Below are 57,414 nucleotides of genomic sequence, written 5' to 3'. Positions count from 1 at the left end.
TCACGTCCGCGCCCCCGTCCGGCGGGTGGGACGCGCCACCCCACGCACCCGCGCCGGCGGTGACGGACCGCCGGGAGGCGGAGGACTTCGTCCGGCAGTTCCATCACGAGCAGCCCGGGGCCGGGGACGTGGAGCGCAGGGTGCGCGACGTCCTGGCCGAGATCGACCGGACCGGGACGTACGAACACACCACGGACGAGCTGTCCTTCGGCGCCCGGGTCGCCTGGCGCAACGCGGCCCGCTGCATCGGCCGGCTCTACTGGCGCAGCCTCGTGGTGCGGGACCTGCGGCACGTCACCTCGGCCGACGGCATCGCCGCGGACTGCTTCGAGCACCTGCGCCTCGCCGGGAACGGCGGCCGGATCCGGCCGGTGATCTCGGTGTTCGCCCCCGACCGGCCGGGCCGCCCCGCGCCGCGGATCGTCAACGACCAGCTGGTCCGCTACGCGGGGCACCGCACTCCCGAGGGCCGCTGGATCGGCGACCCGCGCGCCGCGGCGCCGACGGCCCGCGCCCGTGACCTCGGGTGGAAGCGGGACGAAGAGCCCTTCCAGGTGCTGCCGTTGATGGTCGAGGAGCGTCCGGGCGCGCGGCCCGAGTGGTACGAGCTGCCGGACGGCTGCGTCATGGAGGTGCCGCTCCGGCACCCGGACCACGGGTGGTTCGCGGAGCTCGGGCTGCGCTGGTACGCGGTGCCGGCGATCAGCGACATGGCGCTGGAGATCGGCGGGGTGCGCTATCCGGCGGCGCCGTTCAACGGCTGGTACATGGGGACGGAGATAGGCGCCCGCAACCTCGCCGACGCCGAGCGCTACGACCTCCTCCCGCTGGTCGCCGACCGGCTGGGTCTCGACCGCTCCTCGGAGCGCACGCTGTGGCGGGACCGGGCGCTCGTCGAGCTCAACGTGGCGGTGCTGCACTCCTTCCAGCGGGCCGGGGTGACGATGGCGGACCACCACACCGAGTCCGAGCGGTTCCTGCGGCACATCGCGCAGGAGGGCCGGCACGGCAGGCCGGTGCCCGCCGACTGGAGCTGGATCGTGCCGCCCGTGTCCGGCTCCACGACTCCGGTCTTCCACCGGTACTACGACCCGGTGGACACCTCCGTGCGGCCCGCCTTCCTGGCCCGGGAGAGCCAGGGGCCTCAGGTGGACCCCGAACGGCCGACGTAGCGGATGACCTCGCAGTCGTCGAGGATCACCAGGCCCTCGCCGACCATGTCGTCCAGCCGCGGCAGGAACGCGCGGATCTTCTCCTCGGTGTCGACGACGACCACGGCCACGGGGAGGTCCTCGCTCAGTGAGAGCAGCCGCTGGGTGTGGATCAGCGAGGAGGCTCCGAAGCCCTCGATGCCGCGGAACACGCTCGCCCCCGCGAGACCGGCCTCGCGTGCCCGGCCGACGATCTGGCTGTACAGCGGCTTGTGGTGCCACAGATCGGTCTCGCCCACGAAGACCGTCACCCGCAGAGCCCTGCCCGTCAGCCTGGTCATGGTCGCCTCCGTGCCGTACGCGGCGCCCCGCGCCCGGCAGCGGGGCGGACCCGCACTTCGAGTCTAGGGTCCTGCCGCACGGGAAGGGGGCCGGCCGGGACGCCGGCCCCCTTCACTGGGCGTGCGGGTCAGCAGCCGCTCGTGAGCCAGCGGCAGGCGGTGATCAGCGCGGCGGCGTGCTCCTCGCCGCGGGCGTCCTCCGTGCGGACCTCCTCCGGCAGGACCTGCAGGGCATCGATGTCGTACTCCGTCATGACGGTCTCCTTCTCATACGGTGGATATTGCGGTGGATCGCCGGCGGCCTGGGGCCGCCGGACACTCAGGGGCGGGCCGGCCCGTCCTCCGGCAGCCAGGCCCGCGGGCCTCCGCACCTCAGGCGCAGCAGCAGGGAGAGGCTGCCGGCGAGGCCGGTGGCGTACTCGGCGAGGACGGTCCTGCGGTTCTCGTCGGGTACGAGGAGGCGGCCGTCGCGCAGTACGGCCTGGGCGGCCAGGTGCTCGACCAGGAGCTCGGCGGCGGCGCGGTGGCTCGCGTCGCCCGTCAGCACGGCGGCGTCGAGGAGGAACTCGGCGTTCCCCGCGAGCCCGTGGCAGGTGGCCGGCGAGTCGGTTCGGCTGCCCGCCCGCACGGCGCGGGCCGCGCCGTCCACCAGGTCGCGCAGGAGCTTGTCGGACGCGCCGGTCGCCGACCAGAGCCGGACCAGGAAGGTGCCGACACCGGAGGAGCCGCTGCACCAGTGCCGGGCGAGCTCCGGGGAGTCGGAGAGGTGGCGGGCCCGGTCCACGGGCCACAGCGCACCCGCCGGTCCGCTGCGGGCCGCGGCGGCGAGGCCGGCGCCCGCCTCGGTGGCCGCGTCGAGGAACCGTTCGTCGCCGGTGGCCTCCGCCGCGAGCAGAAGGTAGGTGCCGACGCCGGCCACGCCGTGCGCGAAGCCGTAGTGCCAGGCTCCGGCGAGCGCCGATCCGAAGTCCTCCGGCACCGGCCAGAAGACGCCCTCGGGGGTGCGCCGGGCCGCGTCGAGCAGTCCGTCCGCGGCCTCGGCGGCGCGGTCCAGGAACCGCGGGTCCCCGGTGGTGCGCCAGAAGTGAAGCTGTGTCAGTCCGGAGCCTGCCACGCCGTGGCAGACGTCGGGGTGGGGGCCGCGGACGGGCAGACCGAGGGCCAGGGCGCGTGCCCGCTCGGCGAGGGCGGTGTCGTCCAGGGCCCGGGCGGCGTCGAGCAGGGCCCAGGCCGTGCCGGCGCGACCGAAGTGCAGCCCCGGGACGGGGCTCGGCAGCGTCTCCTGACGCTCCGCGGTCCAGTGAGCGGCGCTACGGAGAGCCTCGGCGAGTGCGTCACGGGTCAGGGACGCCGGGAGGCCGAGTGCCGCGTCCCCGTGCGCGAGGGCCCTGGCGAGCACGGCGACGCCGCCGGCCGAGCCGTGCTGGACGGCCACCGGGTCGCAGGTCTCGCCGAACGAGTCCGAGGCCCACAGCCGTTCGGGGTCGTGCGGCCGCATCGTGGCCAGCAGGTGGGCGAGGCCGTCGTGCAGGAGACGCGCGCGCGTGGCGGCCGGGTCCGGGTGCCTGTACGCGTCCGGGTGGCTGTACGCGTCCGGCTGCTTGCACGCGTCGTCCGGGAACCGACGGGTGTCCGCGGCTCGGCCTCTGTCGAGGAACTCCCGGGCCCGGTCCAGGGTCCACCGGTCCTCGGGTGCGTCCCGCGTCAGCCCCAGGATCAGCGGCGCGAACCGCCGTACGCGCGCGTCGTCACGGGCCAGGAGGTGCACGAGGTCCGCCAGACGCCGTTCGTCCGGCCGGGCCGCGTCCCGTGGGAGGTCCTCCGCGAAGACGGGATCCGCCCCGGTCAGGGCGTGCAGGACGGTGGCGCCGAGGGCGTACAGGTCGGCGTCCGGCGGCAGGGCGGGCGCCACCTGGTCGACGGCGCGCAGTTCCGGCGCGGTGTAGCCGGGGGTGGCGCCGAGGACCCAGCGCTCCCCCTGCGGGGCCGCCATCTCCAGGTCGATGAGGACGAGCCGGCCCTCCGGGGTGACCATGACGTTGTTGGGGTTGAAGTCGTGCAGGGTGACGCCGAGTTCATGGGCCGTGGCGACGAGTTCGACGAGCTGCCGGACCAGGGAGCCGGCCGTACGGTCGTCGGGGCAGGCGCTGCCGTCCCGGGCGAGGCGTTCGGCGACGGTGCGCCGGAGCGTCGCGCCCGGGATCGATGCGGTGGCCAGGAACACGCTGCCCTGCTGTTCGAACACCTCGACGAGCTTCGGGACCCGGTCGGGACGCACCCGGCCGAACCGTTCGAGCAGCGCGGCCTCGCGGCGCAACAGGTCCCGGACGTCGAGGCCTTCGGGACCGGCGCCCACGTGGGGACGCGCCTGCTTGACGACGGCCTGGGCGCCGGTGCGGGTGTCCTCGGCGCGGAAGACCCCGCCCTTGTTGGAGTGCTGGATCGCGCCCCGTACGAGGAAGCGGTCGCCGAGGAGGACGGGCTTGGCCGTGGCGGTGCTGCGCGCCGGTGCGGCGGGACGGTCGGGGAAGGGGTCGCCGGCCCAGGCCGGCGGGCTGAACCAGGCGTTGCGCTCGTCGGCGACCGGTCGGCCCTCGGGGTCGGTGAGGCGCGCGGCGAAGGTGCCGTCGGCGGTCAGTTCGCGGACGCCCTTGAACACGCCGTACCGGTAGAAGACCTGGCTGCCGGGGCGGTAGCGGCGGTCGGAGAGGACGGCGGGGCCCGGAAGTCCCTCGGTGGCCCGGTGGAGTTCCTCGGCGAGCCGGCGGAACTGCTCGTCGTCCGCCGGGTACACGGTCAGGAACTTGCCGCCCCCGCCGCGTGCGAAGCGTCCGGAGACCAGCGCGGCGACCTTGGCCGGGCTCCCGGCGAACTTGAAGGCGGCGCGGTGGGCGACGAGGACCTCGGCGGCCCTGGCGAGGACGAGGGGTGCGGAGAGCGGGGTGGCGGGGAGGTGGAGCTTCCAGCCCTGGGCCCGCCCGACGGCCGCGCCGCCGGGCACGACGTGGCACCAGAACGCGCCGGGCTCGACGCTCCACGGCTGCTGTGCGCTGCGGGCGATCACGGCGTGCACGATGTCGGGCAACAGCGCCCGGTCCGCGGGGCTTTCGGCGCGCGAGCGCCGGGGGCCGGGGCCGGACGGGGAGGGGTTCGCGGTGCGTGACGACATCCCTACTGCTCCGGCCGCACGTACTCGTCGCCCCAGCTGGTGTCCAAGGGGTCCGCGGCGACCGTCCGCGTCGTCTCCGGTGCGCCGTCCCCGGTGGCGACGGTCGCTCCGCCGGCGAGCAGGACGGCGAGGAGAAGGAGGCAGCGGACGGCAACGGACATGGTGCGGCTCCTGGTTCGGGAGAGGAGAGGACTGGCGGGAAGCTCCGTGTCTGGCGGGTTCACGCCGTATGTCGGCCTGATGGGGTTTCCCTCGGCCGGACACCCCCAGTTCATCCCGGCGAGCCCGCTTGGTCCAGGGCCATGACCTGGCAATACCCTGCATGGCACGGAAGTAGCAGGGCCGCATCACGGGGGAAATGCGTGACTACTGGGGTGGATGTGGACGGAATGCCGCGACTGGACGCCGGGGCCGTCGCCGTCTTCGCGTACGCACTGGAGCAGGGCGGCCTCGCCCACCGGTCGCCGGACGGGCTTCCGGGCCTCGGGCTCGGCCGGGAGGAGGTCGAGGCGGCCTGCCGCACCCTGCGGCGGCTCCGGCTGCTGCGCCCGGCGCCCGGACGGAGCGAGGAGCTGATCCCGGTGAGCCCGGACGCGGCCGCGGCGGAAGTGGTCGCCCCGCTGGAGGCGGAGCTCGCGCGGGCCGCCGCGCACGCCCAGGCCCTCCGCGACGATCTGCACTCCCTGATGCCGAAGTACCGCGCCGCGCGGCGCGAGCAGGGCCGCCGGGAGGGCTTCGACGTGCTGCCCGACATGGCGTCCGCCTCCGCGATGCTCACCGAGGAGTCGGCCCGCTGCCGGGAGGAGGTGTTCAGCATCCAGCCGGGCGGGGGCAGGGCGGCGCACCGCCTCGGGGACGCCGTCGAGCGGGACGTGGCGATGCTCCGCCGCGGGGTGCGGATGCGCACGCTGTACCAGCACTCGGCGCGGACGAGCCTCTCCACCCAGGGGTACGTGGAGCGGCTCACCGAGGCCGGCGCCGAGTACCGCACCGCGGCCGAACTGCCCGACCGGGCCGTGGTCTTCGACCGTTCCGTGGCCTTCCTGCCCCGGCGCGCCGACGGCGGTACGGGCGAGGGCGCGGTCCTGGTGCGGGACCCCGACGTGGTGGCGTACCTCTGCCGGGTGTTCGAGCAGCACTGGTCGGGGGCGGTGCCGTTCCGGGGCACCAGCGGGGCCGCGTACAAGGAGGTCGGGCCCAGTCTGCGGCGGGCGCTCGTGGGGCTCCTCGCGGAGGGCGCCAAGGACGAGGTGATCGCCCGTCGGATGGGGATGTCGCTGCGCACCTGCCGCCGTCACATCGCGGATCTCCTGGAGGAGTTGGGGGCGGAGAGCCGCTTCCAGGGCGGTGCGCTCGCGGAGCGCGCCGGGCTCACGGGTGCGGAGGTCACGACGGACACGGCCAAGGGCTCCGCCCACCGGTAGGGTGCCCTCCGGCAAACAGTGTTCTGCGTGGGGAGACATGGGTTCATGGGCGGTCAGCAAGCGGACCGGGGTGGCTCCGAGGTGTTCCAGCCCTTGGCGGCGGACGACCCGACGACGGTCGCCGGTTATCGGCTCGCGGCCCGGCTGGGCGCGGGCGGCATGGGCAAGGTGTACCTGTCGTACACGCCCGGCGGGCGTCCGGTGGCCATCAAGCTGATCCGTCCCGAGTTCGGCGAGGACGCGGAGTTCCGCCGCCGGTTCGCCCAGGAGGTGCGCTCCGCGCAGCGCGTCCAGGGTCTGTTCACCGCCCCCGTCATCGACGCGGACCCCGACGGCGCGCAGCCCTGGCTGGCCACGGCGTACGTGCCGGGGCCCTCGCTGGCGGACGCGGTGGTGGCGCACGGCGCGCTGCCGGTGGAGACGGTGCTGCTGCTGGTCGCCGGTATGGCCGAGGCGCTGCACGTCATCCACGGCGCGGGCATCGTGCACCGCGATCTGAAGCCGTCCAACGTGCTGCTCGCGGCCGACGGGCCCCGCGTCATCGACTTCGGCATCGCCCACGCGGCCGACGCGACCTCCCTGACGGGCAGTGGAGTCACCATAGGGACGCCGTCGTTCATGGCGCCCGAGCAGGCGGCGGGGCGCAAGGTCACGCCCGCCACGGACGTGTTCGCGCTCGGTCAGGTCGCGGCGTACGCGGCGACGGGCGTCCCGGCGTTCGGCGAGGGGACCGGGCACGGGGTGCTGTACCGGATCGTGCACGAGGAGCCGGACCTGAGCGCCGTTCCGGAGCGGCTCACCGAGCTGGTGACGCGCTGCCTCGCGAAGGACCCGGAGGCGCGGCCGACGCTCGCCGAGATCATCCGGCTGTGCCAGGCCGCGAACGCGGCGACGGTGCTGCGCCGGCCCGAGGACTGGCTGCCGGGCGCGGTCTCCGCCGAGATCACGGCCCGGGCGGCGGCGCCCGCGCCGCCGCAGACGCCTCCGCCGCCGACGGCCGCCCCGGCCGCGGCACCGGCCGCACCCGCGGGGTACGCGCCGACGGCGCCGTCCGCGCCCTCGACCCCGCCGCCCGGCTACGGTCCGCCGCCGAACACGGTCACGGCCGCCCCCTCGGTCCCGGCCGCCGCGCCGGTCGCTCCCCCGGCCGCGGCCGCTCCGGCGCCCGGCTACGCGTACGCCCCGACCCAGGGCCCCGGCGCCTCCGGATACGCCCCGACGCAGGGGCCGGGCGCTCCCGCGTACCCGCAGCAGACCTGGTCCGGCCCGCCGTCGCCCACCGGCTACCACCCCCAGCAGCCGCCCCCGCAGCCGAAGAAGGGCGGCGGACGCGGTCTCCTCATCGCCGTCGCCGCCGTCCTCGCCTTCGCCGTCGCGGGCGGCGCGACCGCCTACGTCGTCCTGAAGGACAAGGACGAGCAGACGTCGTCGAACGCCGGCGGGAAGCCCAACGGGAAGGGATCGACGGGCACGCAGGGCAGCGGGGGCACGGGGACCGGGAGCACCGCCCCGAAGCCGTCGACGGCACCGGCCCCGCAGGCCGCCACGTACAAGAACATCAACCTCACCGCCGGCTACCACCTGACCCTCGGGGACACGGATGTGCGCCCCCAGGACGGCGAGGACAACGGCTACGAGCTCTCCTACGACACCGGCGGCTACCTCGACGCCGAGAGCAGCGGCGGCAACCTGGTCCTGCTCGACCCGGGCCAGACGGGCTCGCTCGAAGCGTGCCGCGCGGAGACCCGGTTCACCCAGAACATCTACGTGAACAAGCTGTCGCCGGGCCGCCAGGTCTGCGTCACGACGGGCACCGGCCACCTCGGACTGGTCACCGTCAAGGCCTTCTCCCCGGAGGACTCGCCGAGCACCTACATGACCCTCGATCTGACGGTCTGGCGGAACGCGGCCCCGTCCTCCGGCTCGACGGACTGACCGCCTCGACGACCTGTTCCGTGAGCTGAACACCGCCGATGCGGAGGCGGCCCGTGCGGCGCGGACCGGGGAACCGGTCCGCACGCACACGGCCGCCGCCGTCGAGGAGGGACGGGGTCTCTCCTCGACGGCGGCAGTCCGGCGGGTCCGGTGCTACTTCAGGTGCCGGGCGAAGAACCGGGCCCCGGCCTCGAGTTCGAACCGCGGGACGCCGGTGTGCCCGCCCATGTTGGCGTGCAGTGTCTTCTCCTCGGAGCCGAAGGCGTCGAACAGGTCCAGGGACGCCTGCCGGTCGTTGCCTTCGTCGTCCCACTGCAGCAGGACGTGCAGCGGGATGGTGACCCGGCGGGCGTCCTCGACGATGGCGGCGGGCACGAGGCTCCCGGCGAAGAAGCCGGCGGCCGCGATGCGCGGCTCGACCACCGCGAGGCGGACGCCGATGGAGATGATTCCCCCCTCGTACCCGACCGGGCCGCCGATCCCGGGCAGCGCCAGGAGGGCGTCCAGGGCGGTCCGCCATTCGGGGACCGACCGCTCGACGAGCGGGAGGACGAGGGCGTCGACGAGCTCCTCGCCGACGGGCTCGCCGGCCTCCATGGTCCGGCGCAGCTCGGCGCGGGCCTGCTCGGCGGCCTCCCAGCGGGGCCGGTCGCCGCTCCCGGGGAGCTCGATGGTGGCCACGGCGAAGCCGTGCTCCGTCGCGTAGTACCGGGCCCGGCCCGCGAGCCGGGGGTACATCGTGTCCAGTCCGAGCGGCGGGGGGCAGATCAGGATCAGCGGGGCCGGTTCGGGGGCGGATGGGGGCGTCCACAGGATGCCGGGGATCTCGCCGAGGGTGAAGGCGCGCTCGATGACGCCGTCGTCGAGGCGCTGTTCGGAAGTGAAGTGCACGGTCGTGCCTTTCGGGAGTGCTCGGAGAACGGCGCTCCCGGACGACGACCTATCGCCCGACCGTGACCCCGGAGGGGAGCACCCATGTCGATACTGCGTTCACGGGTACCACCTCCTTGTTCTCTCGCACGGCCTCCGGAAACGTAGCAGGGATCGTGGTGTTCGGTCACAGGGTTTTCCTCTGGGCTCTCCGTGCGATCGGGCGCTATGCTGGGCCCCATGCATCTGTCGTCGTGCCTCAGCTGGTGGCGCTCCTCCTAGGAGCGGCCACCCCTCGCGCACGACCGGGCCGTTCGGACGAACGGCCCTTTTGCGTTTCCTGGCTCATGGGTCCTGTCGTCCCGACGGCACCACCGACCCGGACCAGGAGAACCCCATGACCACCCTCGCCCCCACCGCCGCCTCCACCGCCGCCTCCACCGCCTCATCCGTCGACGCGCTCGGGACGGCTGCCGCGCGGACGCGCAGCGCGGTGCTCGAACAGCAGATCCTCGAAGCCCCGGGGCGCTTCCGCGTCCTGACGGGTGACCGTCCCACCGGACGGCTGCACCTGGGGCACTACTTCGGCACCCTGCACAACCGGGTGCGGCTCCAGAACCTCGGGGTGGAACTGTTCGTGATCATCGCGGACTACCAGGTCCTGACGGACCGCGACGTGGCGGACCATCTCACCGAGCACGTCGAGGAGCTGGTCCTGGACCACCTCGCCATCGGCGTCGACCCCGAGCGCAGCACGGTCTTCACCCACAGCGCCGTGCCCGCCCTGAACCAGCTGCTGCTGCCCTTCCTCAGCCTGGTGTCCGTGGCCGAGCTGAACCGCAACCCCACCGTCAAGGACGAGATCGCCCACTCCCGGCAGTCCGCCGTCAGCGGCCTGATGTTCACCTATCCCGTGCACCAGGCCGCCGACATCCTCTTCTGCAAGGCCAATCTCGTGCCCGTCGGCCAGGACCAGCTGCCGCACCTGGAGATCACCCGGACCGTCGCCCGCCGGTTCAACGACCGTTACGGGAACGGCACCCCCGTCTTCCCCGAGCCCGACGCCCTGCTCTCCGAGGCGCCGCTGCTGCTCGGCACGGACGGCACCAAGATGAGCAAGAGCCGCGGCAACGCCATCGCCCTGGCCGCCGGCGCCGACGAGACCGCCCGGCTGATCAAGGGCGCGAAGACCGACTCCGAGCGTCACATCTCCTACGACCCCGTCGGCCGCCCCGAGGTGGCCTCGCTCCTGCTGCTCGCCGCGCTCTGTCAGGGCCGTACGCCCGAGGAGGTCGCGGCCGGCATCGGCTCCGCCGGGGCCGCCGCGCTGAAGCGGACGGTGACGGAGTCGGTCAACGAGTACCTGGCGCCGATCCGGGCCCGCCGTGCGGAGTACGCACGCGACCGCGCGTACCTCCGCGGGATCCTGCGCGAGGGCAACGAGCGGGCCCGGGCCGTGGCGGACGAGACGCTGACCGAGGTGCGCACGGCGATGAGGAATCACTACTGACGTATGTTTCCGGCATGGGAACGACGGACGGGACTCTGGACACCATCGACCGGGCACTGCTCGCCGAGCTCCAGCGCGACGCGACACAGGCGTACACGGTGCTGGGCAAGGCGGTCGGTCTGTCGGCCGGTGCGGCGCACGAGCGGGTGCGGAAGCTGCGGGAGCGCGGTGTCATCCGCCGTACGACGGTGGACGTCGATCCCTCGGCGCTCGGGCAGGACGTGCTCGCGTTCGTCATGGTCGACTCGTCCGCCTGGATCGGGGATTCGGCGGCGGCGTTCGCCGCGATCCCCGAGATCCAGGAGGCGCACGTCATCGCCGGCAGCGCCTCGGTCCTGGTGAAGGTGCGGACCACGACCACGGTCCGACTCCAGGACGTGCTGCGCCGGTTGTACGCGATCGAGGGCGTGAGCGGCACGCAGGCGACGGTGTCCCTGGAGACCTTCTTCGAGCGGCCGGTCTCCACGGACTGATGTGCGCCGGCCCGCGTCAGCCGGTCACGCCGCTCTCCAGGATGCCCTTGAGGGTCATTTCGTCTCTCGGCATCTCCTTCTTCACGTGCGGGCGGACGACGAGGGGGACGAGGGCCTTGCCGATGCCGTGCCCCTCGAAGTCGAGGGAGAGCGTCAGGCGGGAGCGCTCGCCGTCGTCCAGCGGTTCGATGGTGCCCTGGACGTCACCGCGTACGGGGCCGTCGATGCCGTGCACGTGCCAGTGCCTCGGCGGCTCCAACTCGATGATCTGCATGGTCGTGGTGAACTCCCGCTTGCCGAGCCGCCGTGTGACGGCGACCTTGGAGCCGACCGCGAGGGGGGTGTCGCCGAGCTTGCGCACCGAGACCGCGCTCTCCTGCCACTCGGGCAGATGCGTCGGATCGGTCACGTAGGAGAAGACCTCGGCGGGCTTGCGGGAGATGTCGATGGTTTCGGTGATGGCAGGCATGTCGCCTTCTTCGGTTCGACGGAGGCCTCGACGGAAGCCTGAGCGCCGGCACGGGCCCGTTGTCGCTTCGTACAAATCGTCCCACTTCGGGCGATGACAGGCCAGCCTCGTGTTCCATGGCGGGATGCCGACGACATGCGCCGACCGTACGCCACGGCGTCGCGACGTCACAGGGAGTGACCGACCACCCGCTTGCCGGTCCTCAGGTTGCGGCTAATGTCGATATATAGGCCATATGTACATCCTCGTTCCCGCGCTCACGAGGTGAGGGAGAGGGGGCGTACGAAAGGAGCCTCCCATGACCCGTACATTGCGGAGCGCGATCGCGCTGGCCGGAGCCGCGGCCCTCTCCCTGGGAGTGGTGGCGACGAGCGCGTCGGCCCTGGGCGCGGGGAGCGAGAAGCAGGGGGACGTCAAGATCGGGCTGCTGCTTCCGGAGAGCAAGACCACCCGGTACGAGAAGTTCGACCGGCCCTACATCGAGCAGAAGATCAAGGAACTGGCACCCGACGCGCAGATCGACTACTACAACGCCGCGGAGAGCGCCACGACCCAGCAGCAGCAGGTCAACACCGCGCTCGCCAAGGGCGACAAGGTCCTCATCCTCGATGCCGTGGACGCCAAGTCCATCCAGTCCTCCGTCCAGAAGGCCCATGACGCGGGCGTGAAGGTCGTCGCGTACGACCGCCTCGCGCAGGGCCCCGTCGACGCCTACGTCTCGTACGACAACCACAAGGTCGGCGAGCTGCAGGGCAAGGCGCTCCTCGCCGCACTCGGCGACAAGGCCAAGAGCGGCGAGATCGTGATGCACAACGGTTCTCCCACGGACCCGAACGCGGCCCAGTTCAAGGCCGGAGCGCACTCCGTCCTGGACGGCAAGGTGAAGATCGGCAAGGAGTACGACACTCCCAACTGGGACCCGAACAACGCCAACCAGCAGATGTCCGGCGCCATCAGCTCCCTCGGCAAGGACAAGATCGTCGGTGTCTACTCGGCCAACGACGGACTGGCCGCCGGTATCGCGACCGCCCTCAAGGCGGCCGGCATGAACGTGCCCCTGAGCGGACAGGACGCCCAACTCGACGCGATCCAGCGGATCCTGGTGGGCACTCAGACCTTCACGGTCGAGAAGCCCTACAAGCCGGAGGCCGACATCGCCGCCACGATGGCCGTCAACCTGGCCGAGGGCAAGAAGCTCGGTTCCGACCTGGTTCCCACCACCGTCACCAGCGGCAGCGACCACAAGGTCGCGGCCCAGCTGCTCAACCCGGTCGTGGTGAACAAGGACAACATCAAGGACACCGTCGTCAAGGACGGGCTCTACACGGTCCAGGAGATCTGCACTCCGACCTATGCGGCGGCCTGCAAGGACGCCGGTCTCGAATAGCCGCGGGCAGCCAAGAGCCGCGGATCGGTTCGCGCGAGCGGAGGAGGCGGTTCCGTTGCCGGAGCCACCCGTGCTCACCCTGCGGGGGATCTCCAAACGGTTCGGCGCGGTCCAGGCGTTGAAGGACTTCGACCTCGAGGTCCACGCCGGCGAGGTCGTCGCCCTCGTCGGCGACAACGGCGCCGGCAAGTCCACCGCCGTCAAGTCGATCGCCGGGGTGAACCCGCCCGACGAAGGCACCATCGAGTGGCAGGGCCGGGCGGTGTCCATCAACCGGCCCCACGACGCCCAGAACCTCGGCATCGCCACCGTCTACCAGGACCTCGCCCTGTGCGACAACCTGGACGTGGTCGGGAACCTCTTCCTCGGCCGCGAACTGCGACGCTTCGGCGTCCTGGACGAGGTCCGGATGGAGCAGCGCTCACGCGAACTGCTCAACACGCTCTCCATCCGGATCCCCAGTGTCCGGATCCCCGTAGCCTCCCTCTCCGGCGGCCAGCGCCAGACCGTCGCAATCGCCCGCTCCCTGATCGGCGACCCGAAGGTCGTCATCCTGGACGAGCCCACCGCGGCCCTGGGCGTGGAGCAGACCGCCGAGGTCCTCGACCTGGTCGAGCGGCTCCGCGGGCACGGGCTCGGCACGATTCTCATCAGCCACAACATGGTGGACGTGATGGCGGTCGCCGACCGGATCGCCGTCATGCGCCTCGGCCGGAACAACGGCTTCTTCGACAAGCGCGCCACGACCACCGAGGAGATCATCTCCGCCATCACCGGGGCCACCGACAGCGCCGTCACCCGCCGCCAGGCCCGCAAGCGCGAGGAGGAGGGGCGATGAAACGGGACCGCGCCCCCGGCGACGGTGCCACCCAGGAACCGGCACCCGAGGCCATGCCCGCGGTGGACACCCGGCTGCTCGTCCGCGAGGAGGGTCTGAAGGGGTATCTCGGGGAGTTCCGCCGCAAGTTGCGCAGCGGAGAGCTGGGATCGCTGCCCGTCGTCGTCGCCGTGATCATCATCTGGACGGTCTTCGGCAGCCTCGACAGCACGTTCCTCTCGGCCCAGAACCTCTCCGACCTCAGCCAGCAGATCGTCGGCACCGGCATGATCGCCGTCGGTATCGTCTTCGTCCTGCTGCTCGGCGAGATCGACCTCTCCGTCGGCTCCGTCAGCGGCCTGTGCGCCGCCATCTTCGCCGTGCTCAACGTCCTGAACGGCATGAACGAATGGCTGGCGCTGCTCGTCGCGCTCGCGGGCGGAGCGGCCGTCGGACTCATCCACGGCTTCTTCTTCGCGAAGGTCGGTGTGCCGGCGTTCGTGGTCACCCTCGCGGGCAACCTCTTCTGGAACGGTCTGATGCTCCAGGTCCTGGGCACCAGCGGCACGGTCAACATCCCGAGCGAGAGCATCGTCTCCGAGCTCTACTCGACGATCTTCCACAGCCCCGCCACGGCCTATGTGACCGCGGCCGTGGGGGTCGGGCTCTTCCTCGCGTCCTCGCTCCTGGACGCGAAACGCCGCCAGGCCGCCCGGGTGCCGTTCCGCCCGGTCGCCGAGATCGTGCTCCGTACGGTCGTCATCGCGGCGATCGCGTTCGTCGCGGCGTACATCCTCAACCAGTACCAGGGGCTGCCGCTCGCCCTCCTCATCTTCCTGATCGTGCTGGTGGTCCTGGACTTCGTGCTGCGCCGTACGACGTACGGGCGGCGGATCTTCGCCGTCGGCGGCAACATCGAGGGTGCCCGCCGCGCCGGCATCAGCGTGCCGTTCGTCCGGATGAGCGTCTTCTCGATCTCCGGGCTCATGGCGGCGGTCGGCGGCATCTTCCTGGCCGGGCAGATCCAGTCCGCGAGCCAGACCTCCGGCGGCGGCAACCTGCTGATGAACGTCATCGCCGCGGCCGTCATCGGCGGCACGAGCCTGTTCGGCGGCCGGGGTTCGGTCTGGTCCGCCCTGCTCGGCGCGCTGGTGATCGGCTCCATCCAGTCGGGCATGAACATCATGGGCGTCAGCAACGCCGTCCAGTTCATGATCACCGGAGCGGTCCTGCTGGCCGCCGTGGTCGTCGACTCGCTGTCCCGCCGCAGCCAGAAGGCCGCGGGCCGCGCCTGATCCACGGGCTCCCCGGGAAGGAGACCTTCATGGAGGAGGGCCGGAAGCCACCGGAGGGGGCTCGGGGCGGAGTGCGCCACGGCCGGGACGAGACCGAGGAGGAGCGGGCCGACCGGCGCTGGCAGGAGCTCATCCAGGAGATCCGGGTCGCGCAGACCGGCGTGCAGATCCTTCTCGGCTTCCTCCTCACGGTGGCGTTCACCCCGCACTTCCAGGGACTCCAGCAGGCCGACAAGACGACCTACATCGTCACGATCGTCCTCGGATCGCTGGCGACGGGCGCGCTCATCGGCCCCGTCTCCCTCCACCGGATCGTGGCGGGCCGCCGGGTCAAACCCCGGGCGGTCACCTGGGCCTCACGCCTGACCTTCGCCGGTCTGATCCTGCTCCTGGCGACCCTGACGTCGGCCCTCTTCCTCGTCCTGCGGGTGGTCACGCACAACGCGTACGTGCCCTGGCTGGTCGCCGGCGTGCTCGCCTGGTACCTGGTGTGCTGGTTCGCACTGCCCCTGTGGATCCGCTCCCGCCACACCAGCGACGAGTGACGCCGTCGGGAGGCGAGCACGTCGTCGGTGAGGGCGAGCACGCCGTCGGGAGGGCGAGTACGTCGTCAGGAACCGGTGTCCGACGAGCCGGGTCCGATCCTCAGCTCGAAGTCCCCGTCGTACTTCTCGTGGCCCGCGATCACGGCGAGTTCGACGGCCTCCTCCCCCCTCTGGCCCCGGACGATGAGCGGGTCCTCGCGCAGGTCCCGCATGAGCGCCACGCACATCCCGATCATCACGAGCACGAACGGCGCCGCCACCAGGATCGTGAGGTTCTGCAGACCGGCGAGCGCGTCGCCCTGCCCGTCACCGATGAGCAGCATGATCGCGGCGACCGCGCCGGTCAGCACACCCCAGAACACCACCACGGGACGGGTCGGCTCGAAGGCGCCGCGCTGCGAGAGCGTGCCCATGACGATCGAGGCGGCGTCCGCGCCCGAGACGAAGAAGATGCCGACGAGGACCATCACGAGCAGGCTCATGGCTCCGGCGGCCGGGAACTCCTGCAGGACGCCGAAGAGTTGCCCCTCGGGCGTGGTCTCCCCCGCCAGCGCGCCCTGCTCGCGGAGCTTCATCGCCGTGCCGCCGAAGACGGCGAACCAGACGAGGCTGACGGTGCTGGGGACCAGGATGACTCCGCCGACGAACTGCCGGATGGTCCGGCCCCGGCTGATGCGGGCGATGAACATGCCGACGAAGGGCGTCCAGGAGATCCACCACGCCCAGTAGAAGACCGTCCAACTGCCGAGCCAGTCGTGGATCCTGCCGCCGCTGGTCGCCTCGGTGCGGCCGGCCAGCTGCGGCAGGTCGCCGACGTAGGCGGCGAGGGAGGTGGGCAGGAGGTCGAGGACGATGATGGTGGGTCCTGCCACGAAGACGAAGACGGCGAGCACCGCGGCCAGCACCATGTTGGTGTTGGAGAGCCACTGGATGCCCTTCTCCACCCCGGAGACGGCGGACAGGACGAAGGCCACGGTGAGGACGGCGATGATGGCGACGAGCAGGCCGGTGCCGGTCTTCTCCATCCAGCCGAGCTCCTCGAAGCCGCTGCCGATCTGGAGCGCGCCGAGGCCCAGGGAGGCGGCGGAGCCGAAGAGGGTGGCGAAGATCGCCAGGATGTCGATGAAGCGGCCGGGTCCTCCGTACGCCCGCCGCTCGCCCATCAGCGGGACGAAGACGGCGCTGATGGTCTGGCGGCGCCGGCGGCGGAACGTCGAGTACGCGATGGCGAGTCCGACGACGGCGTAGATCGCCCACGGGTGGAGCGTCCAGTGGAAGAGCGTGGTGGCCATGGCGGTCTGCATCCGCTCGGCCGAGTCGACGGGATGGGTGCCGGGCGGCGGGGTCCCGTAGTGGGCGAGGGGTTCGCTCACGCCGTAGAACATCAGGCCGATGCCCATGCCGGCGCTGAACATCATGGCGATCCAGGAGACGGTACGGAACTCGGGGGGCTCGTTCTCCTGGCCGAGGGTGATCCGGCCGTAGCGGCTGACGGCGAGCCAGAGCGCGAAGACGACGAAGCCGGACGCGGCGAGCATGAACGCCCAGCCGCCGTTGCGGATCAGCCCGTCGAGCAGGGTGCTGGAGGCGTCCTCCAGGCTGTCGGTGGCCGTGGCGCCCCAGACGACGAAGGCCACGGTGAGGACGGCGGTGACACCGAACACGATGCGGTCGGTGCGGGCGCGGTGAGGGTGCTCGGGGCGGCCGGACAGGTCCGCCGTCACCGGCGGCCCCTCCCCGCCGGCCCGTTCGGCGCCCGCTCGACGGCCCTCAGGCCTCGGGTCCTCCGGCCTCTGGTCTTCCGGCAACACAGGCGGCACCTTTCACGGCATTACGGGACAGACAACACGATGTCTCCGTAAGGCAGTACCACAGGCGCGGCCGAACTCGACGGAACGACGGCCGAGTCCCGCGCATCGCGTCACCCCGTCCGGGGCCCCCGCTCAGAACACCGTGGATGCGGCGAAGAGTTCGTTCACCCAGTGGGCGCTCGCCTCGGCGCAGCCCTCGCCGGGCGTCCCGGGGAAGAGACGGAACCAGGAGACCGCCCGGCCGAGCGCGGCGAGCCGGGTGGCGAGCGCCGCGGCGCGGCGCAGCTCCGGGAGGGAGGGCCCCAGGTCGGTCCAGGGCTCCAGATAGGCGTCGCGCAGCGGGTGTACGTGTTCGGGCCCGTGGCGCTCGCGGACGGCGCGGGCGGGGACGAGCAGGCTCGCGAACGGGTGGGCGACATTGGCGTCGCCCCAGTCGAAGAAGGTGAAGCGGCCGGCGGCGGGGGCGAGGAGCTGGGCGTCGTGCAGGTCGCAGTGGTCGAGCGAGTCCGGGATCCCGTACGCGTCGAGCTCGGCGCACCAGTCGAGGAGGCGGGGGCGCTGCTCCCGGAGCGCGCGGCGGTCGTCCTGGGTCAGGGTGGCGTTGCCCTCGACGAGGCCGTCGAAGATGTCCGGCAGCTGGGCGGTGCGGCCGCCGGGCACGCCGAGGGCGGTCATCCGGTCCGTGTACGGGGTCAGGGCCCGCTGCATCCGCGCGTACTGGCCGAGCGCCTCGGCCCAGGACTCCGGCCCGGCGCCGCCGGCGTCGAGGACGTTCCGGAAGAGGGGGCCGCCGTCGGGCAGCAGCGACCAGCCCCGGGCGGCGTCGACCGCGAACGGCGTCACGACGTGCTCGGGCACCCAGGCGGCGAGCGCGCCGCCGAGGGCGGCCTCGAAGGCGGCGTCGGGGGCGCTCGCCTTGAACCACACGGCCTCGCGCTCTCCGGCGCCGACCCGGAGGCGCACGAGGATCGACCAGGGCCGCACCCGGACCTCGCGGGGCCCGGTCTCCTCCAGGCCGTGCCGGGCGAGCTCGCGCTCCGACCAGCCGAGGGCGTCGGCCCGCCAGGCCTCTTCCTCCCAGGGGGTGACCGCGTCGGCGAACTGCCCGCGGTCGACGGTCATGGATGGCGCTCGTCGCATGCGGCGATTCCACCACCGGGGCGGAGGGCGGCGCACGCGAATATCCCGGGGCCGGGACGGTCCGGAGGAACCGTTCCGAGATATTCGTATACCAAACTGACGACCAGAGAACAGGGGAGGCACGGAATCTTTCCAGCTCTCGCCAGGTTACCGATCTCCACCCTTGTCCACGCCTCGCCACTTGGTATACAAAACGGGGGTCGGTTGGCCCCCTCCCCCAGGAGCTTCCATGTGCCTCGAAGCCACCCCGCCGCCCTCCCGCTCACTGACCCGCCGTGGCGTCCTCGCCGGTGCGGCCGCGCTCGCCGGCACGGTGGCCGCGTCCGGGACGGCGGCGGCCGCGGCGTCCTCGACGGCCGGCACGGCCCGCGGCGACCGGACTCCGGGCGGGGGCGATCTGGTGATCGGGGGAGGCACCCTCCTGGACCCCGCCACCGGCGAGGTCACCGAGAACGCCGTCGTGGTGATCGAGCGCGGAACCGTGCGCGCGGCGGGCCGCGAGGGCACCGTCACCGTGCCGCAGGGCATCACCGCCCTCGACGCGGACGGCCACTGGGTGCTGCCCGGTCTCGTGGACGCGCACATCCACCTCAGCACCGCCGCCGAGGCGCGCGACGCCGTGCGCAAGGGCGCGACCAGCGCGCGCAGCGGATCGACCACCTTCTACCAGGACATCGCCGTCCGCGAACTCGCCCGGCACAGCCCGGATCTCGCACCCCGCCTGACGGCCGCCGGCGTGTTCGTCACCCCGGACCTCGGCGACACCGTCCTCGCCGACCCGGACCTCACGCCGCTCGCGCGCCTCAAGGAGGGGGTGCGATCGGCCGAGGCGCTGCGGCGCGTCGTCGAGGTGAACCTCTCCCGCGGCGCCGACGTCATCAAGACCCGCGTCAACGAGCGCGCCGGGCTGCCGGAACAGGATCCGCTGGCCCAGGTGTACTCGTACGAGCAGCTCGCCGAGGTCGTCAGCGCCGCCCGGAGGCGCGGGAAGGGCGTGCTCTGCCACAGCTACAGCGAGCGGGGCTGCCACGACGCCGTCACGGCCGGCATCCGCTCGCTGGAGCACGGCGCGTTCGTCGGCGAGCGCACGCTGGTCGAGATGCGCCGCAGGGGTACGTACTTCACCCCGACGCTCACGGCCATCGCGGGCCTCGTCGAGTCCACGAACCCGGTCCTCGCCGAACGCGGCCGCACCTACCTGCCGGTCCTGCAGCGGGCCGTCCTCGCCGCGCACGAACTCGGCGTCCCGCTCGCCGCGGGCACCGACTCGTCCGGCGGCACCGTGCGGCCGATCGGCCGCGAGGTGGAGCTGATGCGCGCGGCCGGCCTGCCGGCGCTCGACGCGATCCGCACCGCGACGACGGGCGCGGCGCGGCTGCTCGGCGTGGAGCGCACGGTGGGCCGCCTCGCCCGCGGCTTCGCGGGCGACGCGATCCTGGTGGCCGGCGACCCGCTGAACGACGTGACGCTCCTGAAGCAGCCGGTCGGCGTGGTGCGTGCGGGCATCCCCGTCTGACCACCCCGGCGCGGGCGCGCCCTGCCTAGCCCCGCCCCTCCCCGCCCCGTCGCACGCACGACCACCCCCACCCCACCGAAGGAGCCCCCATGCAGTCGTCCCCGTCCACCCCAGGCGCCGTCTCCCGCCGCACGATGCTCGCCGGTGCCGCGGCACTCGCCGGCGCCACGGCCACGGCGGCCGCCACCGCGGCCCCCGCCCAGGCGGCGACCGCCGGCCGGGCGCAGGCGGCGACGGCCGACCGGGCCGGCCACCGTTCCAGGACGGTGGTGTTCCGCGACGTGCGCCCGTTCGGCGCCGCGAAGCCCACGGATCTCGTGGTCGTCGACGGCCGGATCTCGGACGGACCCGCGCCGCACGGTGCGAAGGTCGTCGACGGAGGCGGCCGCATCGCGCTCCCGTCCCTCGTCGACGCGCACATCCACCCCGACAAGACCACCTGGGGCGGCTCCTGGGTGAGCCGGCGGCCGGCCTCCGCCATCGCGGACTACGTCGCGCAGGACGTGGAGCTGTTCCGCGCCCAGCGCCGGCCGGTCGGCGAGCGCGCCTACGGCCTGATGAGCCACGCCGTCGCCCGTGGCACCCGCGGCATGCGGGCCCACGCCGACGTGGCCCCCGCCTACGGCCTGGCCGGGGTCGAGGGCGTCGCGGAGGCCCGCGAGCGGCTGCGCCACGCCCTGGACGTCCAGATCGTGGCCTTCCCCCAGCACGGCGTCATCCGCACCCCGGGCACGGCGGCGCTCCTGGAGAAGGCGGCGCGGGAGGGTCTGATCGACATGATCGGCGGCATCGACCCGATCGGCTTCGACCAGGCCCTCGACGAGCAGCTCGACGTCGTGTTCGGCATCGCTGACCGGCACGGCGTCGGCGTGGACATCCACCTGCACGACCGCGGCGAGAAGGGCATGCGGGCGATGCGCGGCATCGTCGAGCGCACCCGCGCCCTGTCCCTCGCCGGCAAGGTCACCGTCAGCCACGTCTTCTGCCTGCCGGGCCTGACGGACAGTGAACTCGGTTCCATCGCAAGCGACTTGGGCGAGCAGGACATCGCGCTCACGACGGTCGCGCCGTCCGACTCCCTGGTGCTGCCGATCGCCCGGCTGCGCGAGCACGGCGTACGGGTCGGGCTCGGCTCGGACGGTGTGCGCGACTCCTGGAGCCCGTTCGGCGACGCGGACATGCTGCACCGCGCGCACATCCTGGGGTGGGTGACGGACGTACGCCTCGACGACGAGCTCAACGAGTGCTACCGGGTCGCGACCCACGGCGGCGCGGACGTCATGGGTCTCGCCCACGCCGACTTCCGGCCCGGCGCCCCGGCCGACTTCGTCCTGGTGCGCGGCGAGTGCCTGCCGCAGGTCGTCGTCGACATGCCGCGCCGTGACATGGTCGTCCACGGCGGTGTGGTGGTGGCCCGCGACGGGGAGTTCCTCGCCTGAGGCGGGGTGATGGCCGGCCCGTGGGTGTGCCTCCGACGTCGTCGGAGGCATACCCACGGTTCCGTCCTACAGGTACGGCTGGGTGATCAGCTCGATCGCGTGCCCGGAGGGGTCCTTGAAATAGACCCCACGGCCGCCGTGGTCCGTGTTGGTCTCGCCCGGGCGCTTCATCTGCGGATCGGCCCAGTGCTCGATGTCTCGCTCACAGAGGCGCTGGTACGCCCGGTCGAAGAGCTCGTCGTCGACCAGGAAGGCGTAGTGCTGCATCTGGATGTCCACCGGGGGTTCCGCGAACTGGAGCAGGACCCCGTCGGAGAGCTGGATGTTGAGGAAGGGACCCCAGGACGGCGCCTCGGGGACTTCCAGCAACTCGCGGAAGAAGCGCGCGGACTCGTCGCGGTTCTTGGAAGCGATGATGGTGTGGTTGAACGTGACTGCCATGTGGATGACCTCGCTTGTGATTCGACACGTGGAAGGGGACTCGAAGTGCTCTCGCACTGGGGGGGTCCTCGTGCCGAACCGTCGGGGTGCCTGTACCGCACCCGCGCGGCGATCAGTCGTCCACCGGATCGCCCGTCTGTGCATGGCGTATAGCCGGTCCGGTGTTCATGACGGACGACGCTACGTGATCGAACCGGGCCGAGACAAGGCGGGGCGCCGGATTCCGGCCGGGAAATGACCGGAATCGCATCGCCGGCCGGAGAGCCGGCCCGCCTCCGTACTCGGCCGGTCGTGCCTACCTGGCGGGGCGTGCCGTCACACGCCCCCCGTCACGAACTCCCGGTCCCCGTAGCGCACTTCCGCCCGGTCCCAGTCGGCGCCGAGGGAGGTGGTGAACCTGCGGGCCAGGGGCAGGTCCTCGACGGGGGCGACGAGGACGAGCCGGCCGTCGAGGGTGACGGACCCGCCGCCGAGCTTGTCGCGGGCCTCCGGGTCCGCGACGAGTGCCTCGCGCAGGCTGTCGACCCGGACGCCGGGCACCTCGATCTCGACCGCGTCGGTCTCCGGCGCCGTGCACGGCAGGCAGCGGAAGGTGAGGACCGCCTCCTGGTGGTACTGCTTGGCGATGACACCGGCGATGTGGTGGAGCCCGTCGCGGCCGACCCTCTCGACGTCGAACTCGCGGGACCGCTCGTACGTCGCCTGCTTCAGCTCCTCGGACCAGAAGACGCCGTTCAGCAGCTCCGAGTCGCCGGGCCGTGCGCCGTGGGCGCGGATGATCCGCCGTACCTCGTGGCCGAATCGGGTGAGTCGGGTGTTCAGCCGGGGGTCGTCGGGGTCCGTGATGATCGCGGTGTTGTCGGTCGCGAAGATCTCCGCGGCCGGACAGTCCTGCGCGTCGTCGCCGGCGTACGTGCTCGGCGCACCCACGACTCCGAGCAGCAGGACGGCGACGGTCGAGGCGAGCAGACGGGCGCGTCGGCCGGTGGTCACGTGGTTCATGGCGTGATCAACGAGCCCCGACGGACATCGGCACGGCGTGGCGGCTGAGCACGCGTGCTCATGTGGCCTCGCTCGTCGGTGCGTGGACGATCACGCAGGCGTGACGCCCGTGTCCCGAGCGGCGGCTCGGGACACGGGGTGCGACGGCGGGTCAGGTCAGGCGACGACCTTGAGGGTCTTGGCCTCGCCGTACGTGTCGAGGGTCCTGAACAGGGCCTTGATGCGGTCCGGGCGCAGCTTCACGCAGCCGAGGGACTTGTAGTCGCGGTCGCCGCGCCACTGCGACGCGCCGTTCACGGTCATGCGGCTGTGGATGAAGAGCTCGTCCCGGTTGGCGCCCTTGCCGCCCTTGCACTTCTTGTCGGCGAGCCGGATCGCGTACCCCTTGATGGCCTTGCCGTTGTGGGTCTTGGTGCGGAAGGGGATGGCGTACGTGCCGTTCGGCAGCCATCCGCCGCTCCTGCCCTTGCCGACCTGGCAGGGGTTGGTGGTGGTGCCCGAGCCCGCGCGCCACTGTCCGAGCACGCGCTTGCCGAGGTAGGCGGTGAGCTTGGAGTACGTGGGGTTCTTCGGGTTCTTGTCGAAGACGAGCGTCACCTTGCCGCCCGCGGCCCGGGCCTGAGGTGCGGTGGGCGCGGCGTGGGCGGCGGTGCCGGCCGGCGCGGCCAGGGCGAGGGCGAGGACGGTGGAGGCGAGGGCGAGGGCGCGTGTCCTGGAACGAAGCATGATCGTTCTTCTCCTGTCAGACGGTGGGAACGCGGGCCTTCGATCGGCCCGGCGGAATCAGACTCCCGGGGGCGGGGCGGTGGCGGCAGTACCTTCGCCGGGTCGGCTCACCCGGCGTCGTTTCATCCCGGTCCCGCGACCGGCTCACTTCTCTGACCTGCGGTTTCGGTCGGTCGTGGGACGGCGGAGGGATGACGATGGGTGAGGCGTTCGGCGCGACGGGGGGCGGCGCGGCCCGCGCGGAGCTCGCCCGCCGGATCGGTGCGGCGTGGACGCGGTCGGGCTGTCTGGCGCAGGAGCGGATCGAGGCGCGGCTCAAGTCCCGTTTCGCCGGGCGGACCATGCGGGGCCTGAGCGATTCCAGCTTCAACCGCTACAAGGACCCGGAGGCGACCGCGTTACCGGACGCGGAGGTGCTTGCGGCGCTCGCCGAGCTCTTCGGGGTCGGGGCCGAGGAGGCGGAGCGGTGGGCGCGGCTGCTGGACGAGGCCCGGACGGAGGCCCGTAGGCGCAGGGCCGCGGTACGGGGGACGAAGGCGCTCGCGGAGCCGCCGGGCGCGGGAGCCGGGTCGCACACCGACCCGCCGGAGGCACCTGCCGGGCAGCCCCGGCCGGCCGAACCGACGGACGTGACCCCGCGGCAGTCCCGGCCGATCGACCCGACGGAGGTGGCCGCGCGGCAGTCCCGGCCGATCGACCCGACGGAGGTGGCCGCGCGGCAGTCCCGGCCGATCGACCCGACGGAGGTCGTGTCCCCCCGGCAGCCGGCGCCCGTTGTGCCGTCCGGTCCCGGGGCGGATGCCTCGACGGCGGAGCCCGTATCGGTGTCGGCCCCGGCGGCTTCACTCACCCACCGGCACGACGTGCGCGACCAGCCGCCCGCGCGGGGGCGGAGTACCCCCGGGCGCCGGGCGCTCATGGGCGCCGTCGCGCTGGCGGCGGTCGTCGCGACCTGGGCCGCCGCCCACCTGCCCACCTCGCCGACCGGCGGCGGGGCGCCGGTCGCGGCGGCGGGCGCGAAGGCGCCGGAGGGACCCGCGGCGGCCCCGGGAGGGCCGGTGGGGCCGCCCGCGGTGACCGGGACGGCGGCCCCGGGACCCATGACGGGCGACTACCGCTGCGGCAAGGTGCGGGCCGTGGAGCACGCCGCCTGGAGCGCCTGCAGCCAGATCCTCGACGACGGCGACAGCCTCAGGTTCGCCGTGCGGATCGACAACCCGGGCAGTCGCGCCGTGACCGTACGCGCGCGCCTGTCCTGGGTGCGGAGCCGTGTCGTGACGCCCTGTCCCGCGCCCTGGGGCACCGGCGTGCGCCTGACGGTCCCCGCCGGCCGGTCCGCCGTCACGCCGCTCGACGCCTGTCCCCGGAAGACCACGCGTCCGAGCGCGTACCAGGCGATGGCCTGGGTGATCGCCGAGACGGACATGGACTGGGGAACGCGGGAGACCTCCATGACCGTCCACGTCCTGCCGGACCGTTACCGGTGGAACGACCAGCTCCCCTGACGTGCCCCGCCCGCACGATGGGTGCGGAATGACGAGTTCTCGCCAAGTGCCCCCAACCCCGGGCCGCTCGGTGCAAAGTGGGGCGGATCGCCCGCGGGCCGATGGAGGCCCCCGCGAAGGGAGTGGTGCCGTGATGTCCGACTTCTTCGACCGGCTCCGGCGGGGCGGCAAGGGTTCCGGCGGGCGCGATCCGGCGACGACGCCCGAGAACCTCGTCCTCGACGCCGACTTCTCCTCCGCCGAGCAGTGGGTCGCGGGCCACTCGTGGGCCTATCCCGACGGCGGCCCGACGAACCAGGGCGACAACAAGCTCGACCACCTGGTGGAGGACCCCTCGTACAGCCGGTCGGGGACCTTCCGGGCCACCCGCAGGGCCGACGGACTCTGGGACGCCGGGCTGCTGACGACGGAGGGGAGCACGGAGGGGTTCCTGGTGCGGGCGGGCGACGTCCTGGAGGCCCGGGTGCGCCTGCCCGTGGAGACGGGCGCCTGGCCGGCGATCTGGACCTGGCTCGACGGCGGCCAGGAGATCGACGTCTTCGAGTACCACCCCGACAACCCGGACCTCCTGGAGCTGTCGAACCGGGTGCGGGGCCGGTACCTCTACTTCCGGGACCCGGCGGTCCAGCCGGGGGCGTGGGTGGACCTCCGGGTCTCGTTCGGGGCGCGCTCCGTGGTGTGGTGGGTCAACGGATCGCGTGTCTTCGACGACCGCCGCGGGGTGGGGCGTTCCTGGCGGGCCCACCTCATCGTCAACCTCTCGGTGTGCGCGGGCCGGTACCACCCGGCGCCCGACCCGGAGGCGACGGAGATGTCGTACGAGGTGTCGCGCTTGCGCGTGTACCGGGACCGCACACGTTCCTGACGCCGAGGCAGGCGATCGGCCGGTCATCGGCACCTCGAAGGGCCCGGCCGCCCGCTGGCGGCGACGGGTGTTGCGTAGGCTCGAATGCAGCGTTCCGCGGAGACCCGCACGCGCCGTCCCTACGACGAGGAGGACCCTGTGAGCACCGCCGGAGAAGGACGGCAGCAGCTGGACGAGGCCAGCGTCCTCAACGCGAAGAGGACGCTCCTCCAGCTGCTCGCCAGGGCGGGGGTCTGGTCCGGCGACGCCGAGGAGCTGATCGGGTTCGTCGAGGCGGGCGCGCTGGCCCTCGCGTACGAGGAGATCGGCGGGGCGGAGCGGAGCGCGCCCGAGGGGAAGGGCGAGGCGTATGCCGCCGGGTGGCTCGACGGGGTGCGGGCCGTCACCGACGAGTTGGGCGCGGTCTCCGAGCGGGCGCTGAGGCACGCCGTCGCGGCGGATCCGTCGGCCGCCTCTCCGGACGACCGGCCTCCCGTGGGGCGGACGGAGCTGGAGCGGACCAAGGTGGCGGTCACTCCGCTGTACCTCTCCTTCGCGGATGTCTCGGACCTCGACCCGGAGGTCACCGAGCAGGTGCTGCGGGCCCTGCTCGGCACGATGAGCTCGCGTCAGCGGGCGGGGTACGCGGGGCGGCTGACGGAGTTCACCTCGGTCCACCGGGCGCGCCTGGAGCGGCTGTACGCCGAGTACGGGCCGGGCAGCGCGATCGCGATCCACGGCCGGTACTCCCTCATCCACTCCCCCACCAGCGTCGCCGTCCTGGAACGGCTCGCGACCGCACCGGCGGACCTGCACGAGGAGTGGGACGCCGCCGAGCTGCCGCCGGCGTGGCTGGACGGGCTGACGACGGCGTGGGAGGCCACGGGCTGACGGCGGTTCATGTGGGGGGCTCGGTGACGTGGTCGCCCCCGCGGGCGCTCGGCAGGGGCCTGGCGCACTGGACCAGGGGCAGATAGGTTAGGCTCACCTAACAAGCGCCGCGCACTGGCCGCTGCCTCGGCATCCCCATGCCTGGAGAGGCGTCGAGCGGGGCGTCAGCACACCTCTGCCCGGAGACAAGGATCCGCCATGCCTGCAGTGTTCACCCCCTTCCGCCGCCGCGTCCTCGTGGCGGGTGCCGCCGCGGTCTCGCTCGGCCTCATGGTGACCGGGTGCGGCTCGGACGACAAGAAGGACGAGACGAAGGACTCGGCGGCCAAGGCTCCGGCGGGCGCGTTCCCCGTCACCATCAAGAGCGCCCTCGGTGAGGCCGTCATCAAGGAGAAGCCGAAGCGCGTCATCACCCTCGGCCAGGGCTCCGCCGAGACCGCCATCGCCCTCGGCAACGTCCCCGTCGGCATCGAGAGCTACCCGTGGGGCAGCGACAAGACCGGCTACCTGCCCTGGATCCACGACGCGGTGACGAAGTCCGGCGCCACGCTGCCCAAGCAGTTCGACGGCGGCGAGGAGCTCGACATCGAGGCCATCACCGAGCTGGAGCCCGACGTCATCCTCGCCCCCTGGTCGGGCATCACGCAGAAGCAGTACGACCTCCTCAAGGACATCGCGCCGACCGTCGCCTACCCCGACCAGGCGTGGAGCACCGACTGGGACCAGCAGATCGAGATCGTCGCCAAGGCGCTCGGCCAGCCGGAGAAGGCCAAGGAGCTCACCTCCAAGATCGACAAGCAGCTCGCCGACGCCGCCGCCACGCGCCCGAACTACAAGAACGTCACGTTCTCGTACATCTACAACACCGGCCCCGGCACCCTCGGCGTCTTCAAGCCCGAGGAGCAGCGCGTCGCGATGGTCTCCAAGCTGGGCCTCAAGGTCGACCCGATCGTGAACACCTTCAAGGAGACCGAGGGCACCGACTCCGCCCTCATCGGCCTGGAGAACGCCAACAAGCTCTCCAAGAGCGACATCGCCTTCACCTTCTACATGGACGACAAGTCCCGCAAGGAGATCGAGGCGCAGCCGCTGTACGCCGCCATCCCCGCGGTCAAGAAGGGCGCGCTCGTCTACAGCAACGACCAGCCCTTCGTCACCGCCTCGTCGATGATCAACCCGCTGACGGTGCCGTACAGCATCGAGCGCTACCTCCCGATGATCGACAAGGCCGTCGCCAAGGCCGGGAAGTAGCAGCGGGTCCCGAGCGTGACCACTCTCTCCCGGATCGGCCAGGGCCCCGCCGTCGTACGGCGGGGCCCTGCCCGGCACTTCGCAGCCGCCGCCCTGTGCCTGATCCTGCTCGCCCTCGCGGTCCTCGCCAGCGTCATGTTCGGCAGCAAGCCGACGTCCGCGTCCGATGTCCTGCGGGTCCTCACCGGTGACGGCGACGGCTACGTCCGCACCGTCGTCGAGAGCCGCTACCCGCGCACCGCACTCGGCCTGCTCGCCGGGCTCTGCCTCGGCGTCGCGGGCACGCTGATGCAGGGCATCACCCGTAACCCGCTCGCCGAGCCGGGGCTTCTCGGCATCAACGCGGGCGCGTCCGCCGCGATCGTCGCCGCCACCGCGTTCCTCGGCGCCTCCGGGCAGCGGGAGAACATCTGGTGGGCCCTCGCCGGCGCCCTGGCGACCGGTGTGATCGTCCACCTGATCGGCACGGCCGGCGGCGGCAGCGGGCCGGTCCGCCTGGTCCTCGCCGGAGCGGTGCTCTCCGCCGTCCTCGCCGCGTTCATCCAGGCCGTCGCGCTGTCCCGGCCGCAGGTCTTCGACACGTACCGCTACTGGGTCGTCGGGGCGCTCGGCGGGCGCGGCTTCGACGCCTTCTGGGCGGTCCTGCCGTTCGCCGCCGTCGGCTTCGTCCTCGCGGTGCTCCTCGCGCCCGGTCTCAACGCCATGGCGATGGGCGACGACAAGGCCGCCTCCCTCGGCATCAGCCCCGCGCGCGTGAAGGGCGCCGGGCTCCTCGCGGCGACGCTGCTCAGCGCCGCCGCGACGGCCGCCGTCGGCCCCATCGCCTTCGTCGGGCTCGCCGTCCCGCACCTCGTCCGGGCGCTCGTGGGCGCCGACTTCCGGCTGCAGATCCTCTTCACCTCGCTCGCGGGCCCCACGCTGCTGCTGTTCGCCGACGTCGTCGGCCGCGTACTGCTCCGCCCGCAGGAGTTGATGGTCGGCGTCGTCACCGCCTTCGTCGGCGCGCCCGCGCTGCTCTTCGCCGTCCGACGCATGAGGGGAGCGGCATGAAGACCGCCGAGCGGACCGACAACACCCCGAACGCCCCCGCCGTCACGGCGCAGCGGCCCGGGCGGCCGTCGGGCCGGAGCCTGCTGCGGATCGGGCCCTGGGTCGCGATCCCTGTACGACGCCCCACCGTGATCGCCGCCGTGGTGACGTTCCTGCTGCTCCTCGGGGCGGCCGTGGCGACCCTCTCCCTTGGCCGGCTCGGCATCGACCCGGCCGACCTTCCGTCGGCACTCATGGGCGAAGCCACCGGCAAGAACGCCTTCGTGCTGAACCGGCTGCGCGGCCCGCGGCTCGTCGTCGCCATCGCCACCGGCGCGGCCTTCGGGCTCTCCGGGGCCCTCTTCCAGTCCGTCACCCGCAACCCCCTGGGCAGTCCCGACGTGATCGGTCTCGGCGCGGGATCCGGGGCGGGCGCGGCGGCCGCCGCGCTGTTCTTCCCGGACGTCGTGCCGGTGCCCGTCGGCGCGTTGCTCGGCGCCGTGATCGCCATGGCGGTCGTCTACCTGTCGACCGGGACCGGCTTCCGCAACCCGGGACGCCTGGTCGTGGCCGGCATCGGCGTGGCCGCGATGTCGACGGCCCTCACCCAGTACGTCGTGTACGCCGTCGAGCGGGACAAGGCCAGCGCGCTGACCGCGTACATCAACGGCAGCCTCGCCGCCCGCTCCTGGGACGACGCGACGACGATCTGGGTGGTGCTGCTCGTCTGCCTGCCGCTCGCGGCGCTCCTCGCGCGGCCCCTGAGCATCGGCGAGATGGGCGACGACCTGTCGACCGGCCTGGGCGCCCGCCCTGCCCGTACGGCGACGGCGGCGGTCACGCTGTCGATCGTCCTGTCCGCCGGGGCCGTCAGCGTCGCGGGACCGATCGCCTTCATCTCCCTGACGGCGCCGCAGATCGCCAAGCGGGTCACCCGCAGCGGCGGCCCGCACCTGGTCATGTCGACGCTGCTCGGCGCGCTGCTCCTGGTCCTCGCCGACCTCACCGCCCAGCAGTTGCCGCTCTTCGACAACCTGCCGGTCGGCCTGTACACGATGGCCGTCGGAGGCGCGTACCTCGGCTATCTGCTGCTGCGGGAGTGGAAGCGACCGGCCGCCTGATCCACGGGTGTGGCGAGGAGGGGGGACCGCTGTGCGGTACCCCTCCTACTGCTGTGGCCCGAGCGGCTCGCCCGCGCGCAGGTTCCAGCGGCCCGCGCGGCCGCTGAGGTATACGGCGGTCAGCGGGCGGACGTCCAGCCGCCAGGCCGTGGAGTCCGGGGCCGCGAGGGCGTGGACCATCGCGGCGCGGACCACGTCGGGTTCGACGACGGCGGTCACGCGTCCGGAGCCTTCCCGGAGGCCGTCGAGCCAGGCACCGACCCGGCCGCGCAGGTCGCGCAGCGACTCCCCGCCGTGCGGAGCGGCCGTCGGATCGGACAGCCAGGCGGTCACCGCGGCCTCCTCGGCGGCCGCGACGGCCGCCAGGCTCTGTCCGCGCCACCGGCCCATGGCGCACCCCGCGAGCGCGTCCACGGACTCCGCCGGAAGGCCCAGGGCCTCCGCCGTGCGGCGGCAGCGCGGGGACGGCGAGGAGTACGCGCGCGGGGACGGGTCGACGGCGGACGCGAGGGCCTCCGCGCGGGCGATGCCCGCCGCGTCGAGTGGACCGTCGTCGTCGAACCGGACCTCGCGCAGCGCCTCGTTCGTCGCGGGCGAGATCAGCGTCAACCGGAGTGTCATCAGGTTCCTTCGCGGCGGGCGGAGGGCGAACGAGGGGCGGGCGGGACTCTACCGGGGGCGAACGAGGGGCGGGCGGGACTCTACCGGGGGCGTACGAAGGTGATGCGCGCCTCACGCCCTTGGCGACGGTCCCCGTGCGCGGTACCGTCAGGCGACATTTGAACAGCGTGACGACGGCGAGACGGAAGTCCGGTGAGAATCCGGCACGGTCGCGCCACTGTAAGCCGAGGCGTCCCCGAGGGAGACGTCACGGTGAGTCAGACCCGTGGACCGTCGTCCTGCACCACCGTCTGGGACGCGAGTTCCCACAGGAGGTTCCATCATGGCCGAGGCCGTCGTCTCCGCTGCCGTTTCCACCCCTTCCGTCGCCGTTCCGGCTCCGCTGCCCGTGCGCGCCGTACTGCCCTGGGCCTTCTTCGTCGGGCTCCTCGCGCTGATCGCGCTGTACTTCGTCGGTGCCGAGCAGGGCGCCACCTCCCTGATCGCGGGCACCGACGTGCACGAGTGGGTGCACGACGGTCGCCACCTGCTCGGCTTCCCGTGCCACTGAGAGGCGACCGCACCATGCACGCCTCGACTGTCAGATCCCTCCTGGTCCGCGGCATGCTCGCGGGCCTGATCGCCGGGCTCTTCGCCTTCGCCGTGGCCTACGCCGTGGGTGAGCCGCCCGTGAACGGCGCGATCGCCGTGGAGGAGGCCCAGGCCGCGCACGAGGCCCACGCCCACCACCACGGCGAGGACGCGGCCGCGACCGCCGAACCCGCCGAGGAAGAGGAGGTCGTCAGCCGCTCCGTCCAGTCGACCTTCGGCCTCGCCACCGGCGTCCTCGTGTACGGGGTGGCGCTCGGCGGCATCGCCTCGCTCGCGTTCTCGTTCGTGCTGGGCCGCGTCGGCCGGTTCAGCCCGCGGGCGACGGCGGCGCTCACCGCCGCCGCCGCGTTCACCACCGTCTATCTGGTGCCGTTCCTGAAGTACCCGGCGACCCCTCCGGCCGTCGGCAATCCGGACACCATCGGGAAGCGCACCACCCTGTTCTTCCTGATGATCCTGCTCAGCGTCCTCCTCGGGATCGCGGCCGTGATCGCCGGGCGCCGACTCGCGCCGCGTCTGGGGAACTGGAACGCGACCCTGGCGGCCGGCGCCGGGTTCGTCGTCGTGACGGCCGTCGCCTTCGCGGTCCTGCCGGACAACGACGACGCCGTCGCGGCGGGCTTCCCGGCCGCGCTGCTCTGGGAGTTCAGGCTCGCCTCGCTCGCCATCCAGGCGGTGCTGTGGGCGGTGTTCGGCATCGTCTTCGGCGTCCTCGCGCAGAAGGCGCTGGCGGCCCGGACGGCGGCCGCCGACCCGGAGGCCCGACTCGGGGCTCCCGCCGCCGGCTGACCGGCGAACGTCTCCACGACGACGCCCCGCCCACCGAGAGGTGGACGGGGCGTCGTCGTCTTTCGCCGGAAGAGGGGCACCCACCCGAACAGTCCAGGGACCTGCGGGACTACCCGTTCCTCAGCTCCCCGTCCGCTCCCAGGCCTCCTCGAACATCTCGTGGAGGGGGGCCGTCGGCAGGATCCGCACGAACGGGGAACGGATCCACTTGTCCCACATCGGCCGCACGACATGGGTCTTCAGCTTCGCGGTCTCCAGCGGCAGGTGCGGGGCCTTGAGCTCCTTCCAGTCACCGGGCACGAACAGCGTCCGGCCGGCCCGTGCCCGCTTGGCCTCCAGGACCGCGCCGGTGGCGAGGAGTTCCGCCCGGACCTCCGTGTGCCGCTTGGTCGACCAGCCGTTCCACCGGCGTACGTTCCGGTCGGTGGGCGCGGCGAGGGTCGCCAGCTGGAGGTACAGGGCCGCCGCGCCCTCGCCCGCGCCGAGCTTCCCCGCCACCTCGGTGACGAGCTCCGGGCAGGAACGGCGCGGATCGGCCTCGTACGCCCCGGCCGGTACGGCTCCGGACAGGGCGCGGCGCATCATCCGCTCAAGCCCGCCGCCCGCGAGCAGCGGTGCCACCCGGTCCAGGTCCTCGGCGAGGTCGGTGACCTCGCGCACCTCCTGCCACGTGCCGGGGTCGGTGACGGCGGCGGGGCGCAGGAAGGCGGTGCCGTGCGGGGCGCACACCACCAGCGGTCCCCAGTCGTACGCGGTCTCCGGCTCGGCCTCGTTCTCCGGGCGTCGGGCCACTGGCAGCCGCCGGGGCCCGAACCGCTGGGCGATGCGCTCCGGAGTGTCGCGGACGCGGCTCTCGGAGAGTTCGAGCAGCAGCTCGGGGCGGTCCAGCTCGGCGCGCAGCCGCTCGTACAGGGCGGGCGCGCCGGACAGGGCCGGATCGCCGACGGGCCGGTCCGTCCACGCCCACACGAGGGCGCTCGCGATGTCCGTCAGGTTGAGGCCCACCGGGGTGCGGTAGGGCAGTTCGGGCCCGGCCATCGGTACGGCCCGGACCTCCACCCCGGTGCCCTGCCGGGTCGCCGTCAGCTCCCAGCCGGCCGCGGGCACGGTCTCGTCCTCGGCGGCGTCGTAGCCTCCGGCGAGGCGCCGGGCCCAGACCTCGCCGAGGCCGAGGTCGGCCTCCAGGGCGTCGGCCGTGTCCTCGTCGACGGCGGTCTCCGTCCCGAGGAGCTCCCGCCACACCGCGGCCATCCGCTCCACGGCCGCCTCGACCCCGCCCTGCCCCCACAGCTCGGCCGGGTCGTCGGGCAGCGCGGCGGCCAGGACGGCCCTGCGGCCCTCGCCGCCCAGCCGGTCGCGGAGTTGTTCGTACGACTCCGCCGTCAGCGGGGTCGCCCTGTACGGGGCCTTGCGCACCAGGGCCCGGTGCTCCTCCCGGTCGTCCCGGCCGACGAGCCCGGCGACGACGAGCCGGGCCACGGACCGTCGTACGCCCGTCAGTTCGGCGAAGCGGGCGGCCGCCGACTCCGGGACCGGGACCGGCCCGTGGGCGTCGACGGCGGCCACGAGGGCCCGCAGCCGCCGGGCGTCGTCCCGCTCCACGCGCACGTGCCGCGTCTCGGTGGCCACGCCCGGCACCGGGTCGGCGTGCGGGTTCTGGGCGACGGGCGCCACGAACCACTGGTCGGCGCCGCCGTCCCGTACGCCGGCGGACGCGATCGCCGTGCCGCCCGCGCGCATGAAGTCCACGAGGCCGGGGCCGGACGTCCGCCCGGCCCACCAGCGGCTGCCCGCGCGGGCGAACGGCTGCTCGGCCCAGGTGTCCAGGAGCGCGAGGAGAGCGGCCCGGTCCTGGTCCGGTGTCGGTGCCACCGCCGCCCGCCAGGCGACGGCGTCGATCGCGCCGAGGAGCTGTGACCAGTCGTGCGGCGGGGCGGGCGGCGAGAGCCGCCGCACCTCCTCGACGATCGCCCCGTCCAGGCAGGCGCCGTCGGCCGCGACCGCGGTGAGCGTCGCGGGGTGGGCGACGTCGGGGGTGCGCCGCCACTGGTCGGGCTCGCCGCTCTCGACGAGGCCGAAGAGCGCGGGAACGAGCTCGGTGTCCGGCGCGGACCGGCGCAGCCGCACGGGCGGCGCCTCGGCGAGCAGGGTGACGCGCCGGTGCAGGGCGCGCCGCCGCTCCTCCACACGGGCGGCCCGCATCCCCACGGCGACGAGGGCCTCGACGAGGACGGGATCGGTGACCTCCGGCAGCTCCCGCGCCACGGCCGCCCGGAGGGCCGCCGTGGCGTCGCAGGCGGCCGTTTCCTCACAGGCGTCCGCGTCCTCACAGGCGTCCGCGCGTTCGGCGGTGGCCGCGTCCTCGGATGCGGCCTTGAGGAGCGCTTCCGCCGTCTCCTGGCTGACGGTGCGCAGCGCCCTGGACCCGGCCGCGTCCCGCGTCCGGAGCAGGTACCAGAAGGCCGGGGGAAGGGCGACGCCGCGGGAGGGGGTGACGCGCCGGGACGGACTCACCCGGGGGCTCCGGGGCGAGTGGTGGCCGTCCAGCTCCCACAGCAGGACGCCGTCGGTGGTGTACGCGCGCACGCCCGTCCGTGTCTCGGCCTCGGCGAGGACCACGTCCTCCACGGCGCCCTCGGGCGGCGCCCACAGGGCCCAGGGCTTCTGTCCCTGCCGGTCGATGTCGAACCGGGCCGTGCGCCCGTCGATGCTCTGGAGCAGGTAGTGGTCGGCCGCGGGGTCGCGGTGCGGGGTACGGAACAGGATCCGGGTCCCGACGAGACCGTCCCTGCTGCCGAGCGGGGAGCCGGTCAGGCCGGCGGGCAGCGGCGCCAGCTGCAGGGACTCCGCGGCCAGGGCCATGCCCGCCTCGGACGGCTCCGTGCCCGGGTCGGCGCTCGCGGGGCGGCCGGGGAAGTCGGGCACCTCGACGCCGCCCGTCGGCTCTCCGGTGACCGGGTCCACCGCCTCCCAGGCGCGCCTGCGGTACACGCCGTTGGTCCAGACACGGGAGCCGTCTCCGAGCTGCAGTTCGTTGCTGTCGATGCCTTCCCTGCCGCCCGGCCGCAGGGCGTGGAGGCCGCCGTGGCGCCCGCCCCCGTCGGCGGTCTCGAACTGGAAGCCGTAGGCCCCGTCCAGCTTCCCGCCGTACGGCACGAGTCCGCCCTGCTCGTCGGGCGTGAACGGCTCCTCGGGCCGGTCCGCCCAGCAGGCGGTGTCGCAGAAGTACGGATCGGGCTTCACCGACCAGCTCACGAGGAAGGAGCCGCCGACGTAGTGGACGGCGTACATCGTGGCGTCGTCGGGCACCGTGAACCGGCAGGAGGCCCGCACCCCGTCCGGGTCGACCGCGACGGCCCGGTCGGCCCCGAACACGGTGAGCACGGGCCAGGTGCAGGTCACTCCGGCGACGCCGGGCAGGGCTCCCACACCGTCGGCGGCATCGGCTTCGGCTTCGGCTTCGAACTCGACGTACACGGACTCCAGGGCCGGCCAGGCCAGTTCCTCCGGGAGCCCGGCCGTGAGCGAACGGCGCAGCGCACCCGCGGCGCTCGTCGCACCGAGGGCGTCGGCGATCCCGCCGAGTGCCGTCACGGTCGGCCGGTCGAGGAGGGTCTCCAGCTCGGCCACGGATTCCTCGGCGCCGGCCATGCCGCCGCCCCCGACGGTGTCGACGAGCTTGCCGACCCGTCCGGCCACCTCCTGGGCGATGCCCTCGTTGCCCGGGAGCAGCGTCACCGCGGAGCCGGGCTGCCGTCCGCGCGACCGGTGCCAGTTCGGCAGCAGGTTCGTGTGCACGGTCCCCTCCAGGCGGGGGCCGAACACGGGGTCGGCGGCGAGCGCGGCGAGGTCGCGCTTGGACTTCTCGCCCCAGAAGCGCATCCGGACGTCCGCGCCCGGGTCGGTGACGGTGGCCCCGGCCGCCAGGCAGGCGTCGAGGACGTCCGCGTCGAAGCCCTGGTAGTGGTGGCGGGTGACGTGCAGGGTGACGGGGGCGGCCTCGGAGCGCAGGCGGGGCCCCAACCGGCCGATCAGATCCAGCAGTTCCGCCGGCAGCGGCTGCCGTGCGACTCCGCCGCCGGACTGCAGGGCGTACTGGTACATGCGGACGAAGTTTCCGAGCCAGTGGTGCACCCCGCCCTCCGGCACGACGCGGCCGGCCTCCATGGCCGCCGTCGCGCCGCAGCCGATGAGCATCCGCAGCCAGGGGCCGCCGTCGGTGACCCCGGTGGGGAAGACCTCGACGAGACCCGCGGCGATCGCGTCCGTCGGCGGATGGGCCGTCAGGACCGTCTCGGCCGCGGTCAGCAGGGCGTCCGGCACCACCTTCTCGCGGGTGCCCGACAGGATCGCGCCCAGGAGCCGGGCGACCTCCGCGTCCCCGAGCCCGGCCTTCTTGGCGGAGGCCCGTACCCGGCGCACGAGATCCGCGGGCAGGTCGGCGGGCGAGGCGGCCCAGGCGGTGAGGAACGCCTCCAGGGCGGTGTGCGCGGCCGCCGGCTCCAGGGTCTCGGCGAGGAACCGCTGGTGTGCGCCGAACTCCTTGGCGGGCATGGCCCCGCCCTTGGCGAACAACAGCCCGTTGGCCAGGCGGTACGCGGGATCGACGGGCAGCCCGTGCTGGACCTCGGCCGCCCGCGCCGCGGCGTAGGCCCGGCCGCCCGGCCTGCTTCCGTAACCGATCAGCCGGTGCCCCACGGTGTCCCAGAACCACGGCAGATGCGCGGGCGGCAGCTGCCGCGCCCGCCACGCCATCGTGTCGACGAACGCACCGGGCTTGGTCCAGGACCGGTTGAGCTCGGTGCCCATGTCCCCCACCAGCGCACGCGCGGCCTCGACCGCGCCCGGGTCGTGGGCGGCGACCCAGTCGGCGTAGGTGGTCGACACGTGCGTACCGGCGGTGGGCAGGAGGGCATCCAGCGAGACGATCATGTCCTGGATCGTCGCACGCCCCACTGACACCGCCTCCGTGACCGGGCCTTCGGCCCGGTCCGGGTGCGGCTTCCGGGCAGCGTCGGGCGATGACGGCAGTCTCTTGGGAGCGCTCTCAACGCGTGCGGGCTCCGGATATCCTGGTCCGCGCAGGACCGCACACCACCCATCGGACACGCACACCACGACGTCCCCACCACCCGACCAGCCGACCAGCCGACCAGCCGACCAGCCGACCAGCCGAGGAGCGTACGCCTTGTCCGAGCAGACCACGGGGTCCCGCCCCACGCTGGAAGGCGTTGCCGCGCGCGCCGGGGTGTCCCGCGCGACGGCCTCCCGGGTCGTCAACGGGGGCGCGGGCGTACGCGCTCCGCTGGTGGAGAAGGTGCTCAAGGCCGTCGACGAGCTCGGTTACGTGCCGAATCACGCGGCCCGCACGCTGGTCACCCGGCGCAACGGCGCCGTGGCCGTCGTCATCGCGGAGCCCGAGTTCCGGATCTTCTCGGATCCGTTCTTCGAGCAGCAGGTGCGCGGGATCAGCCGGGAACTGACCGCCCATGACGCCCAGTTGGTACTCCTGTGGGTGGAGGGTCCCGGGGACCACGAGCGGATCTCGCGGTATCTCGGCGGCGGGCACGTCGACGGCGCGCTGGCGTTCTCCCTGCACAGCGACGACGCGCTGCCGGCCGTGATCGAGCGGGCCCGGATTCCGGTGGTCCTCGGCGGGCGGCCCGCCCCGGGGACCGATCCGGCCGTGCCGTTCGTCGACTGCGACAACCGTGGGGGCGCGCGGGAGGCGGTGCGGCACCTGGTGGGTCTCGGGCGGCAGCGCATCGCGCACATCTCCGGACCGGCCGACCAGACGTCGGCGATCGACCGGATCCACGGCTATCGGGACGTCCTCCTCGACGCCGATCCGGCGCTCCTCTGCCGGGGCGACTTCACGGAGGAGAGCGGGGCCCGCGCGATGGCGGAGCTGCTCGACCGGCGGCCGGACGTCGACGGCGTGTTCGTCGCCAACGACCTGATGGCGTCGGGGGCCTTGCGGACCCTGCGGGAGCGCGGTGTGCGGGTGCCGGAGGACGTGGCGGTCGTCGGCTTCGACGACATGGCCTCGGTCGTCGAGAGGACCACTCCCCCGCTCACCACCGTTCACCAGGACATCGAGGGGATGGGCCGGCTGATGGTGAAGCTGCTCATGCGGCTGCTCGACGGGACCGGGCCCGAGGTCCCGGACTCCGTGATCACGCCGACCTCGCTGGTCCGGCGCGCCTCCGCCTGAGCTCGTACGGGAAGGCGGCGGGTCCGAGCGGGCCCGCCGCCTTCCCGTCGGAGGGTCAGTCGTACGGGATGACGAGGACGGAGCGGTCCGTGCCCGTCTGGAGCCGCGAGTCGCCGTTCCCGATCGCGCTCCAGACCTCCAGGCGGACCGTGCCGCCGCGCAGGTCGCCGAGCGTGCCGGTGGCGGACTTCAGGCCGCGTGCCTGGCTGTACTCCTCCCAGCCGGTGACCGGGTCGGTCGCGAAGTACTGGTAGGTCTCCTTCCGGTCGAAGGTGCCGTCGCCGGTGAGGTCGTAGCTGATCCGGGCCTGCTGGCCGAGGCCGACCGCGGTGCCGGCGTCCACCTGGAGGCGGAAGGCGGTCGAACCGCCGCTCCTGAGCGTGCCGTTGACGTTCCTGACCTCGTAGACGAGGGGCCGGTTCGGGGTGCCGTCGTGGTTGGCGCCCTGCGCCGAGGCGATCGTGTCGCTGCCGGCCGTGGCTCCGGTGGCGGTGGTCAGGGTGCCTCCCGTGCGGAGCTGGAAGGTGTTGCCGGTGGAGGGCTGGGGGTCGGGGTCGGTACCGCCGGTGCCGGTTCCGGTCGCCGTGGAACGGGCCGGGACCGTGAGGGACTTGCCGTCGGAGAACGTCACCGTGCGGGCGGTCGTGCCGTGGTTGTGGGCCGCGTACGTGCGGGTGGTGCCCTTCAGGAAGACGGCGGAGGTGGGGATCGAGCCGGTGACCGTGGCGTCGGGCGCGCCGAGGGTGTCGAGCGCCGTCAGCCAGTGGTAGGTGTGGGCCTTCGACTCCCCCGCCTCCGGCGTGTAACCGGCGTTGCCCGCGTCCCACTTGGTCTTGGCGGCACCCGGGTCGGCGAGGGACTGGAACTCCCAGAGGATGTCGCGCCATTCGACGGCGGGTCCGCCGTTCTCGCGTTCCATCTCGGCGATGTTGCGCCGGACGGCGTCCTTGCGTCCGGCGAGCTGGAGCGAACCTCCGGTCACCGGAAGGACGTTGATTCCGTGGATCTCCTCCGGGTTCGCGGTCCACCAGGTGGCGTAGGCGGCGCCGCTGCCCCACACCATGCCGGCGGTGTCGTGCTGGAAGGAGGCGGGGAAGACCTGCTGGTCGGCGTCGAACCAGTACTGGGCGATGGCCTCACCTTCGGTGGTCAGGAGGTAGGTGCCGAGGTCGCGGAGCCGGTTGTCGCCGGTGGCCGAGCCCCAGAGGACGAGGGCGGCGCTGAGGTTGGTCGACTCGGAGGAGGACTCCTGGTTGTTGCCCGCGGCGAAGCCCTGGTGGCCGCTGGCCCAGCTGTGTCCGGCGTAGACGTCGAAGCCGCGCAGGAAGGGGAAGGCGCCGTCGGTGCGGCTGGGGTTGGCGGTGTCGCGGACCAGGGTCTTGACCATGGCGCCCCAGGCCGAGTCGGCGGCCCAGGCGGGGTCGTACTGGGCGACGATCGCGGCGGCGTAGACGTAGTAGCCGTAGTGGAAGTGGTGGTCGTTGAGCTCGGTGTCGCTGCCGTAGGAGGCCGGGTAGCCGGTGAGGGTCTTCCAGGCCTGGTCGTACGAGAACTCGTTGGCACCGCCCGCCGTGAACCAGTCCTGGAGGCGGCCCTTGATGAGCCCGAGGAGCTTGTCGCGGATCGCGCCCTCGCCGATCTGGTCGGCGAGCGGGACGAGTTGGGCGAGCTTGCCCAGGGCCTTGCCGGTCCAGTACGTGTCGACGGCACCGGAGAAGGGGTCGGCGGAGTTCGCGACCTCGTTGAGGTAGCCGCGCAGCCGGGCCGGGTCCACACCGGCGCCGGGGAGGCCGGGCAGGGTGGCGGCGGCCCGCTGGGAGGTCGTGAAGGCGGCGGACTCGCGGACCTTCATGGTGCCGCGCGGCGACACGTACGTGTAAGGGGTGAGCGGGTCGGTGGTGTGCAGCCACTGGTGGCGGTAGAGCGCCTGGAGGGTGCCGCGTTCGGTGCCCTCCTTCGCCTCGGTGGTGAGGCTGTACGTGGCCCGGACGGTCCCCGCGTCGTAGCTCCAGTCCACCGTGGACCCGGTGACGAAGCTGTACGCGTACTTCCGGTAGGTCGCGAGGGCGTCGGTGGAGGGCAGGACGGCGACGGAGAAGTAGTCCTTGCCGACGAGGCCCGCGGTGACGGTCGAGCCGGAGACGGTCCAGTCGGTGCCGGTGGGCGCGAAGAGGGCGTAGTGGTGGCCCGCGACGGTGATGCCGAGGACGTTGCCCTGGTCGGCGAAGACGGTGGGCGCCTCGGCGGTGGTGATCCGTGCGTCGGCGCCGGTGCCCTTGGCGTACACGAAGGGCAGGCCGTGGCCGATGGTGGTGCGCAGGGTGCGGGCGCCGTCGGACCAGGAGGGGGTGACGGTCCAGTCGGACCAGGCGTCGGCCTTGGTGTCGGGCGAGTTGAGGCCGGTGAGGCCGAGGGTGAGGTCGCGCTTGTGGGCGAACTCGTACTGGCGGCCGTCGCCGACGATCGCGGGGCTGGTCGGGTAGCCGATCTCCAGGCCGCCGGCGACGGCCTGGTAGGTGAGCGGGTGGCCGTACATGGGGGTGGAGTACGGGTTGTCCCCGTACCGCTGGAAGGCGAGGGAGGACCACCAGTCGTTGGTGGGGACCGGCTTGCCCTGGGCGGCGGGGGTGACCTTGGGGGTGACCGGGGTGCCGGTGTTGGTGGTGGGTCCCGAGGTGCCTGCGGGGCGGGTGTCGGAGTAACTTCCGGCGCCCACCGGGACGGTGGCGGCCGCCGCGGGGCCGGCGGCGGGGCCGATTCCCAGGGCGGTGAGGGCGGAGACCAGGACCATTACGGCGGCCGGCCTGCTGCGGGGGGCTGGCATGAAGGAGCACCTCATGTCGTCGGGGTGGGTGGGGGGTGTGCGGGGAGGAGGGTGAGAGCGCTCTCAGGTCGCCGGAAACGTAGAACCCGCGAAACGGCCGTGTCAATGGATTGAACACAGAGGGGAGTTGGGCGCACCCCCTGTCCGATACGCCTTCAAGCCTTGACGGACCGCCACCTTCACGGGCACGCTCCCCCCGCAGCCGTGAGAGCGCTCTCAAGCGTTCTCGCTCGTTCCGGAGCCAAGGAGGCTTCCCATGCCCATCGCCCGAGCCGCCAGGAGAACCGCCGCCCGCCTGGGGGCGGTCGTGCTCACCGGGGCACTGCTCGCCGCCTGCGGAAGTTCGACGGACGGCGCGTCCGCGGACGGCGCCGGGGGCGAGGTCACCATCACCGTGGACCTGTTCGGCTCGTTCGGGTACAAGGAGGCCGGGCTGTACGCCGAGTACGAGAAGCTGCACCCGGGCGTCACGATCAAGCAGACGGACACCGAGGACGAGGCCGACTACTGGAAGTCCCTCCAGACCCGGCTCGCCGGCGGGGGCGGCCTCGCCGACGTGCAGGGCATCGAGGTCGGCCGGATCGCCTCCGTCACTCAGCAGCAGGCCGAGCGGTTCGAGGACCTCCGGAAGTACGGAGCGGAGACGCTCAAGGACCAGTTCGCCCCGGCCAAGTGGGCCGCCGCCACCGGCAAGGGCGGCGAGGTCCTCGGACTCGGCACGGACGTCGGCCCGGAGGCCCTGTGCTACCGGGCGGACCTGTTCCGGCAGGCCGGGCTGCCCACCGACCGCGAGGAGCTCGCGAAGAAGTGGGCCACCTGGGACGGCTACCTGCAGCTCGGGCAGCAGTACAAGGCCAAGGCCCCGGGCAGGAGCGCCTGGATCGACAGCGTCGGCAGCCTGTACTCGATCATGATCGGGCAGGAGAAGGAGCGGTACTACGACGCCTCCGGCAAGCTGATCTGGGAGAACAACCCCGCCCTGCGCACCGCCTGGGACCACGCCGTCGAGGCCGCCCAGGGCGGACTGAGCGCCAAGCTCGACCAGTGGTCCCCGCAGTGGAACCAGGCCTTCGCCGCCGGTTCGTTCGCCACGATCCCCTGCCCCGCCTGGATGCTCGGCTACATCAAGGGCCAGGCCGGTGAGGCCGGCAAGGGCAAGTGGGACGTCGCCGCGCTCCCCGGCGGCGGCGCCGGAAACTGGGGCGGCTCCTACCTGGCGGTGCCCCGGGCGGCGCAGCACAAGAAGGAGGCGTACGAGCTGATCAAGTGGCTCACCGCGCCCGAGCAGCAGTCCCGGCTCTTCGAGAAGCAGGGCAACTTCCCCTCGGCCACCGGCGCGATCGAGAAGGTCGCCGGCACGAAGGACGCGTACTTCTCCGGCGCCCCGACCGGGAAGATCTTCGGCGACGCGGCGAAGGCGGCGCCGGTCCAGGTGCTCGGCGTGCACGACCAGAACATCGCACAGCAGATCACCAACGCGCTGAGCGAGGTCGAGCGCAAGGGCACCTCGCCCGAGAAGGCCTGGTCGAACGCGAAGAAGGGCGTCGAGAACACCATCGGCTGACGTGCGCCGCCGGGGCTCCGTCACGCGGAGCCCCCCGGCACCTCCCCCCGTCGTCCTGCCCCGTACCCCTCCTCGAAGGGCCGCACCGTGACCCTCACCGCACCCCAGGCACCGGCCCCGTCGCGCTCCGCCGTCCCGCCGCCCCGGCCCGGGAGCGTCCGGCGGGCCTGGCGGACGGTCTCGCCGTACGCCTATATCGCCCCGTTCTTCACCCTGTTCGCCGCCTTCGGCCTCTTCCCGCTGCTCTACACGGCCTTCGTCTCCCTCTACCGGGTCGAGCTCCAGACTCCCGGCGACATGGAGTGGCGCGGCCTCGGCAACTACACCGCGCTCCTCGGCGACGAGTACTTCTGGGTCGCGCTGCGGAACACCTTCACCATCGGCGTCCTCTCCACCGTGCCGCAGCTGGTGATGGCCCTCGGGCTCGCGCACCTCCTCAACTACCGGATGCGCGGCCGCACTTTCCTGCGGACGGCGGTCCTCCTGCCGTACGCGACCTCCGTGGCCGCGGCCACCCTCGTCTTCGCCCAGCTCTTCGGCCGGGACTTCGGGCTGATCAACTACGCGCTCGGCCTCGTCGGCGTCGACCCCGTCGACTGGCAGAACGACACCGTCGCCTCGCAGATCGCGGTCTCCACGGTCGTCATCTGGCGCTGGACCGGCTACAACGCGCTGATCTACCTGGCGGGAATGCAGTCCATCCCCGACGAGCTGTACGAGGCGGCCGCGATGGACGGGGCCTCGCGGTGGCGGCAGTTCTTCCACGTCACGCTGCCGGGGCTCCGTCCCACCATCCTCTTCACCGTCATCGTCTCCACGATCGGCGCGACCCAGCTGTTCGGCGAACCACTGCTCCTCGAAGGCTCGATCTCCGGGGGCATCTCGCACCAGTACCAGACGCTCGGTCTCTACCTGTACGAGCAGGGCTGGGGCTTCTTCCACCTGGGGCGGGCCGCGGCCATCGCCTGGGTGATGTTCCTGCTCATCGTGGTGCTCGTCGGGCTCAACGCCCTGATCGCGCACCGCCGTTCCCGTAAGGAGGCCCGCCGATGACCGCGCTGGTCCGCCCGGCACGGACCGGGCCCTCCCGGGCCGGCCGCACCCTGCACGCCGGGCCGTTCGCGTACACGGTCCTGATCGTCGCCGTCCTGTTCTCCGCCTTCCCCTTCTACTGGACGATCGTCGCGGCGAGCCGCTCCAACGCCGACCTGGCGAAGGTCCCGCCGGCCCTGCTCCCGGGACCGCATCTGCTGCGCAACTTCGAGGCCGTCCTCGAAGAGGCCGACATCGGCAAGGCGCTGCTCAACTCACTGCTCGTCTCCGGGTCGATCACCCTCGGCACCGTCCTGTGCTGCACCCTCGCCGGGTTCGCCTTCGCCAAGCTCCGCTTCCGGGGCCGGGGCGCGCTCCTCGCGGTCACGGTGGGGACCATGATGATCCCGCCGCAGCTGGGGGTGATCCCGCTGTTCATGCTGATCACCGAGCTCGGCTGGGTGAACCAGCTGCAGTCGGTGATCCTGCCGGGCCTGGTGTCGGCGTTCGGGGTGTTCTTCATGCGGCAGTACCTGGTGCAGTCGCTGCCGGACGAGCTGATCGAGGCTGCCCGGGTCGACGGCGCGTCCACGGCCAGGATCTTCTGGTCGATCGTGGTGCCGATCGCCCGGCCGGGCATGGCGGTGCTCGGTCTGCTGACCTTCATGGCCGCGTGGAACGACTTCTTCTGGCCCGTCGTCGCGCTCTCCTCCTCCGAGCCGACCGTCCAGGTCGCGCTGCGTCAGCTCGGCGGCGGTTACGTCCACGACCAGTCCGTGATCATGGCGGGCACCCTGCTCGGGACCCTGCCGGTGCTGCTCGTCTTCGGCCTCCTCGGCCGGCAGATCGTCGGCGGGATCATGCAGGGCGCGGTCAAGGGCTGACGCCGGTCGTTCCCCCGCTCCTCCGACACGCCTCTCACTTCAGGGAGTTCCCACCTCATGACCGCGCTCGACACCCACTCCGGCCCCACCACCGTCCTCCGCTTTCCCGAGGGTTTCCGCTGGGGCACGGCCACCGCCGCGTACCAGATCGAGGGAGCCGCGACCGAGGACGGCCGCACCCCGTCCATCTGGGACACCTTCAGCCGTACGCCCGGCAAGGTGCGCAACGGCGACACCGGTGACATCGCCGCCGACCACTACCACCGGGTCGACGAGGACGTGGCCCTGATGCGGCGGCTCGGGGTGACCGACTACCGGTTCTCCATCGCCTGGCCGCGGGTCCAGCCCACCGGGCGCGGCCCGGCCGTCCGCAAGGGCCTGGACTTCTACCGGCGGCTCACCGACACACTCCTGGAGGCCGGCATCCGGCCGGTGGCGACGCTCTACCACTGGGACCTGCCGCAGGAACGGGAGGACGCGGGCGGCTGGCCGCACCGGGAGACCGCGTACCGCTTCGCCGAGTACGCGGGGATCACGGCGGAGGCCCTCGGTGACCGGGTCGCGACCTGGACGACGCTCAACGAGCCCTGGTGCGCGGCGTTCCTCGGGTACGGGCAGGGGGTGCACGCCCCGGGCCGGACGAGCGACCTCGCCGCGCTGCGCGCCGCGCACCATCTGAACCTGGCGCACGGTCTCGCGGCGCGGGCGCTGCGCGGGGCGCTGCCGGGTTCGGCGGAGGTGTCCCTGACCCTCAACCTCCATGCGGTACGGGCTCGTTCGCAGGCCCCGGAAGATCTGGACGCGGCCCGCCGGATCGACGCCGTCGGCAACCGGATCTTCCTCGATCCGGTCTTCCACGGCCGGCTCCCCGAGGACCTGGTGCGGGACACGGCGTCCGTCACCGACTGGTCGTTCGTCCGGGACGGCGACCTGGCGACGGCGGCCGCGCCGATCGACTCCCTGGGCATCAACTACTACTCACCGGCGGTCGTCGGGGCGGGCACCTCGGAGTCGCCCTCGCCGTGGGCGGGCGCCGAGCGGCACGTGCGGTTCGAGCCGCTGCCCGGGCCGCGCACGGCGATGGACTGGCCGGTGGACGCGGACGGACTGTACGAGCTCCTGGTCCGACTGCGGGACGAACTGCCGGGCGTACCGCTGGTCATCACCGAGAACGGGGCGGCGTACGACGACTACGCCGACCCGTCGGGGAACGTGAAGGACCCGGAGCGGGTGGCGTATCTGCACGCGCACCTGGCGGCGGTGCACCGGGCGCTCGCGGACGGCGCCGACGTGCGGGGCTACTTCCTGTGGTCGCTGCTCGACAACTTCGAGTGGGCGTACGGGTACAGCAAGCGGTTCGGGATCGTCCACGTGGACTTCGCGTCGCAGCGGAGGACCCTCAAGGACAGCGCCCGCTGGTACGCGGAGGTGATCGCCCGGGGCGGTCTCGGGGAGGCACGGGACCGCCGCCCGGACGCTACTTCCTGAGGGCTCCGGCGACGAAGTCCTGGGTGAGCCCGGCCGCCGAGTCGACGGGGATGTACTGGTCGTCGAACGGGAAGAAGTCGAGGACTCCGGCCGCCCCGTGGTTCGCCCAGAGGCAGGTCGTCATGGGGAAGGTGTCGGTGACGTTCTGCCGGCACTTCACGACGAGGGAGTCGCTGGTGACGGTCTTCGGGGCGCCGGTGAGGTTGCGGCCGTAGTCCTTGGCCAGGTTCATGGACGCGTCGAAGATGCGGTCGAGGGAGGCGGCGGGGTCCGGCACGTTCTCGTACAGGTGGGTACGGGCGGTGAACGTGGGCGCGGAGGCCGACAGGGTGCCCTTGCGGAGGACGGTGCGGGGGCTGCCGAAGCAGGACACCTCGTCGGCGACGTCCTGGCCGTCGTCCTCGATCTCCTTGAGGCCGTCGTCGCCGGTGACGATCATGTCGAGGTCGCTGCCGAAGTGGAAGCCGCCGTCGCCCTCGTCGCAGACGAGGCCTTCCATGGTGGGCACGGCGACGGTGGTGTAGCGGGTGCCGTTGTCGGCGGCGAGCTTCTGCGCCGCCGGCCGCTCGGGGCCGCCGGTGGCCGGAGCCGCCGACGGCTTGTCCTGGGGCCGTGTGTCGTCCGCCGGGGCTCCGGAGCCGCAGCCCGCCACCGCGGTGGCCAGTACGACCGCGGCGACGGCCGCCCTCACCCTGTTCACGTGCTGACTCCCCCGAGAAATCGCGATGTTGATCATGATCGGGGTGATCATACGTGCAGGTCCCGGATGTGCGTGCAGCAGCGGACGAAGTCCCGCACGGCGGGATCGGTGTCGGCGGCGGCCGTGCGGGCGACACCGACCCGGGTCAGTGCGATGCCGCTGACGGGCCGGTAGACGATGCCCGGGCGGGCGTAGAAGCGTGCGGCCGACTCCGGGGCGAGGGCGATGCCGTGGCCCTGGTCGATCGCGCCGAGCCAGTCGTCGGGCTGGTCGACGACGGCTCCGATGCGGACGGGACGGCCGTCGCGCGCGTCGGTCGCGAGCCAGAAGTCGCGCCAGGCGCCGGTCTCGGCGGGGGCGGCGACGAACGGCTCGTCCAGGAGCTCCGCGAAGGGGATCGTCTCGCGGCCGGCGAGCCGGTGGTCGACGGGCAGAGCGACCCAGCGGGGCTCGCTGAAGAGGACGTCCACCCGAAGGCCCTCCTCGCCGGGGAACGGAAGCCGTACGAGGGCGACGTCGACGTCCCCGGCGGCGAGTCCTGCGGTGGGGTCGGACCAGGCGGCCTGCCGCATCGCCACCCGCCAGTCGGGCCTGCGGCGGGCGAACTCCTCGACGATGGGGCGCGTGGCCTCGTTGGCGGCGCTCGCCAGGTAGCCGACGCGCAGCACGCGTTCCTCCCGGCCCGCGGCGGTCTTCACCTCCTGGAGCGTACGACTCCACGAGGCGAGCAGTCCGGACGCCCGCTCGGCGAGCACCCGGCCCGGTTCGGTGAGCGCCATACCGGACTTGGACCGGGTGAACAGCCGGGCCCCGAGGAGCGCTTCCAGGTGCTTGATCTGCTTGGTGAGCGCGGGCTGCGAGACGTAGAGCCGTTCCGCCGCGCGCGTCAGGCTGCCTTCCTCCGCGACGGCGACGAAGTACCGCAGGAGCCGGGTGTCCACATCCATGCCGCCAGGTTATGGATGCGGGTATTGGACGCCAAGACGGCGCGCGACGAGGCTGGGATCCATGTCCCCCACGTACCTCTCGGTCACCCTCGTCACCGTCCTGGCCAACGCCGGGATCGCCGCCGCGGACCTCGCGCGGGCCCGCTTCGTCCTCGCCAACTCGGCGGCGGTGGGCGTGCCGGCGAGCTGGATCCCCGGCCTTGGGGCCCTGAAGGCCGCGGGCGCCGCCGGGCTCCTGCTCGGCCTGCTGGGCGCCCGGCTCGTCGGCATCGCCGCCGGAGCCGGGCTCGTGCTCTTCTTCCTCGGCGCGGTCGCCGTCCACGTCCGGGCCCGCGTCCTCCGCAACATCGCCGTCCCGGCGGCCTTCCTGGCCCTGGCCGCCGGGTCCCTCGCCCTGGCCGTCGCGCAGTAGGGAGGGGCAGACGTCAGGAGGCGTTCGGGCCCACGTCCGTGGAGGTGAGCGGGCGGCGCACCGGGGCCAGGGTCGTGTACTCGTCGGAGCCGATGTCGCGCGTGGTGCCTCGGGCGTGGCCGTCGATGTCCTCCGGGACCGAGATGGTCGCGAGGGTCGCCGCGCCGATCGCGGGGCTGGTCGCCGCGAGGCGGTACACGCCGTCCGAGGACTGCGTCAGACGGGGGTCCACGCGGGTGTAACCGCCCGCGGGGATGGTGCCGTTGGCGGCGGCGCCCCAGAGGATGTTGCTCTGCCAGGTGAAGCCGGTCGTCGCGCCCATCGCGACGAGGCTGCCGCTGTCCCCGACGATGAGGTTGTCGGCGACGGTCACGTCACGCGGCTCGTACGTGCGGGTCTCGCCCGACAGCGAACTCTTGTTGGCACGCAGGGTGTTGTGCACGATCACCGCGCGGTCGCAGGCGTCGTTGCCGCGCCGCTCCTCGGTGGTCTCCCCCTCGTGGTGGTCGCGCGTGGTGCCGCTGCCGATCACGAGCGCCCGGCCGGTGAGGCCGGCGAGGTGGTTGTTCACGACCAGGTGGTCGTTGCCGTAGAGGCGGATGCCCTCCTTGCCGCCGAGCAGCCAGTTGCCCTCGACGGTGGAGCCGTTGCCGTGGCGGAGCACGATGCCGCCCTGGCTGTCGCGGATCGTGTTGGAGCGGATCGTGTTGCCGGAGGACTTCACCGAGATCGCCTCGGGGTCGCCGTCGCACCGCTCGAACAGGTTGTACTCGACGACCGCGGCCGCCTCGGACAGGGCCCGGCTGCTGACCCCGAGCCGGATCGCCTCACCGCCGTTGGCGCCCGTGTAGAGGTGCTGGGAGAAGTGGTTCTTGAAGATGTGGAGGCGCTGCGCCACGGCCGTCGTGCCGGGCCCGTCGACGACGACGAAGATGCCCTGTGTGGTCCGGTCGTGGAAGTGGTTCCGGTCGATCTTGGCGTCGTCACCCTCCACGAGGACCCAGTCGAGGCCGTCCACGTCCGCGAACCGGATGTCGTTGCGGGTCAGCCGGATGCCCGTGCTGTCGGCCGGGATCGCCAGGGTGCCGCTCTGCCGGAGCGCGAAGCCGCTGATGGTGACGGCGCTCGCACCGTCGAGGACGAAGCTGCGCTCACCGCGCAGGACGGCGCCGCCGCGGGTCTGCGAGACGATCGTGATGCCGCTGCGCCCGGAGACGTCGATCGCCCCGCCCGAGGGGACGGTGTAGGTGCCGTCGGCGAGGACGATCCTGTCTCCGGGGACGGCCCGGTCGATCGCGCTCTGGAGCGCGCCGAGGGAGGTGACCGGCGCCGGCTCGGCCGCCGAGGCGCCGAGGGGGACGGCGGCCGCCGCCGCGCCGAGCAGGGAGCCCTTGAGGAAGGTACGTCGTCGCATGATGCCTCCTGGAGGAAGGTGAAGTCGTCGTCGGTGTCCTGTGACCAGGTGGCACGGGTCGCCGGGGCGCCATGACCCGGTGCGGGCCCCCACGGCCCGCACCGGGTCCCGGCCGGTCGGGCCCGGTCCGGACCCCGCCCCCCCGGCGGCGTCGACGGTCCTGCCCGGTGCCGCCCCCACGACGGCACCCGTCAGGTCGACGGCCGCCACGGCGCCCGCCACGGTCCCGCTCGTTCCGGTCCGTCGCTCGGAACGCGTCGGCGGGCGCGCGGGGCGGACGGTCACCCCGCCCCGGCCTGCCGACACGCACACCCTGCCGTGCGCCGCTCACGTCTCGCTCACGTTCCGCTAACGCCCCGGAGGCCGGACGACCGGCGCGAACGGCCGTTCGCGCGCCCCCGATCGGGTGGACCCGGGGGACTTAACCCGACATCATGGCGTTCGCGCGCGAAGACCCGTACACGATGAGGCCGGCGGAGCACCCCGGTCTTCGTCCTGGTGTGTCCACGTGATGGGGGAGAGATGGCCGGCCGACTCAAGGTGATCGCCCGACTCCTGACGATGTCCCTGACGGCGGGACTGCTGGGCGGAGCGGCCGCCGGAACCGCGGTTCCCGCCCCCGACCCCACCGCTCCCTCCGCCGTCGCGGCCGCCGACCAGACCACGATCTCCCACGACAACCTGCGGACCGGCTGGGACCGGGACGAGCCGGGGCTCGCCCCCGACCAGGTGTCGAGCTCCGACTTCGGGCTGCAGTTCTCCACCAGCGTCGACGGCCAGGTCTACGCCCAGCCGCTGGTCGTGGGCCGCACCCTGGTCGCGGCCACCGAGAACAACAAGGTGTACGGCATCGACGCGGCCACCGGCGCCATCGGCTGGACGAAGGACTTCGGCGCCCCCTGGCCCGCCTCCGCGATCACCTGCGGCGACCTGGTGCCGAACATCGGGGTCACCTCGACGCCGGTGTACGACCCGGCGACCAACGCCGTCTACCTGACCGCCAAGGTGAACGACGGCCCGGACGTCCAGCACCCCAACTGGTACGTGCACGCGCTCGATCCGGCGACCGGCGCGGAACGCTCCGGCTGGCCGGTGAAGGTGACGGGCGCGCCGGTGAACGACCCGGGCCGGGCGTTCAACCCGTACACCGCAGGGCAGCGGCCCGGGCTGCTCCTCATGGGCGGTTCGGTGTACGCGGCGTTCGCCTCGCACTGCGACCGGGGCCCGTACGTCGGCTACGTCATGGGCGTGAGCACCTCGACGCGGAAGACGACGCTGTGGGCCACCGAGGACGCCTCCGCCAACGGCATGGCGGGCATCTGGATGAGCGGGGGCGGTCTCGTCTCCGACGGTCCGGGCCGGATCCTGTTCTCGACGGGCAACGGGGTCTCCCCCGCGCCGGGTCCCGGCAACCGGCCGCCGGGCCAGCTGGCGGAGTCAGTGGTGCGGCTCGGGGTGAACAGCGACGGCACGATGTCGGCGCAGGACTTCTTCAGCCCCTCCGACGCGCCGATCCTCGACCAGAACGACACCGACCTCGGCTCGGGCGGCCCGGTGGCCCTCCCGGAGCCGGCCTTCGGGACCGCCCAGTATCCGCGGCTGCTCGTCCAGATCGGCAAGGACGGACGTCTGTTCCTGCTGAACCGGGACGATCTCGGCGGGCGGAGCCAGGGCCCCGGCGGCACCGACAAGGTGCTCGGCGCGTTCGGTCCGTACGAGGGCGTCTGGGGGCATCCCGCGGTGTACGGCGGGCAGGGCGGTTACGTGTACACCATCGGCTCCAGGGGGCCGCTGCGGGCGTTCGCGTACGGGCTGACCGGCTCGGGCGCGCCGGTGCTCACCAACACGGGCAGCAGCGCGCAGACGTTCGGCTACACCTCCGGTTCGCCGGTGGTGACGTCCACCGGGACGAACCCGGGTTCCGCGCTCGTGTGGGCGGTCGCCTCGGACGGAGCGAACGGCGCCAACGGACAGCTGCGCGCGTACGACGCCGTGCCGGTGAACGGGGCGATGCGGCTGCGCTGGTCGGCGCCGATCGGCGTCGCCTCGAAGTTCTCGGTGCCGGCCACCGACGGCGGGCGGATCTACGTGGGGACGCGGGACGGGCACGTGATGGCCTTCGGCCGTCCCGCCAACGCGGCCCTCACGGGCGAGCCCGTGGACGCCGGTGCGGTCGCGGTGGGGTCGACGGGGACGGCGACGGCCACGGTCACGGCCACGCGGGACGTGACGATCAACGGGGTGAGCACGCCGGCGGGCAGCGCGTTCTCGGCGTCCTCCGCGGGGCTGCCGCGTACGCTGCGGGCCGGCGAGACCCACACCGTCCAGGTGACGTTCTCGCCGGCCGCGCCCGGTCCCGACACCTCCGCCCTGACCTTCGCCACCGATCTGGGCACGAGCGCGCTCGGCCTCACCGGGTACGGGACCCGGCCCGGGCTCGTCGCGTCCCCGGCCGCGCTCGACTTCGGCACGGTGGCCACGACGACCCGCAAGACGCTCGGCGTGACGTTCACCAACACGGGGACGGCCGGCGAGACGATCTCCTCGGTGTCCCCGCCCGCCGGCCCGTTCACCGCGTCCGACCTCCCGGCCACGGGCACGGTCGTCCCGCCGAGGCAGTCCGTCACCGTGCAGGTGGCGTACGCGCCGACGGCCGCCGGCCAGAACTCGGGGACGCTCGCCGTCACGGGGACGAACGGCACCACGTCCGTCGCCCTGAGCGGCACCGCCGTGACCGGCCGGGCGCAGCTCACCATCACGCCCACCTCGACGGACTTCGGGCAGGTCAAGGTCGGCGAGTCCGTGACGAAGACCTTCGACATCAGCAACACCGGCAACATCCCGCTCACCATCACCAAGGCGAAGCCGCCGGCGGCTCCGTTCCAGGTCAGCAATCCGATCAGCGAGGGCCAGGTCCTCGGCCCGGAGGACGTCGTCCACCAGGCCGTCACCTTCTCCCCCACGTCCATCGGCGCCGTGACGGCCGCGTACGAGCTGACCGCCGACGACGGGAGCGGTTCGCACAACGAGACTCTGACCGGCACCGGCACCGCCGGGACCACGGTCACCGTTCCCACGCCCGGTGCGGGCGGCTGGAAGCTGAACGGCTCGGCCCGGATCTCCGGCAACGACCTCCAGCTCACCCAGGCGAGCCCCTCCCAGCGGGGCTCGGCGGTCTGGCCCGTGCCGGTGCTGACCGACGGTCTGAAGGCCTCGTTCACCACGGTCATCGGCGGCGGCACCGGCGCCGACGGCATGACGTTCTCGCTCCTGGACCCGGCGAGGACCACGCCGTCCGCGCTCGGTGGTGGCGGCGGCGGCCTCGGCTACGTCGGCCTCCCGGGCACGGCCGTCGCCTTCGACACCTTCAAGAGCCCGGGCGACCCGTCGGCCAACTTCGTCGGCATCGCCACCGGGGGCAGCGGCTCGTCCCTCACCTACGCGTCGACGACGACGAGCGTGCCCAACCTGCGGTCGGGGACCCACACGGTGTCCGTCAGCGTCAGCGGCAAGACCATCACGCTCTCCGTGGACGGCACCCAGCGGCTGCGGACCACCGTCGCCTCGCTGACCCCGACCGCACTCCTCGCCTTCACCGGCGGGACGGGCAGCATCACCGACATCCACGCGGTGCGCGGCGCGTCGATCACCGCCGCCTCCTACGCCGTGCCGCCGCCGGGCCCCAACGGCTGGACGTACAACGGCAGCGCCGCGCTGTCGGGCACGAGCCTCGTCCTGACGCCGGCCCAGGCGTACCTGAAGGGCTCGGCGATCCAGGCCACCGCCGTGCCGTCCGGCCGGCTGAGGGCCCGCTTCACCGCCACCCTCTCCGGCGGCACGGGCGCCGACGGGCTCGCGCTGATGCTCCTGGACGCGAGCCGTACGACGCCCACCGCGCTCGGCGGCGGGGGCGGCGGCCTCGGCTTCAGCGGACTGAGCGGAGTGGCGGTCACCCTGGACACGTTCCGCAACACCGGGGAGCCGTCCTCGAACTTCGTGGGCGTCGCCACCGGCGGCACGGGCACGAGCCTCCGGTACGCGGCGACCTCGACGGCCGTGCCCGCGCTGCGTACCGGCAGCCATGTCATCGACGTCTACGTGACCTCCGCCGGCCGGCTCGTCGTCCTCGTCGACGGCACCCAGGTCATCGACGTGGCGGTGACGCTGCCCAGGAACGTCCTGGTCGGATTCGGCGCGGCCACCGGCGGTTTGACAGACCGTCACACCGTCACGGGAGTACGGATCGGGTACTGAGGTACCCTGCTCGCCCTTCGGAGCACGTACCCGATCTCTTCCAGTGAAGCGAGCGAGACAGATGACCGAACTGAGCCGGATATACGTGGACGAATGCCTGCGGCAGGAGGGCGGGCTCGCGACGGCGGTCGCCCGGGCCGAACTGCCTCCCGCCTTCCAGGCGGCATGGCGCTCGCACCTGCTGCCCCGGCCCTGGTTCGTCCGGGCCTCGGAGACGGCCGCGTTCGCGCGCGACCTGGAAGGTCTCTTCGACCTCCTCCTGTCGCTGCCCGAGCGGCTCTTCGACGGGGACGTCGAGCGGTACGCGGCGGAGCTCGGGTTCGAGCCGGCCCTCGTGGCGCTGCTCCGCCGGGCCGGGTCGGGCGTCCCCGCCAAGCTGGGGCGCGCCGACGCGTACCACGACGGCACCCGGTTCAGGCTGCTGGAGCTCAACCTCGGCAGCGAGGTCGGCGGGCTCGACATGGACGTCTTCAACCGGGCGCTGCTGCGCGTCCCCGAGTTCGCCGGCTTCGCGCGCGAGCACGGCCTCGGCCATGTGGACATCGCCGCCCGCATGGCCGCCGTCCTGCGCGACCGGGCCCGTCCCGCGCTGTCCGGCTCGGCGGAACCGGTGATCGGTCTGATCGAGGGACGCGGCGGCATCGGCCCGTACGGAGCGCTGATGCGCGCCACCCAGGAGGCGATGGCCGAGCAGGGCCTCGACGTCAGGATCGGTGAGATCGGTGACGTACGCGCGCGTGCCGACGGAAAACTGACCCTGGACGGTACGCCGCTGGATCTGGTGCTCCGGAACTTCGCGGCGAGCCAGCTGCTCGACGATCCGGAGGGACCGGGGGTGGCGGAGCCGTTCTTCCGCGCCCACGAGGCGGGCAGGACCGTGCTGTTCACCTCCCTGGAGAGCGGGCTCCACTCCCACAAGAGCGCCCTGGCCGTCCTGTCCGACCCGCGCTGGGCCGATGCCTTCGACGCCGCCGAACGGGCCCTGGTCGAGCGGGTCCTGCCGTGGAGCCGGGCGCTGCGCGCCTCCGGCCCCGCCGAGCTGGTCGAACTCTGCCGGGAGCGGCGGGAGCGGCTCATCCTCAAGCCCGGGGCCGGGTACGGCGGTCTGGACACGTTCGTCGGCTGGGAGTGCACGGACGCCGAGTGGGGGAAGGCCCTGGACCTCGCCGTCGAGCGCGGCGGATACGTGGCGCAGGAGCGGGTCGTGCCGCACCCCGAGCCCGTGTACGACCCGGCGACCGGCACCGTGGACGACTGGATCGCGGCCCTCGGGTTCTTCCTCACCGACGAGGGCTACGCGGGCGCGCACGCGCGCGTGAACCGTGCCGACGGGGGCGCGATCGTCGGGATGAGCAGCAACCCCGACACCCGCATGGTCGGGGTGTTCACCCACCCCTGAGCGTCGCCTCGTGAGCGGGAAGGGCGGTGCGCGGAGGGCGCGGGTCAGCTGTCGAAGCCGAGGCCGAAGCGGTCGAGGGCGCGCAGCCAGAGGTTGCGGTGGCCCTCGTTCCGGTCGGCGCGCGCCAGGGACCACTTGGTGAGGGTGATGCCGATCGAGCGGACGGGTTCGGGCGGGAACGGCAGCGGCTTGCGGCGTACGAGTTCCAGGGCGGTGCGCTCCGTGTACTCGCCCGCGAGCAGGTCGAGGAGCACGTCGGCGCCGAAGCGCGTGGCGCCGACGCCGAGGCCCGTGTATCCGGCGGCGTAGGCGACCTTGCCGTGGTGGCTCGTGTCGAAGAAGACGCAGAAACGGGTGCTGGTGTCGATGGCTCCGCCCCAGGCGTGGCTGAAGCGCACCCCTTCGAGCTGGGGAAACGTCGTGAAGAAGTGGCGGGCGAGGGTCGCGTGGGTCGCGGGCCTGCGGTCGTGCTCGGCGCGGACCGGGCCGCCGTGGTAGATCGCGTCGTAACCGCCCCAGAGGATGCGGTTGTCGGCGGAGAGCCGGACGTAGTGGAACTGGTTGGCGCAGTCCGCGAAGCCCTGGCGGCGGGTCCAGCCGACGGAGGCGAGCTGCTCGGCGGTGAGCGGCTCGGTCATCAGCGCGTAGTCGTACACGGGGACGGTGTACGGGCGGTGGCGGCGGAGCAGGGACGGGAAGGCGTTGGTGGCGAGCGCGACGCGGCGGGCGGTGATCCGGCCGTAGGGGGTGCCGACGGCGACGACGGCTCCGCGTTCGTCGAGCGAGGTCGCGGGGGTGTGTTCGTGGATGCGGACGCCGAGGTCGAGGCAGGCCCGCTTGAGTCCCCAGGCGAGCCGGGCGGGGTTGACCATGGCGACGTCGTCCCTGTTCCAGACGCCGCCGAGGAAGGTGGGCGAGTCGATCTCGGCGCGGACCGCCTCGGCGTCGAGGAGGAGGGGCTTGCCTCCGTACCGGGTGGCGGCTTCGGCCTCCTCGGCGAGGCCTTCGAGCTGGTAGGGCTCGGTGGCGACGACGAGGGAGCCGGTGCGCTCCCAGTCGCAGTCGATGTCGTACCGCCGGACGGCGTCCTCGATGCCCTGGAGGTTCTCGCGGCCGAGGCGTTCCAGGCGGCCGATCTCCTCGGGCCAGCGCTGGAGGCCGTTCGCCAGGCCGTGGGTGAGACTCGCCTCGCAGAACCCGCCGTTGCGGCCGGAGGCGGCGCCGCCGACCTCGTCCGCCTCGACGAGCACGACGTCGGCGGAGGGGTCGCGTTCCTTGGCGTTGAGGGCGGTCCACAGGCCGGTGTAGCCGCCGCCGACCACGAGGAGGTCGCAGGTGGTGCCGCCGACGAGCGCGGGGGCGGGCCGCGGTCGGCGGGGGTCGTCGAGCCAGAAGGGGGTCGGGGCGGCGTCCCGGAGCGAGCTGAGGTGGTCCATGGGTGTCCTTCGGGGTCGCGGAGACGCCCGGGCGCGGGGAGTCTCCGAAGTGCCGCCATGAGACTCCGCCGCGCACAACAAGGTCAATGGTGTTGACATAAGCGCCCCGTCGGGGGCGCCCCCGTCGTCACGCCTCCGGTTCCCAGCGGTCCAGGATCTCCTCCGCGATCCGCCGGGCCCCCGGCTCGTAGCGGGCGGAGAGCTCGCGGAAGAGGGCCTCGGCGGACTCGGCGGGCCAGTCGGGCGGCAGGTGCTCGGCGGGCAGGTGCGGGTCCTGGCGGACCAGGTCGAGCCAGTCGGTGTGGAGCAGAAGCAGCCGACCGAGGTCGTCGCGCGCCTCGCCGGAGGCGGTCCGGTCGGGAACGTCGCGGGACTCGCCGGAAGCGGTCCGGTCCGGGGTGTCCTGCGCCTCGCCGGAGGCGGCGGCCGCGCCCCAGCGGGCCAGGAAGGCGCGGTAGCCGTCGGCGATCGCGTCGACGTCGAAGGCAGTACGGAGCAGGGGGCCGGCCTCGGTCGGTGCGGCGGCCTCGCCGTGGAAGGCCCTGATACGGTCCCCCAGCCCGAGCTCGGCCGCGATGGGGGCGACGTCGACCCGGCCGGGGGCCACCCAGAGGCCGCTCTGCAGCGGGCCGAAGCCCGCCCAGACGAGCCGTGAGCGCAGGTCGTGGCGTTCCCTGCGCCAGGACTCGGGCAGCGAGAAGCCGACCAGGGTCCAGGTGCCGTCCCAGGCGCGGTTGACGGCG

46 protein-coding genes (1 of these 46 only partly in view) are annotated in these 57,414 nt (G+C 73.0%); 27 read left to right on the top strand and 19 right to left on the bottom strand.

The annotated features are described in order from the left end of the window. Positions 1-59 precede the first annotated feature (59 nt). A complete protein-coding gene (locus tag ACWGN5_RS13100) occupies positions 60-1,172 on the top strand; it encodes a nitric oxide synthase oxygenase (RefSeq protein ID WP_453514162.1) in 1,113 nt (370 codons plus the stop codon). Here the strand turns inward: ACWGN5_RS13100 and ACWGN5_RS13095 are convergent. The 4 genes from ACWGN5_RS13095 to ACWGN5_RS13080 form a co-directional block, all read right to left on the bottom strand. Further along, the gene (locus ACWGN5_RS13095) at positions 1,145-1,492 is read right to left on the bottom strand and encodes a DUF190 domain-containing protein (RefSeq protein ID WP_453514159.1); all 348 of its coding nucleotides are present in this window, start codon (positions 1,490-1,492) and stop codon (positions 1,145-1,147) included. The two genes, ACWGN5_RS13100 and ACWGN5_RS13095, sit on opposite strands and share 28 nt — an antisense overlap. Positions 1,493-1,620: 128 nt before the next feature. Continuing rightward, a complete protein-coding gene (locus ACWGN5_RS13090) occupies positions 1,621-1,746 on the bottom strand; it encodes a hypothetical protein (protein ID WP_255325155.1) in 126 nt (41 codons plus the stop codon). 65 nt (positions 1,747-1,811) lie between these two features. Next, on the bottom strand, positions 1,812-4,661 hold the full coding sequence (lanL, locus tag ACWGN5_RS13085; protein WP_453514156.1) for a class IV lanthionine synthetase LanL: 2,850 nt from the start codon (positions 4,659-4,661) through the stop codon (positions 1,812-1,814). A gap of 2 nt (positions 4,662-4,663) precedes the next feature. Continuing rightward, positions 4,664-4,822 (bottom strand): hypothetical protein, encoded by a 159-nt coding sequence (locus ACWGN5_RS13080; RefSeq protein ID WP_453514154.1) that lies wholly within the window; start codon positions 4,820-4,822, stop codon positions 4,664-4,666. Between the two features lie 228 nt (positions 4,823-5,050). On the opposite strand from ACWGN5_RS13080, the gene ACWGN5_RS13075 reads away from it, so the two are divergent. Beyond that, the gene (locus ACWGN5_RS13075; RefSeq protein WP_453514152.1) at positions 5,051-6,085 is read left to right on the top strand and encodes a hypothetical protein; all 1,035 of its coding nucleotides are present in this window, start codon (positions 5,051-5,053) and stop codon (positions 6,083-6,085) included. Between the two features lie 45 nt (positions 6,086-6,130). Next, the gene (locus ACWGN5_RS13070; RefSeq protein WP_453514149.1) at positions 6,131-8,020 is read left to right on the top strand and encodes a serine/threonine-protein kinase; all 1,890 of its coding nucleotides are present in this window, start codon (positions 6,131-6,133) and stop codon (positions 8,018-8,020) included. 153 nt (positions 8,021-8,173) lie between these two features. Here the strand turns inward: ACWGN5_RS13070 and ACWGN5_RS13065 are convergent, their stop codons facing one another. Further along, the gene (locus tag ACWGN5_RS13065) at positions 8,174-8,911 is read right to left on the bottom strand and encodes an alpha/beta hydrolase (RefSeq protein ID WP_453514147.1); all 738 of its coding nucleotides are present in this window, start codon (positions 8,909-8,911) and stop codon (positions 8,174-8,176) included. Positions 8,912-9,287: 376 nt separating this feature from the next. On the opposite strand from ACWGN5_RS13065, the gene trpS reads away from it, so the two are divergent. Further along, positions 9,288-10,400: a tryptophan--tRNA ligase gene (gene trpS, locus ACWGN5_RS13060; RefSeq protein WP_453514144.1), complete on the top strand. Its 1,113-nt coding sequence runs from the start codon at positions 9,288-9,290 to the stop codon at positions 10,398-10,400. 35 nt (positions 10,401-10,435) lie between these two features. Next, positions 10,436-10,873 carry an Lrp/AsnC family transcriptional regulator gene (locus tag ACWGN5_RS13055; protein WP_453514198.1) on the top strand — a complete coding sequence of 146 codons (438 nt, stop codon included), beginning with the start codon at positions 10,436-10,438 and terminating at the stop codon, positions 10,871-10,873. Positions 10,874-10,889: 16 nt separating this feature from the next. Here the strand turns inward: ACWGN5_RS13055 and ACWGN5_RS13050 are convergent, their stop codons facing one another. Further along, on the bottom strand, positions 10,890-11,342 hold the full coding sequence (locus tag ACWGN5_RS13050) for an SRPBCC family protein (protein WP_453514142.1): 453 nt from the start codon (positions 11,340-11,342) through the stop codon (positions 10,890-10,892). Between the two features lie 298 nt (positions 11,343-11,640). On the opposite strand from ACWGN5_RS13050, the gene ACWGN5_RS13045 reads away from it, so the two are divergent. Genes ACWGN5_RS13045 through ACWGN5_RS13030 form a run of 4 tightly spaced genes read left to right on the top strand, consistent with a single transcriptional unit; the run spans position 11,641 to position 15,386 of the window. Beyond that, positions 11,641-12,729 carry a substrate-binding domain-containing protein gene (locus ACWGN5_RS13045; RefSeq protein WP_453514140.1) on the top strand — a complete coding sequence of 363 codons (1,089 nt, stop codon included), beginning with the start codon at positions 11,641-11,643 and terminating at the stop codon, positions 12,727-12,729. A gap of 55 nt (positions 12,730-12,784) precedes the next feature. Beyond that, positions 12,785-13,567, top strand: coding sequence for an ATP-binding cassette domain-containing protein (locus ACWGN5_RS13040; RefSeq protein WP_453514138.1), 783 nt, complete (start codon positions 12,785-12,787; stop codon positions 13,565-13,567). After that, positions 13,564-14,841: a sugar ABC transporter permease gene (locus tag ACWGN5_RS13035; RefSeq protein ID WP_453514136.1), complete on the top strand. Its 1,278-nt coding sequence runs from the start codon at positions 13,564-13,566 to the stop codon at positions 14,839-14,841. Before ACWGN5_RS13040 ends, ACWGN5_RS13035 begins: the two co-directional genes overlap by 4 nt. 29 nt (positions 14,842-14,870) lie before the next feature. After that, a complete protein-coding gene (locus ACWGN5_RS13030) occupies positions 14,871-15,386 on the top strand; it encodes a DUF6328 family protein (RefSeq protein WP_453514134.1) in 516 nt (171 codons plus the stop codon). A 65-nt stretch (positions 15,387-15,451) separates the two neighbouring features. Here the strand turns inward: ACWGN5_RS13030 and ACWGN5_RS13025 are convergent, their stop codons facing one another. Together ACWGN5_RS13025 and ACWGN5_RS13020 are read right to left on the bottom strand one after the other, a co-directional pair. Beyond that, a complete protein-coding gene (locus ACWGN5_RS13025; RefSeq protein WP_453514132.1) occupies positions 15,452-17,110 on the bottom strand; it encodes a BCCT family transporter in 1,659 nt (552 codons plus the stop codon). Between the two features lie 219 nt (positions 17,111-17,329). Next, a complete protein-coding gene (locus ACWGN5_RS13020) occupies positions 17,330-18,319 on the bottom strand; it encodes an aminoglycoside phosphotransferase family protein (protein ID WP_453514129.1) in 990 nt (329 codons plus the stop codon). Between the two features lie 247 nt (positions 18,320-18,566). Here ACWGN5_RS13020 and ACWGN5_RS13015 point away from each other — a divergent pair, with 247 nt between their 5' ends. Both ACWGN5_RS13015 and ACWGN5_RS13010 read left to right on the top strand, forming a co-directional pair. Beyond that, the gene (locus tag ACWGN5_RS13015; RefSeq protein WP_453514127.1) at positions 18,567-19,853 is read left to right on the top strand and encodes an amidohydrolase family protein; all 1,287 of its coding nucleotides are present in this window, start codon (positions 18,567-18,569) and stop codon (positions 19,851-19,853) included. Between the two features lie 89 nt (positions 19,854-19,942). Next, positions 19,943-21,292 carry an amidohydrolase family protein gene (locus tag ACWGN5_RS13010; protein ID WP_453514124.1) on the top strand — a complete coding sequence of 450 codons (1,350 nt, stop codon included), beginning with the start codon at positions 19,943-19,945 and terminating at the stop codon, positions 21,290-21,292. Positions 21,293-21,358: 66 nt separating this feature from the next. Here ACWGN5_RS13010 and ACWGN5_RS13005 read toward each other — a convergent pair whose 3' ends face one another. From ACWGN5_RS13005 to ACWGN5_RS12995, 3 genes are all read right to left on the bottom strand, one after another. Next, on the bottom strand, positions 21,359-21,733 hold the full coding sequence (locus tag ACWGN5_RS13005; protein ID WP_453514121.1) for a VOC family protein: 375 nt from the start codon (positions 21,731-21,733) through the stop codon (positions 21,359-21,361). Between the two features lie 315 nt (positions 21,734-22,048). Then, positions 22,049-22,735, bottom strand: a complete 687-nt coding sequence (locus ACWGN5_RS13000; RefSeq protein ID WP_453514118.1) for a hypothetical protein — start codon at positions 22,733-22,735, stop codon at positions 22,049-22,051. Between the two features lie 156 nt (positions 22,736-22,891). Next, on the bottom strand, positions 22,892-23,461 hold the full coding sequence (locus ACWGN5_RS12995; protein WP_453514115.1) for a L,D-transpeptidase: 570 nt from the start codon (positions 23,459-23,461) through the stop codon (positions 22,892-22,894). A 191-nt stretch (positions 23,462-23,652) separates the two neighbouring features. Between ACWGN5_RS12995 and ACWGN5_RS12990 the strand changes: the two genes are divergently transcribed. The 6 genes from ACWGN5_RS12990 (at position 23,653) to ACWGN5_RS12965 (ending at position 30,102) form a co-directional block, all read left to right on the top strand. Next, a complete protein-coding gene (locus ACWGN5_RS12990) occupies positions 23,653-24,966 on the top strand; it encodes a hypothetical protein (RefSeq protein WP_453514112.1) in 1,314 nt (437 codons plus the stop codon). A 133-nt stretch (positions 24,967-25,099) separates the two neighbouring features. Next, a complete protein-coding gene (locus ACWGN5_RS12985; RefSeq protein ID WP_453514109.1) occupies positions 25,100-25,831 on the top strand; it encodes a beta-glucanase in 732 nt (243 codons plus the stop codon). Positions 25,832-25,969: 138 nt separating this feature from the next. Next, complete coding sequence (locus ACWGN5_RS12980; protein WP_453514107.1) at positions 25,970-26,701, top strand: hypothetical protein; 732 nt, start codon at positions 25,970-25,972, stop codon at positions 26,699-26,701. A 198-nt stretch (positions 26,702-26,899) separates the two neighbouring features. After that, a complete protein-coding gene (locus tag ACWGN5_RS12975; RefSeq protein WP_453514105.1) occupies positions 26,900-27,952 on the top strand; it encodes an iron-siderophore ABC transporter substrate-binding protein in 1,053 nt (350 codons plus the stop codon). A 15-nt stretch (positions 27,953-27,967) separates the two neighbouring features. After that, complete coding sequence (locus ACWGN5_RS12970) at positions 27,968-29,002, top strand: FecCD family ABC transporter permease (RefSeq protein ID WP_453514103.1); 1,035 nt, start codon at positions 27,968-27,970, stop codon at positions 29,000-29,002. Next, a complete protein-coding gene (locus ACWGN5_RS12965; protein WP_453514100.1) occupies positions 28,999-30,102 on the top strand; it encodes a FecCD family ABC transporter permease in 1,104 nt (367 codons plus the stop codon). Before ACWGN5_RS12970 ends, ACWGN5_RS12965 begins: the two co-directional genes overlap by 4 nt. Before the next feature lie 45 nt (positions 30,103-30,147). On the opposite strand, the gene ACWGN5_RS12960 is transcribed toward ACWGN5_RS12965, so the two are convergent. Continuing rightward, complete coding sequence (locus tag ACWGN5_RS12960; protein ID WP_453514098.1) at positions 30,148-30,723, bottom strand: histidine phosphatase family protein; 576 nt, start codon at positions 30,721-30,723, stop codon at positions 30,148-30,150. Positions 30,724-31,045: 322 nt separating this feature from the next. On the opposite strand from ACWGN5_RS12960, the gene ACWGN5_RS12955 reads away from it, so the two are divergent. Together ACWGN5_RS12955 and ACWGN5_RS12950 are read left to right on the top strand one after the other, a co-directional pair. After that, positions 31,046-31,273 (top strand): CbtB domain-containing protein, encoded by a 228-nt coding sequence (locus ACWGN5_RS12955; protein WP_356904422.1) that lies wholly within the window; start codon positions 31,046-31,048, stop codon positions 31,271-31,273. 14 nt (positions 31,274-31,287) lie between these two features. Continuing rightward, positions 31,288-32,103: a CbtA family protein gene (locus ACWGN5_RS12950; RefSeq protein ID WP_453514095.1), complete on the top strand. Its 816-nt coding sequence runs from the start codon at positions 31,288-31,290 to the stop codon at positions 32,101-32,103. A gap of 120 nt (positions 32,104-32,223) precedes the next feature. Here the strand turns inward: ACWGN5_RS12950 and ACWGN5_RS12945 are convergent, their stop codons facing one another. Beyond that, positions 32,224-37,035, bottom strand: coding sequence for a hypothetical protein (locus ACWGN5_RS12945; RefSeq protein WP_453514093.1), 4,812 nt, complete (start codon positions 37,033-37,035; stop codon positions 32,224-32,226). A gap of 256 nt (positions 37,036-37,291) precedes the next feature. On the opposite strand from ACWGN5_RS12945, the gene ACWGN5_RS12940 reads away from it, so the two are divergent. Beyond that, the gene (locus ACWGN5_RS12940) at positions 37,292-38,317 is read left to right on the top strand and encodes a LacI family DNA-binding transcriptional regulator (protein WP_453514091.1); all 1,026 of its coding nucleotides are present in this window, start codon (positions 37,292-37,294) and stop codon (positions 38,315-38,317) included. Positions 38,318-38,372: 55 nt separating this feature from the next. On the opposite strand, the gene ACWGN5_RS12935 is transcribed toward ACWGN5_RS12940, so the two are convergent. Then, complete coding sequence (locus tag ACWGN5_RS12935; RefSeq protein ID WP_453514088.1) at positions 38,373-41,141, bottom strand: glycosyl hydrolase; 2,769 nt, start codon at positions 41,139-41,141, stop codon at positions 38,373-38,375. Positions 41,142-41,397: 256 nt separating this feature from the next. On the opposite strand from ACWGN5_RS12935, the gene ACWGN5_RS12930 reads away from it, so the two are divergent. The 4 genes from ACWGN5_RS12930 (at position 41,398) to ACWGN5_RS12915 (ending at position 46,109) form a co-directional block, all read left to right on the top strand. Then, positions 41,398-42,705: an ABC transporter substrate-binding protein gene (locus ACWGN5_RS12930; protein ID WP_453514085.1), complete on the top strand. Its 1,308-nt coding sequence runs from the start codon at positions 41,398-41,400 to the stop codon at positions 42,703-42,705. An 87-nt stretch (positions 42,706-42,792) separates the two neighbouring features. Beyond that, on the top strand, positions 42,793-43,758 hold the full coding sequence (locus tag ACWGN5_RS12925; RefSeq protein WP_453514082.1) for a carbohydrate ABC transporter permease: 966 nt from the start codon (positions 42,793-42,795) through the stop codon (positions 43,756-43,758). Next, a complete protein-coding gene (locus ACWGN5_RS12920) occupies positions 43,755-44,621 on the top strand; it encodes a carbohydrate ABC transporter permease (RefSeq protein ID WP_453514080.1) in 867 nt (288 codons plus the stop codon). Before ACWGN5_RS12925 ends, ACWGN5_RS12920 begins: the two co-directional genes overlap by 4 nt. Before the next feature lie 57 nt (positions 44,622-44,678). Beyond that, the gene (locus ACWGN5_RS12915; RefSeq protein ID WP_453514077.1) at positions 44,679-46,109 is read left to right on the top strand and encodes a GH1 family beta-glucosidase; all 1,431 of its coding nucleotides are present in this window, start codon (positions 44,679-44,681) and stop codon (positions 46,107-46,109) included. Here ACWGN5_RS12915 and ACWGN5_RS12910 read toward each other — a convergent pair. Continuing rightward, on the bottom strand, positions 46,099-46,809 hold the full coding sequence (locus ACWGN5_RS12910; protein ID WP_453514074.1) for a hypothetical protein: 711 nt from the start codon (positions 46,807-46,809) through the stop codon (positions 46,099-46,101). The genes ACWGN5_RS12915 and ACWGN5_RS12910 overlap by 11 nt on opposite strands. Positions 46,810-46,856: 47 nt before the next feature. Continuing rightward, positions 46,857-47,756: a LysR family transcriptional regulator gene (locus tag ACWGN5_RS12905; protein WP_453514071.1), complete on the bottom strand. Its 900-nt coding sequence runs from the start codon at positions 47,754-47,756 to the stop codon at positions 46,857-46,859. Between the two features lie 61 nt (positions 47,757-47,817). Here ACWGN5_RS12905 and ACWGN5_RS12900 point away from each other — a divergent pair, with 61 nt between their 5' ends. Next, positions 47,818-48,168: a DoxX family protein gene (locus ACWGN5_RS12900; protein WP_453514069.1), complete on the top strand. Its 351-nt coding sequence runs from the start codon at positions 47,818-47,820 to the stop codon at positions 48,166-48,168. A 13-nt stretch (positions 48,169-48,181) separates the two neighbouring features. On the opposite strand, the gene ACWGN5_RS12895 is transcribed toward ACWGN5_RS12900, so the two are convergent. Beyond that, entirely contained in the window at positions 48,182-49,582 is a 1,401-nt protein-coding gene (locus ACWGN5_RS12895) for a polysaccharide lyase 6 family protein (RefSeq protein WP_453514067.1), read from the bottom strand. A 522-nt stretch (positions 49,583-50,104) separates the two neighbouring features. On the opposite strand from ACWGN5_RS12895, the gene ACWGN5_RS12890 reads away from it, so the two are divergent. Continuing rightward, on the top strand, positions 50,105-53,836 hold the full coding sequence (locus ACWGN5_RS12890) for a choice-of-anchor D domain-containing protein (RefSeq protein ID WP_453514065.1): 3,732 nt from the start codon (positions 50,105-50,107) through the stop codon (positions 53,834-53,836). Between the two features lie 61 nt (positions 53,837-53,897). Beyond that, entirely contained in the window at positions 53,898-55,235 is a 1,338-nt protein-coding gene (locus ACWGN5_RS12885) for a hypothetical protein (protein WP_453514063.1), read from the top strand. A 44-nt stretch (positions 55,236-55,279) separates the two neighbouring features. Here ACWGN5_RS12885 and ACWGN5_RS12880 read toward each other — a convergent pair whose 3' ends face one another. Further along, complete coding sequence (locus ACWGN5_RS12880) at positions 55,280-56,671, bottom strand: NAD(P)/FAD-dependent oxidoreductase (protein WP_453514060.1); 1,392 nt, start codon at positions 56,669-56,671, stop codon at positions 55,280-55,282. Positions 56,672-56,798: 127 nt separating this feature from the next. Then, positions 56,799-57,414, bottom strand: partial view of a PaaX family transcriptional regulator gene (locus tag ACWGN5_RS12875; RefSeq protein ID WP_453514057.1) — the 3' portion only. It continues 314 nt past the right edge of the window; the window shows 616 of its 930 coding nt (coding positions 315-930); its start codon lies beyond the right edge, outside the window; its stop codon occupies positions 56,799-56,801.

Source organism: Streptomyces sp. NPDC055815 (assembly GCF_053616475.1).
Note: the sequence above shows the minus strand (reverse complement) of the source record. Positions and strands in the feature narration are given on the sequence as shown.

Coding starts and splice junctions, on each gene's coding strand:
- ACWGN5_RS13045 (WP_453514140.1), top strand. CDS start 11,641: ATGACCCGTACATTGCGGAGCGCGATCGCGCTGGCCGGAGCCGCGGCC.
- ACWGN5_RS12920 (WP_453514080.1), top strand. CDS start 43,755: ATGACCGCGCTGGTCCGCCCGGCACGGACCGGGCCCTCCCGGGCCGGC.
- ACWGN5_RS12995 (WP_453514115.1), bottom strand. CDS start 23,461: ATGCTTCGTTCCAGGACACGCGCCCTCGCCCTCGCCTCCACCGTCCTC.
- ACWGN5_RS13000 (WP_453514118.1), bottom strand. CDS start 22,735: ATGAACCACGTGACCACCGGCCGACGCGCCCGTCTGCTCGCCTCGACC.
- ACWGN5_RS12990 (WP_453514112.1), top strand. CDS start 23,653: ATGACGATGGGTGAGGCGTTCGGCGCGACGGGGGGCGGCGCGGCCCGC.
- ACWGN5_RS12895 (WP_453514067.1), bottom strand. CDS start 49,582: ATGCGACGACGTACCTTCCTCAAGGGCTCCCTGCTCGGCGCGGCGGCG.
- ACWGN5_RS13070 (WP_453514149.1), top strand. CDS start 6,131: ATGGGCGGTCAGCAAGCGGACCGGGGTGGCTCCGAGGTGTTCCAGCCC.
- ACWGN5_RS12900 (WP_453514069.1), top strand. CDS start 47,818: ATGTCCCCCACGTACCTCTCGGTCACCCTCGTCACCGTCCTGGCCAAC.
- ACWGN5_RS12880 (WP_453514060.1), bottom strand. CDS start 56,671: ATGGACCACCTCAGCTCGCTCCGGGACGCCGCCCCGACCCCCTTCTGG.
- ACWGN5_RS12905 (WP_453514071.1), bottom strand. CDS start 47,756: ATGGATGTGGACACCCGGCTCCTGCGGTACTTCGTCGCCGTCGCGGAG.
- ACWGN5_RS12955 (WP_356904422.1), top strand. CDS start 31,046: ATGGCCGAGGCCGTCGTCTCCGCTGCCGTTTCCACCCCTTCCGTCGCC.
- ACWGN5_RS12915 (WP_453514077.1), top strand. CDS start 44,679: ATGACCGCGCTCGACACCCACTCCGGCCCCACCACCGTCCTCCGCTTT.
- ACWGN5_RS12985 (WP_453514109.1), top strand. CDS start 25,100: ATGTCCGACTTCTTCGACCGGCTCCGGCGGGGCGGCAAGGGTTCCGGC.
- ACWGN5_RS13005 (WP_453514121.1), bottom strand. CDS start 21,733: ATGGCAGTCACGTTCAACCACACCATCATCGCTTCCAAGAACCGCGAC.
- ACWGN5_RS12945 (WP_453514093.1), bottom strand. CDS start 37,035: ATGATCGTCTCGCTGGATGCCCTCCTGCCCACCGCCGGTACGCACGTG.
- ACWGN5_RS13020 (WP_453514129.1), bottom strand. CDS start 18,319: ATGACCGTCGACCGCGGGCAGTTCGCCGACGCGGTCACCCCCTGGGAG.
- ACWGN5_RS12965 (WP_453514100.1), top strand. CDS start 28,999: ATGAAGACCGCCGAGCGGACCGACAACACCCCGAACGCCCCCGCCGTC.
- ACWGN5_RS12890 (WP_453514065.1), top strand. CDS start 50,105: ATGGCCGGCCGACTCAAGGTGATCGCCCGACTCCTGACGATGTCCCTG.
- ACWGN5_RS13090 (WP_255325155.1), bottom strand. CDS start 1,746: ATGACGGAGTACGACATCGATGCCCTGCAGGTCCTGCCGGAGGAGGTC.
- ACWGN5_RS12960 (WP_453514098.1), bottom strand. CDS start 30,723: ATGACACTCCGGTTGACGCTGATCTCGCCCGCGACGAACGAGGCGCTG.
- lanL (WP_453514156.1), bottom strand. CDS start 4,661: ATGTCGTCACGCACCGCGAACCCCTCCCCGTCCGGCCCCGGCCCCCGG.
- trpS (WP_453514144.1), top strand. CDS start 9,288: ATGACCACCCTCGCCCCCACCGCCGCCTCCACCGCCGCCTCCACCGCC.
- ACWGN5_RS13080 (WP_453514154.1), bottom strand. CDS start 4,822: ATGTCCGTTGCCGTCCGCTGCCTCCTTCTCCTCGCCGTCCTGCTCGCC.
- ACWGN5_RS13015 (WP_453514127.1), top strand. CDS start 18,567: ATGTGCCTCGAAGCCACCCCGCCGCCCTCCCGCTCACTGACCCGCCGT.
- ACWGN5_RS13035 (WP_453514136.1), top strand. CDS start 13,564: ATGAAACGGGACCGCGCCCCCGGCGACGGTGCCACCCAGGAACCGGCA.
- ACWGN5_RS12975 (WP_453514105.1), top strand. CDS start 26,900: ATGCCTGCAGTGTTCACCCCCTTCCGCCGCCGCGTCCTCGTGGCGGGT.
- ACWGN5_RS12935 (WP_453514088.1), bottom strand. CDS start 41,141: ATGCCAGCCCCCCGCAGCAGGCCGGCCGCCGTAATGGTCCTGGTCTCC.
- ACWGN5_RS12950 (WP_453514095.1), top strand. CDS start 31,288: ATGCACGCCTCGACTGTCAGATCCCTCCTGGTCCGCGGCATGCTCGCG.
- ACWGN5_RS13010 (WP_453514124.1), top strand. CDS start 19,943: ATGCAGTCGTCCCCGTCCACCCCAGGCGCCGTCTCCCGCCGCACGATG.
- ACWGN5_RS13095 (WP_453514159.1), bottom strand. CDS start 1,492: ATGACCAGGCTGACGGGCAGGGCTCTGCGGGTGACGGTCTTCGTGGGC.
- ACWGN5_RS12885 (WP_453514063.1), top strand. CDS start 53,898: ATGACCGAACTGAGCCGGATATACGTGGACGAATGCCTGCGGCAGGAG.
- ACWGN5_RS13050 (WP_453514142.1), bottom strand. CDS start 11,342: ATGCCTGCCATCACCGAAACCATCGACATCTCCCGCAAGCCCGCCGAG.
- ACWGN5_RS13075 (WP_453514152.1), top strand. CDS start 5,051: ATGCCGCGACTGGACGCCGGGGCCGTCGCCGTCTTCGCGTACGCACTG.
- ACWGN5_RS13030 (WP_453514134.1), top strand. CDS start 14,871: ATGGAGGAGGGCCGGAAGCCACCGGAGGGGGCTCGGGGCGGAGTGCGC.
- ACWGN5_RS12930 (WP_453514085.1), top strand. CDS start 41,398: ATGCCCATCGCCCGAGCCGCCAGGAGAACCGCCGCCCGCCTGGGGGCG.